The sequence below is a fragment of the uncultured Polaribacter sp. genome, assembly GCF_947500975.1.
Taxonomy (GTDB): domain Bacteria; phylum Bacteroidota; class Bacteroidia; order Flavobacteriales; family Flavobacteriaceae; genus Polaribacter.
Genome location: NZ_CANMUE010000006.1, coordinates 1 through 57,671, shown reverse-complemented (window position 1 = coordinate 57,671; position 57,671 = coordinate 1). Strand labels below are relative to the sequence as shown.

Here is a 57,671-nt window from a genome sequence, read left to right as displayed (position 1 = left end):
TTTTTGAGTTTCTTAAAGTTTAGTTTACTAACTCGTAAAAAAGTCGAAAACATTACTAATGGCACTAGTTTTAGTTTTGTAAAATTCGGTGTAAGTACAACGTTCGCAAGTTACGCTTGTGTATTTCTGATTTTGAATGTCAAAAATTTTTGATAAAGTACCTCCTGTTGCTCTTAATTGCCCAACTTTATATAATTTATGATTACATTTTGGACAGGTATAATTTCTAATTTGTTCGCTCATATTAAAGTGTGTTTATCTATTAGATGCTAAAATTCTAATTTTGTTACAAACACCTAATGTCTGTAAACTATTTTCCGTAATTTTGCATCTTAATTTTTTCGTATAAACTTATGTCTGAAGAGAAGAAATCGCTCAATTTTTTAGAGCAAATTATTGAAGAAGATTTAACAAACGGAACGCCAAAAGAAAGCTTGCGTTTTCGTTTTCCGCCAGAACCAAATGGTTATTTACATATTGGTCATACAAAAGCAATTGGAATTAGTTTTGGCTTAGGATTAAAATATAATGCGCCTGTAAACCTACGCTTTGATGACACAAACCCTGCTAAAGAAGAGCAAGAATATGTTGATGCTATTAAGAATGATGTTTCTTGGTTGGGTTATAAATGGGCAAATGAATGTTATTCATCAGACTATTTTCAACAATTATTTGACTGGGCAGTTTTATTAATAAAAGATGGAAAGGCATATGTAGATAGCCAATCATCTGAAGAAATGCGCGAGCAAAAAGGAACACCAACTCAAGTTGGAACTAATAGCCCTTTTAGAAATAGATCTGTAGAAGAAAACCTAGAATTATTTCTAGGAATGAAAGACGGAAAATTTAAAGAAGGTGAACATACTTTGCGTGCAAAGATTGATATGGCCGATGATAATATGTTAATGCGTGATCCTTTAATGTACAGAATTATGTACAAAGATCATCATAGAACGGGTTCTGATTGGTGCATTTACCCAATGTATGATTGGACGCATGGAGAGAGCGATTATATTGAACAAATTTCACATTCTTTGTGTTCTTTAGAATTTAAACCTCACAGAAAATTATACAATTGGTTTAGAGATAATGTATACCAATACAGCAAAACGGCATTACCAAATCCACCAAAACAACGTGAGTTTTCTCGTTTAAATTTGAGTTATACAATTATGAGTAAGCGTAAATTGCTAACTTTAGTAGAACAAAATATAGTTTCTGGTTGGAACGATCCAAGAATGCCAACTATTTCTGGTTTAAGAAGACGTGGTTATACACCAGCCTCTATTAGAAGTTTTGTAGAAACGGTTGGAGTTTCTAAACGTGAAAACATAATTGATGTTGCACTTTTAGAATTTAAAATTCGTGAAGACTTAAATAAAACGGCAAAGAGAGTTATGGGAGTTTTAGATCCTGTAAAAGTGGTAATTACTAATTACCCTGAAGGCGAAGAAGAAATGTTAGACGCCAACTATAATGATTATGAAGATGGTTTTGGCAGCAGGCAAGTCCCCTTTTCTAGAGAAATTTATATAGAAAAAGAAGATTTTAGAGAAGAAGCAAATAAAAAGTTTTTTCGTTTAAAATTAGGAAAAGAAGTTCGTTTAAAAAACGCTTATTTTATTACTGCTAATAGTTGTACAAAAGATGCAGATGGAAATGTTATTGAAATTCAATGTACTTATGATCCATTAACAAAATCTGGAATGGATACAGAAGAAAGCAAACGTAAAGTAAAAGGTACTTTGCATTGGGTTTCTATAAAACACGCTGTTAAAGCTGAAGTTAGAGCTTATGACAGATTGTTTTTAGATGAAGCACCTGATAGCCATAAAGACAAAGATTATATGGAATTTATCAATCCTAATTCTTTAAAAATTATTGAAGCGTTTTTAGAACCAAGTTTACAAACTGCAAAAATTGGAGAACGTTTTCAATTTCAACGTTTAGGGTATTTTAATGTAGATGATGATTCAACAGAAGAGCATTTAGTATTTAATAAAACTGTTGGGTTACGTGATTCTTGGGGTGGAAAATAGTATTCAGTTGGCAGTTTTCAATTTTACTATTGGAAATTAAAATCAACGAATGAAAGATGATAGTTTTAAAGGTAAATCATCTAAAGAATTAGAAAATAATTTAAAGGCAATGAAGATTATTTCCACTGCATTAGTAGTTGTTATAACATAACTCCTTTTTATTACAATTTATGGACTAATTTTTAAAAACAATCAATCTATATTTCTTCCTTTATTAGTAGTTGGTATTTCTTACGGGAGCATTTTACCAATGCAATTTGTTACCATGAAGAAAATTAAAACTGAATTAAAATCAAGAGAAAACAAGTAGATATAATGAAAAAAATATTTTTAGTATTCGCAATTATTACTTTGGTATCGTGCACAAACAATAAAGAAATAAAACAAGTTGCTGAAATTTCTTGCGGACAATGTCAGTTTGAATTAGACAATCAAAATGGGTGCGATTTAGCAATTAGAATTAACAACAAAGCTTATTTTGTTGAAGGTTTTAATATTGATGATTTTGGTGATGCACATGATAAAACTACTGGATTTTGTGAAGTAATTAGAAAAGGTAAAATTGTTGGCAAAGTTGAAGACAACAAATTTATTGCCTCTTCAATAAAATTACTTGATTAAAAACTAGATAATACTAATTTTTAAAAACTTAGTGGAGTAGTAATCAATTTAAAAAATTACTTTATAAATCGATAGGTAGCTTTTATTAAAAAAGTATCTTCTAAATTACTACCTGTAATTTGATTATTTAAACCTTGTGTTAGAGAGTTTTCTGTTTCATCAAAAGCAGTTACACCTCTAGACCAAACAAAAAACAACTCAGAACCCGGAATATATTCCCATCTAGCAACAAGGTTAGACCTAAACTGTACGTAAGAAAAATCTGGTTTATTAAATGTATAATCAGTAGCGCCATCTGAGTTTTCATCAACATAATATACATTATTACTTTCGCTAATAGCATCATTATACCAAGTAACTCTTTCATTTAAATCTTTTGAAGTAGCATTACTTACATAATTATAATTATTATACCTTACTCTGGCTATATAAGGTTGCCCGTAAAATTGAAGCGATAAATTTGGATTGATACTATAATTTAATCTTAATGTTGTACTTAAGTTTTGATTATCTATTCCAGCTAAAATGTACCTTGTAATACCTTCATAATCTACTGCTGTAACATATTGAGTTTTATTAGGATTGTTTTCAAACGCTGTACTTAAAGAAATACTTAATGCATTTAATGGTTGATAATTAAATCTTAAAACTGATCTCCAAAAAGAAAAATTATCTTGTTTTGCTGAACTATAGACTTGACCAAATGTAAAATTGAATTTTTTACTGTTATCTGAACCTAAAAATAATGTTATAAAATTTTCTTCAGAAAACCTCCAACGTGGACCTCCTTGTAAAAAAGTGTTTGAAAATATTCTAGGTTTATGACCCAAACTGAATTCTGTCCACCAATTATTTTTCCATGTTGCATATCCTTGTAATTCATATTGAATTCTATTATAATTCCCTTCAAAATCATAAGATGAATTTTGATTTAACCTTAAATTAGCATCTCTAATTAAATTTGTTGGTTTTAACCAATTATAACTAATTCTTGCAAATTGATTAATTAAATCTGCTTGTCTTAAAAAACCTATATCATTTAATTCAAGTTCTGGTGATCGCCAATTAAAACCAGCAAAATATTGCCAATTACCTGCTCTTTTACCACCAAAAACTCTTCCTCCTGTTCCTGTTAAAGATGTTTTGGTTGGATCTACAGAAACATGACTAGCATCTGTTCTTTGAAATAAATGAGTTAATGATTCTTGAGTGGCTTGTATTACCTCTTCACTACCATTTACCCTACTCAAAACAAAATGTGTTTTTAAATAATAATCTCTATTATGCCAATTATGTTCAAAATCTATACCAGCAGTATAAGCCGATTTGTGTAATTCATCTGCCAAATTATTATTTAAATTTCTATTTGTAGCGGTAAAAACCCCTCCAAAAAAAGTATTTCTATCATTAAAATCTTTTTGTGCTCTAGCAACAAAATAATTGGTAAGCGGTTCTACTAATACTTCTCTTCTTTCTCCATTATCATCTATTTCTGCATACTCATTAGCTGTTATGCTTTCTAAAACACCTAATGACCAACCATTTTGGGTTTTGCCAGAAAATTTTGCTGCGCCTAAAATAGTAGTATTTATAGGTATATTGTTATATTCATGATCTTCTAAATCTAGAGATCCTTGTGGACTTCTTCCAATTCTTCTACTATAAAAAATATTGTCTTGCCCAGAAAACCTAAAATCAAAAATATTTTTATTTTCTACAAAAAAAGGACGTTGTTCTTCAAAAAACACTTGAAAACCATCTAGAGCAATTGCAGCAGGATCTGCTTCTACTTGTCCAAAATCAGGATTTATGGTAAGATCTAAAGTTAAATCATTTGTAATTCCAATTTTAGCATCTAAACCTGCGTTTATTTTAAAATCACTTCCATCTCTATATGGATTGCCAGTTTCTACAGGATAATTATCATACTGTAAAACTGTAAAAGGTTGAATTTCTAATTGTTTTTGAGGTACTAAATCTATCAATCCATGTAACTCACCAGCTTCACTAATAAAACCAGATTGGTCATTTGGTATTCTTTGCCAAAGTGAGCGTTCTTGTAATCTAAAAATAGTTCTATTGATATTAAATCCCCAAATTTGCTCTTTTGCATCTCCAAAACGCAGCTGACTAAAAGGTATTTTCATTTCAGTTGTCCAACCTTTATCATCCACTTTTGCATCTGTATACCAAATTGGGTTCCAACTTTCATCCCAGTTATTGCCATTTTGGGTTACAATTTCTTCTCCTTTAACACCAGCAGCAGTTGTAGTAAAAACAAAAGCAGTTCTTTTATCATGATAACTATCTATAATTACGTTTACTCTATCACCTGCAAAACCATCTCTTCTACTTAATCGCTTTTGAATTAAATTTGGTTCCTCATCAAAAGCTCTAATAGCAATGTATAAATACTTTGCATCATATATTATTTTAAACTTTGTTTGATATGCTGGTGGTGTTCCTTCATCAGGGTTTTTTTCTGTAAAATCTGACGACCAGCTTACTACACTCCAAGCATCGTCAGAAATATCACCATCAATAACTGGTACTTTTTGTAATCTTTTTGTAGTGTAAATTCTTTTAGCTATTTTTTCTTTTAAAGGTTCTTGCGCATTTATTAAAAGTGAAAAAAAAGTAAAATAAAAAAAGATTAAGGTTAGAAATTTCATTTTATAAAGATGTAACTTATGTCTTTAAACAACTAAAAAAGTGCTTTTTACATACAACAAAAATAACTTTCTAAATTTAAAAAAACATATTAATTATTAAAAAAATAAACTAATCAACAAAAAACAGTTAAATAAAGTAAACTCCTATTTGTCAATCAAATAAATCTCCCTACATTTGCACTCCTTTTTTAAGGGAAAAATAATTATTAACAAACAAAAACTAATAGTGTAATTATGAACACATTAAGTTACAAAACAGTATCAGCAAACAGCTCTACAGTAAACAAAGAGTGGGTTTTAGTTGATGCAGACGGGCAAACGTTGGGTCGTCTAGCTTCTAAAGTAGCAAAGCTAATTAGAGGTAAATACAAGCCAAACTTTACTCCTCACGTAGATTGTGGAGATAACGTGGTTATTATCAACGCAGAAAAAATTGTTTTAACTGGCAACAAATGGAAAGACAAATCTTACATTCGTCACACAGGTTATCCAGGAGGACAAAGATCGTTAACTGCAACAGAAATGTTTGAGAAAGATCCTACAAGATTGATTGAGAAAGCAGTTAAAGGAATGTTACCTAAAAATATTTTAGGTTCAGCTTTATACAGGAACTTGTATGTATATGCAGGTACAGAGCACAAACAAGCGGGTCAAGAACCTAAAGCTATTAACCTTAACGATTTAAAATAATGGATATAGTACATAAAATAGGTAGAAGAAAAACTGCTGTTGCACGTATTTATCTTTCTGAAGGAACAGGTAATATTACAGTAAATAAAAAAGACTATAAAAGTTACTTTTCAACAGGAACTTTACAATACAAAGTACAACAGCCTTTAATGTTAACAGAAAACTTAGAATCTTACGATATCAAAGTTAATGTTTACGGTGGTGGTGTAACTGGGCAAGCAGAAGCAATTCGTTTGGCTATTACAAGAGCTTTAGTTGCTATTAATGAAGATCATAGAGCAATATTAAAACCAGAAGGTTTATTAACTCGTGATCCAAGAATGGTAGAACGTAAGAAATTCGGTCAGAAAAAAGCACGTAAAAAATTCCAATTCTCGAAACGTTAATATTTTACAGAATTTATTCTGCAATTTATTATACCGAGAACTGTTATTATTACAAATATTTAATATTAAACAGTTTAGTATCTAAATATATAAGACTCAAAAGACTACTTATATATTGATTTCAAAACAGAAAGTAAACACATTTAACAAAATGGCAAATATCAATATTCAAGAATTACTAGACAACGGTGTGCACTTTGGACACTTAACTAGAAAATGGAACCCAAACATGGCTCCATACATTTATACAGAACGTAATGGTGTACACATCATCGACTTGTATAAAACTGCAGCAAAAATAGAAGAATCTTCAGAAGCTTTAAAAAAGATTGCTAACTCTGGACGTAAAATTTTATTTGTTGCTACAAAGAAACAAGCTAAAGATATTGTTTCAGAAAAAGCAAAAGCAGTAAACATGCCTTACATTACAGAAAGATGGCCAGGTGGTATGTTAACTAACTTTGTTACTATTAGAAAAGCTGTTAAAAAAATGGCTCATATTGATAGAATGAAACAAGATGGTTCTTTTGATGCTTTATCAAAAAGAGAAAAATTACAAATTAATCGTCAGAGAGAAAAATTAGAAAAGAATTTAGGTTCTATTTCTGATATGACTCGTTTACCTGGTGCATTATTTGTAATCGATATTAAGAAAGAACACATTGCTATTGCAGAAGCACAAAAATTAAACATTCCAATTTTTGCAATGGTTGATACAAACTCTGATCCTAGATTAGTAGATTTTGTAATACCAGCAAATGATGATGCGTCTAAATCTATAGACAAAGTTTTAGGTTTTGTTACTGATGCAATTGCAGAAGGTTTATCTGATAGAAAAGCAGACAAAGCTGATAAAGAAAAAGCAAAGGAAGTAAAAAAAGAAGCACAAACAGCTCCAAAAGCTGAAACTGCTGAAGCTCCTGCTAAAGAAACAAAATAAGTACAACATTAAAAAATAAAAATAACATGGAAACAGTAAAGATAAGTGCTGCTGATGTTAAAAAATTAAGAGAAGCTACTGGAGCTGGAATGATGGACTGTAAAAAGGCATTAGTTGAAGCAGGTGGTGATTTTGATAAAGCAATTGACATTTTAAGAAAAAAAGGTCAAAAAATTGCTGCAAAAAGAGCTGATAGAGAATCTACAGAAGGTGTTGCAGTAACAAGAATTAACGACGCTAAAACTGCTGCTGTAGCAATTGTTTTAGCTTGTGAAACTGACTTTGTTGGTAAAAACGAATCTTTTGTTGCCTTAGGTGGTCAGTTTGCTGACATCGCTTTAAATTATGACAATAAAGAAGCTTTCTTAGCTGCTGATTTTGGAGGAATGACTGTTGCTGAGAAATTAGTTGAACAAACTGGTGTAATTGGTGAGAAATTAGAAATTACTGCATTTGAAAAAATAGAAGCTGCTTATATTGGTGCTTATACTCATATTGGTAAAATTGCTGCTTTAGTAGGTTTATCTGCTGTTGTAGACAATGCTGAAACTTTAGCAAAAGACGTTGCAATGCAAGTTGCATCAATGGGTGCAACTACATTATCGTACAAAGATTTTGACCCTGCATTTGTTGCTGCCGAAACTGAAGCTAGAATTGCTGTAATTGAAAAAGATAATATTGAGTTAGGTAGATTAGGTAAAACTTTAAAAAATGTACCTCAATTTATCTCAATGTCTCAATTATCTGATGAAGTTTTAGCAAAAGCTGAAGAAGCTGCAAAAGCTGAATTAGCTGCTGAAGGAAAACCAGAAAAAATCTGGGATAGAATTTTACCAGGAAAAATGGAAAGATTCATTTCTGATAACACAACTTTAGATATGGAACAGTGTCTTTTAGATCAATCTTTTATTAAGGATGAAAAGAAAAACGTTGCACAATATGTAAAAACTTATGGTGATGTTGAAGTTTCTTCTTTTAAAAGAGTTACTTTAGGATAACATTATTCTATAAATCATATTTAAAAACCTCGCAATTTGCGAGGTTTTTTTGTTCAAGAAAATAAATTATAAAATTAAATAAGATTATATTTATATCTTAAATTAAGATAACCATCATATAATAAAAGGTTTATAAAACTGAAAGAAGAACTTTACCATATAAAAACAAAAGATAAACAAAACATTGCTCTATGGAAATTAAGTTCTGAAAAACAACTTAATAGGCATATTTTTTTTACTCATGGAACATTTTCTAATAGAAAAGTTTGTGATGGAATAGCATTGTTTTTAACAGAAAAAGGATTTACATGCTGGATAATGGAATGGAGAAATCACGGAAAAAGTTCAAAAGCAAAACAGAAATTCAATTTTGAAACTATTGCTAAGTATGATATTTCATCAACATTTAATTTTTTATTTAACACAATAAAATTAAAATCTTTAGATTGTATAACTCATAGTGCTGGTGGTATTGTTTTAACCATGTTTTTAATTAACAATCCAAATTATAATTCAAAAATTAATAGCATTACTCTATTTGGAGTACAAGCTTTTGGCGCAAGTAAAAATTTAAGAAATAAAATAAAAATATTAATTAGTAAATATTTAACTGCAACTTTAGGTAAAGTTCCTTCTAAAAGTGCTGGCTCAACAGAACATGGCGAAAGTTATTATACTATGAAGCAATGGTTTGATTGGAATTTAAAAAAGAATTTTATTGGAGAAAATGGTTTCGATTATCTAAAAATGATGAATACAATTAAAACTCCAATATTATCTATTTGTGCAAAAGGAGATAACTTTATTGCTCCAAAAGAAGGTTGCCAAAAATTTATAGATGCATTTGAAAATGAACAAAACAAACTGATATTTTTCTCAAAAGAAAATGGAAATTTAGAAGACTACAACCATAGCAGAATTATAAAATCGAAAAATTCAAAAAAAGAAATTTGGCCTATAGTAGAAAAATGGATTTATGAAAAAAGCTAACTTAAAAAAGATTGAATTAAATCTTTAGAATGAGTTGTATTTATAACTGGAAAATCAAACCAATTTTGTAAATTTTCTTGATACCCAGCATTGTTTAAATAGTTATGTAATGCAATATTTAAACCTTTAGTATATTTAGAGTGGTCTGCTCCTTGTGGGTCTTCATGATATAAATCATTTTGAGCAAAACCTTCAAAAACTGGCCCTATTATTTTGATACCAAATTCATCAGGGTTTTGACCAACAGGGCTATGTGCAGTTGTTGTAAATTGATGCCAAAAAGCAGATTGAATACAGTTATTCTCAAACAATTGTCTTACAACCTCCAATGAATCTATAGTTTCTTGTTCAGTTTCTGTAGGAAAGCCATACATTAAATACGCATGAACTAAAATATTGTTTTGAGAAAAATTATTGGTTACTCTAGTAACTTGTGCTATATCAACTCCTTTTTTCATTTTGGCCAACAACCTATCAGAAGCCACTTCTAAACCACCTGTTACAGCAATACAACCCGATTTAGACATTAATTGACATAGTTCAAAATTGAAGGTTTTTTCGAATCTAATATTTGTCCACCAAGTAATTTTTACATTTCTTTCAATTAATTTATTAGATAACGCTCTCAACATTTTTGGTGGTGCAGCTTCATCAACAAAATGAAAACCTGTTATGCCCGTATCTTTTATAATCTTCTCTATTTTGTTTACTAAATCTTCTGCGGTTGTATTTTGATAATTACCAATATAATCTAAAGTAACATCACAAAAAGAACATTGTTTCCAATAACAACCATGAGATATAGTTAGTTTATTCCATCTTGCATCTGTCCACATTCTATGCATAGGATTTACAACATCTAAAAAAGAAACATACTTATCATATGGCAAACCTGAATAATTTGGTGCTGGTAAGTTTTTATGATGATAAATAGTGTTAGGTATTTTATTTTTGTAAACTACTTGATTATTTTCTAGTACAAAAGTTCTTTCCAGTTCATTGATATCGACTTTATTTTCTAAATAATTTATTATTTTTAATAACGGGCCTTCACCATCATCTAAAGAAATAAAATCGACAAAATCAAAAATTCGCGGATCATTTAAAGAGCGTAATTCTGTGTTACAATACCCACCTCCAAAAGCAATTGAAATACTAGGATAAAACTGTTTTATAAATTGAGAACAACGTAAAGCTGCAAATAAATTTCCAGGAAAAGGAATCGTAAAACAAACTATATTTGGTGAATGTGTTTTTATTTGTTCTTCTAAAATATCAAACATTTTGTCTTCAATTAAAGAATGTTGACTGTTTAAAAACTCTTCTATTTGATCAAAACTACTTGCCGCTGTTGCAATTTGTTCAGCATACTTTGTAAACGCAAAAAACTCATCAACATTTGCTTGAATAAAATCGCCAATTTCTTCAATAAAAAGTGTTGCATAATGCTTTGCTTTGTCAATAATACCTATTTCACCAATTTCCCATTTAATATTTTTATTTACTTTAAGCAATCTATGTCCTAAAGGTAAAAAATTAGGTTTCAAAATTTTATTGGCAGTATCAATATCTTGCTTTTGCAAAAATGAAATTACAATATCAACATTAGAAATATAAGCTTCTTTCATTTTCCTAACTTTTGGAAAATAAAAATTTTTTAAATCTTCAGCTTCTTTAAAAATATCTGATAGAAATTCTTTTGAGAAAATTGATATGAAAAGCTCGATACTTAGGTCACAGTGCGTAAACGATATTTGGTGTTTTTCTATAAATCCTTTTAAATAAGCGCTAGCAGGATAAGCTGTATTTAACTGTGTAAAAGGTGGGGTTATAAAAAGAAGTTTTGATTGCATAATGCATCTTACAAAGATAAAAATCTATAAAAACTGAATTATTTTTAAGAATCAATTTTACCAACAGCACAACTAACAAAAGATTTTGCTTTGTGTACAATTGTGTTTTTATCACCTACTTCTGGGTAACCTAATTTTGATAATTTTACTCTAACTGCATCTAAATTATCATTTTCTGATGTAATAGACACCAAAGAATTATTAACATCAATTGTTACTTCTTTAACTCCAATAATTGTTGAAATTCCTTTTTTTATAGTTGCAGCACAACCACCACACTTTAAGTTTTCTATTTGAATTTCTGCTGTCATAATTTCTAATTTTCAGTTTTCCACATCTTATATCCGCCTATTACATTATAAACTTCAAAACCCTGTTCTTGTAGTATTTTTGCAGATTTTTCGCTTCTATTTCCACTTCTGCAATACAAATATACAGGTTTATTTTTATCTAAAATTTTAATTATCTTTTGAGTAAAATTTGCATCATAATAATTTGCAAACATGGCTGTTTTTATAAAACCATTTGCTATTTCATCTGGTGTTCTTACATCAACTAATTGAATTTTTTCTTTCTCAATAAGTGCTTTGAGTTCAACCGTTTTAATTGTATTTATTTCTTGTGCTACTTCACAATTCGTAAATAAAATACTAATTAAAAAAATGGATAGTAAATGTTTCATGTCATTATAATTTTGAAGAACAAATTGCTTTATATATTTTATAATTTTTAATTACTTGTATGCTTGGTGTATATATTTAGCATGCTTATCTTGTATAGATTTGTCTCCTGTTTTATAAAATTCTACTGCATCATTTGCTCTAATAAAAAAATGATTGATATTAATAATCTGCAAAATTCCACTTTTTAAAAAATCATCTCTAACAGGCCCTTTTACTCCAGAAAAATAAAAATCAACACCTCTTTTCTTATAATAATTAATGCGCTCTTTTAACATTTCTACCCCAGTGCTATCAACCCTATTTATACTTTCTGCATCAACTACAATCAATTTTAATGCCGTGCCTTTCTTATCTGCCAAAGTATCTAAATTGTCTCTAAAATAATTTGAATTTGCATAAAATAGCTGTGCGTCAAATCTAAAAATTAATATATCTTCTGATGTTATAACTTCTTCAAATCTATTTATATTTCTATAAAAATCTGAGTCAGGAACTTTTCCTAATTCAGTAAAATGAGGTTTAGAAGTTCTATAAATTAAAACAATTAATGACAAACCAACACCTATAACAATTCCAAATTCAATTCCTGCAAAAAGTGTGGCAATAAAAGTAGATAACATTAACCAAAAATCTAAATTATTAGCTTTCCATAAAAAAAATGCTTCTTTAAAATTGATTAAACCAAAAACAGCAACTACAATAATTGCTGCTAAAACTGTTTTAGGTAAATAATAAAACAAAGGTGTAAAATATAATAAAGTGATTACTACTATTAACACAGAAATTAATGCAGACATACCTGTTTTTGCTCCACTTTCTATGTTAATTGCTGATCTTGAAAAACTTGAAGTTGTTGGATAAGCTTTAAATAATGAACCAAAAATATTACTTAACCCTAGAGCAATTAGCTCTTGATTAGGTCTTATTCTATAAACATCTTGTTTTGCTTCTAATGATTTTCCTATAGAAATAGTTTCTAAATAACCTACCATTACCAATGTTAAGGCAGTTGGCAGTAATTCTCTCATTAATGATATATTAAAGTTAGGAATTCCAAATTCTGGTAATCCAGAAGGAATCTCTTCTACAATAGCAACATCGTTAAAATATTTGCCAAAATATTTCATTACAAAAATTCCTAAAATAACAACAATTAATGCATTTGGTATCTTTTTATTTATTCTTCTAAAAACAATAATTATCATTATTGATACAATACCTATACTGGTTGTAGATAAGTTATAGGTTGATATTTGCAACCAAATATTTTTTAATACAAATTGAATCCTATCACTTTGAATAAAATTTGCACCCAATAAATTTTTAAACTGATTAACACCAATAATTATTGCAACTGCAGATGTAAAACCCGTAATTACTGGTTTTGATAAAAAATTAACAATAAAACCTAAATTGAAAACCCCCATTAAAAATTGGATAATACCAACCATTAACGCTAATAAAATAGCAATAGCAATATAGTTTTCTGATCCAGCAACGGCTAATGTAGAAACACCAGTTGCAACAATTAAAGAATCCATAGCAACGGGTCCAATTGCAACTTGTCTTGATGATCCAAAAATTGCATACATAACCTGTGGTACTAATGCACAATACAAACCATAAATAGGTGGTAAACCTGCAATTAATGCGTAAGCAATACCTTGTGGAATTAAAATAATACCTATTGTAATTCCTGCAAATAGATCACTTTTAAAAAGCGATGTATTGTAGTTTGGTAACCATTCTAAAATTGGTATGATTTTTTTTAGGTTCATTTTATACTCTTCACTTTTGGCTTTTTACCAATTGTTCATTACAAATATTTTTTTAAAAAAGTTCTCCTTGAGTTCTTCCTTTTTCTCTTCCTTTTTCTCTTCCTAAATGTTTATAAGCCAAATCGGTAACTTCTCTTCCTCTAGGGGTTCGCATAATAAAACCTTGTTGAATTAAAAACGGTTCGTACACTTCTTCAATAGTTTCGGTATTTTCTGATACAGCAGTAGCAATGGTACTAATTCCTACTGGACCTCCTTTAAATTTATCAATAATAGTTGCTAAAATTTTGTTATCCATTTCATCTAAACCATGCGCATCAACATTTAATGCATTTAATGCATATTTTGCAATTTGAATAGTAATAGAACCATTTCCTTTTATCTGAGCAAAATCTCTAACTCTTCTTAACAAAGCATTCGCAATTCTTGGAGTTCCTCTACTTCTCCCTGCAATTTCAATTGCAGCTTCCATAGAAATTGGAACATTTAAAATGTAAGAACTTCTTTGAACAATGCTGGTTAAGAGTTCTGTTGAGTAATAATGTAAACGACTACTAATTCCAAAACGCGCTCTCATTGGCGCTGTTAGCAATCCTGAACGTGTTGTTGCACCTATTAATGTAAAGGGTTCTAAATTGATTTGTACAGTTCTGGCATTTGGGCCAGATTCTATCATTATATCAATCTTATAATCTTCCATTGCAGAGTATAAATATTCTTCTACAATTGGGCTTAGTCTATGAATCTCATCAATAAATAGCACATCTCTTTCATCTAAATTTGTAAGTAAACCAGCTAAATCGCCCGGTTTGTCTAAAACTGGACCAGATGTAACCTTTATACCTACTTGCAATTCATTTGCTAAAATATGTGCTAATGTTGTTTTTCCTAATCCTGGAGGGCCATGAAATAATGTGTGATCTAACGCCTCATCTCTTTGATTGGCTGCTTCAACAAAAATTTTTAAATTTTCAATTGCTTGATCTTGTCCTGTAAAATCATCAAAAGAAAGTGGACGTAATTTTTTTTCTACATCTAATTCTTCATTTGAAAAATTTGTATTTTCAGGATTTAAGTTTTCATTCATAAAACAAAGATAAAGGATTTGGTGGCAATCTTATTTATAAATACCAGCTTCTATCAAGGCTTTTTTTGCTGCTTCTGTTACATCACCTTCAAAAAGTTTTTCATAACGTGCGTCTAAAACATAGCCTTTAATAACAACTTTTGTTGCTGCATGATCATCAAAATGATCAAAAAACAAAATAGTTACTGGTTTATCAATATTTAAATATCTAGATGTTATTGCTGCTTCTTCTGCAATTTTTCTAATTTGAGTAACATCAACATTTATTGGTAACCAAAGATTTATAACTACCATACAATCTAATGCGCCTGAATTTGCATTGGAAATACTGTCTGAAATTATTGCTGAATTTGGAATGGTTACTGTGTTGTCATCTGAAGTACTTACAATTGTATTTCGCAAACCAATATTTACAACTTCTCCATAATTACCTTTAATATTTATTCTGTCTCCAATTTGAAATGGCCTGTCTAAAATGATTAATAAACCTCCAAAAATGTTTTTAACAATATCTTGCAAAGCAAAACCTAATGCTAGTGCTGACGAACCCATTAATGCATAAACAGCTTCCGCTGAAGGATTAAATAGCGTTATTATAAGTGTATAAATTGCTAAAACCCAAACCAAAATTTTAACTACAGGTTGTAGTCTTAATATTTTTAATCGATGCCTGTTAAAGTTTTTTACCAAGTTTTTAAAAAACCAATCTAATAGTTTTATAATTCCCCAAGTTAAAATTATTACTATTAAAATAGTAAAAATTTTAGTAAATGAAATTACTTCAGTTGCTGTATTTAAAGTATTTTCAACATTACTTTTTACATCTTTTACAGTTTGTTCTTGTCCAAAGCTTATTAAACAAAAAAAGTAGAAAAATAGTTGTAGTGTTTTTTTCATATTATCTAAAATTTCTATTTAAACGTTCTCTTAATTGTTGCTTTAATACATCTACATAGATTAAGTTTATTCTATAATCAGATTTGTTTTCTGAATTTTTTGTAGGTCTTATTAAGTTTTTTTCTAATAGCTTTTCTATAGTTAATCTACTTTGTCTACTCGAGTTTCTTAGCACAATATTTAATTCATCTATTGTTAAAGATCTATGTTGAAAAATTGCTTCTAAAATAAATAAATCAGCTAAAGACAAGCCTTCAATTTCCTTTTCTTCAAATGGCTTTATATAAACTGTTTTTTCTTTTACTTTAAATGCAGATTCTCTAGCATATAAAATTGCTTTAGACATGTTACCTTTTGAAAAGTCAAATAATTTTTTAAAAAATAAACTCTCTAAAATTGTTTGTCTTTCTGACGGAGTAACTTTTTTAAATTGTTTTTCGATTTTTTTTGGAAGATTTAAAGGTTTTAAAAATACCATTGAATAACCTCTATTTCTCAAAATAATTTCTTCTTTTAACATTTCATTACTTATAGGGTTCAAGTGTACAATTGATGGGAAATGTGAAGAAAAATATTTGACACTATTTAAGTAATAAAATGAATATTTATTAATAGAAACAATCCAATAAATTTTATCTTTTGTGGCATGTAAAAACAATAAAAAATCTTCAAGTAAATTAAACCCATTAATTTTTCTTATAAATAACCTTTCTATGTTTTCTAAAATTACAACTTTACTTTCTTCAAAAGTTTCAATGTGTTTTCCTAAATTATTTAAAGTAGTTATTTTTTCTTCTATCTTAAAAAAGTGAGTTAATAGTTGAATTAATTTACTGTAAGAATCAATAGATTTATCGGTTTCTAAAATTTTTGCCGAAGGATAAATATAAGTACTAGCATGTAGCAATGAAGTACCTCCTTCTCCTGGATTATTAACTACTAATAAAGGTGAATTTACAATTTTCCAATTTTCATAAGCTAGTTCTAAACTTTTAAATTCGTTTTCTCTATCTTTTAAAAAACCCTTATCTTGAATTGCGTATAAAGTAAATCTTTCTAAATATTCTTCAGGCAAAAGAACTTTTTCTTCTGCTTCTTCAATAATTGAAATTTCATCTGAAATAGCAATATCAAAAAGTTTATATAAAAAATTCTTTACTTTTAATATTTTCTCTGAGGATAACATTTTATTAAAATTAGTTATAGCTAATATAATAAACAAAAACGAGAAACTATAAAAGCAAAAAACCTTTCCAATTGGAAAGGTTTTTATTAAAATATATCTTGTCTAAGATGGTTCTTCACCGTCTAATAAAGGCGTTGTTTGCATTACGAAGTCTTGACCATGTAAATAATCGCTATCATCATCTTCTGGATCTACTCTTTTACTATAGTCATATGCCCATCTATGAACTTCAGGTATCTTTCCTGGCCAATTACCATGAATGTGCTCAACAGGTGTTGTCCATTCAATAGTATTAGAGTTCCAAGGATTCTGTGGAGCCTTTTTACCTCTATAAATTGAAATAAAGAAGTTAGCAATAAATATAATTTGAGATAAACCTCCAATTAAAGCAAAAATTGTAATTACCACATTAACATCAGCTAAATCATCAAACATTGGAAATGCAGTATTTGAATAATATCTTCTTGGTAAACCTGCTAATCCAATAAAATGCATTGGCCAGAATACTCCATAAGCACAAATTATTGTAATCCAAAAGTGCCAATAACCTAATGTTTTATTCATCATTTTACCATACATTTTTGGAAACCAATGGTAAATACCTGCATACATACCAAATATAGCAGAAACACCCATTACTAAGTGGAAATGCGCTACTACAAAGTAAGTATCATGAATTGCAATATCTAATGCAGAATCTCCTAAAACCAAACCTGTTAAACCACCAGTAACAAAAGTTGAAACTAAACCAATAGAAAATAACATTGCTGGGTTTAATTGTAAATTACCTTTCCACAAAGTAGTAATATAATTAAATGCTTTTACTGCTGAAGGAATTGCAATTAATAATGTTGTAAATGTAAATACAGATCCTAAGAAAGGGTTCATTCCTGAAATAAACATATGATGACCCCAAACAATAGTAGATAAAAATGCAATTGCTATGATAGATAAAATCATTGCTCTATATCCAAAAATTGGTTTTCTAGAATTCGTTGAAATAATTTCTGATGTAATACCTAATGCTGGTAATAAAACAATATATACTTCTGGGTGACCTAAAAACCAAAATAAATGTTCAAACAATACAGGTGATCCTCCTTGATAATGTAGTACTTCTCCAGAAATAAAAATATCTGATAAATAAAATGAAGTACCAAAACTTCTATCAAAAATTAATAATAAAGCTGCAGATAATAATACTGGGAAAGAAACTACACCAATAATTGCTGTAATAAAAAATGCCCACATTGTTAATGGCAACCTTGTCATTTTCATACCTTTTGTTCTAAGGTTAAAAATGGTAACAATATAATTTAAAGATCCAATTAAAGAAGATGCAATAAAAATAGCCATTGAAACCAACCATAAAGTCATACCTGCTCCAGAACCTGGAATTGCTTGTGGTAATGCACTTAAAGGTGGATATATTGTCCAACCTGCAGATGCTGGTCCGGCCTCAACAAATAAAGATATTACCATAAGTGCACTTGATATAAAGAACAACCAATATGATAACATATTTAAAAAACCAGAAGCCATATCTCTAGCACCAATTTGTAAAGGAATTAAAAGGTTAGAAAATGTACCACTTAAACCAGCAGTTAATACAAAAAACACCATAATAGTACCGTGTATTGTTACCAGTGCTAAGTACATATCAGGGTTCATTACTCCATCAGTTTGATGTGGCCCCAAAAAAGCTTCAATGATTGAAAATGATTCTTCTGGCCATGCAATTTGCATACGGAATAACATAGACATAAATACACCAATGATTCCCATAATCATACCAGTTACTAAGAACTGCTTTGAAATCATTTTATGATCTTGGCTAAATATATATTTTGTTACAAATGTTTCTTTATGATGATGATCTGACATAATCTTTTTATTTGTAGTGTCTTAATTTAATTATTTAATGATTGTTGCTAATGTTGGTTGCTCTGCAATCCATTTGTCGTATTCTGCTTGTTCTACAACAGTAATTTTCATTTGCATATTGTAGTGAGAAGCTCCACAAATTTTATTACATAATAATAGATAGTCAAACTCATAAGGATCTTCTCCTTTAGCTTTTCTGACTTTATTAATTACTGCTGTTTTTGCTACTACTTCAGATTGTTGTCTCATTTCTGCAGTAGTATATTTTGGTGTAAAACCAAACTCAGTAACCATACCCGGAACACAATTCATTTGTGCTCTAAAGTGTGGCATATATGCTGAGTGTAAAACGTCTTGAGAACGGAATTTAAAATGTACTTTTTTTCCTTTTGGCAAATATAATTCTCTAACTGGTTTGTCATCTTGAGAATTTTCATCGTTCATGTCTACACCAATAGAATTAATTCCTTTAATGAAATTTACGTTTCCTAATCCTAATGTATTGTCTTCACCAGCATAACGTGCTTGCCAGTCAAATTGTCTTGCATATACTTCAATAACAATGGAATCATCATCGTCTGATAAATCCATAACAGTATTCCATTGCCATAAACCATAACCGATTAACAAAACTAAAACAACAGCTGGTATTATTGTCCAAATAATTTCTAATTTATGACTATCAGCAAAAAACTTTGCTTTATTTTCTTTCTTTCCTCTATACTTAAAAGTAAAATAGAAAATTAAGAATTGCATAATAAACTGAACAATTCCAATTAACCAAAAAGTGATGTTAAATAAATTATCATCGTGCTCACCTTCAATAGAAGCAGATTCTGGTAACATTAAGACATTCATGAATATTAAACAATAAATCATAATCGCATAGAAAAAAGCCATAAAAGCTAGTGCTATTTTTCCTTGAGTAGCATTGTCCTTATCAGTAGCAATTGTACCACGTAAGTTCATTATTCTGGTTAATTGCCAGAAACTTACACCAATTGCAACACCTATAAAAATATAAAATAGAGCTAACATATTTATCTCGTCTTAATTATTTTAATTCAATTATTTATTAATGATGATCCGATGATCCTTCTCCTCTGTGTTCGATATTGTAATAGTGATAATGCTCACTTTCCTTTAAGAAAGGATTACCTGTTGGTATTGGGTTTGCTTTAGCAAATGCACTAAATGTTGCATAAATAAAAATTCCAATAAAAAATAATACTGCACTAATTTCCGGAATTCCAATACCCCATTGAGCACCAACTGTTGCTGGCATAACCATTACAAAAATATCTACATAATGACCTGTTAATATAACAATACCTCCAATTACAACAAACCAAGGTATACTCTTAAAATCACTATTAATTAATAGTAATATTGGAAATGCAAAGTTCATTGCTACCATTCCTAAAAATGGTAATTTGTATTCGTTAAATCTTGCTACAAAGTAAGTAGTTTCTTCAGGGATATCTGCATACCAAATTAACATAAACTGTGCAAACCATAAGTATGTCCAGAATACTGAGAAGCCAAACATATATTTAGTTAAATCATGTATATGACTATCATTAACACCTGGTAAAGCATTTTTTGAACGTAAATAAATTGTTGTAAATGCAATTACAGTTAATGCACTTACTAATAAACTTGCCAAAACGTACCAAGCAAATAATGTAGAGAACCAGTGAGGGTCTAATCCCATAATCCAATCCCAAGACATCATAGATTCTGATAACATAAATAAGAATAAGAATCCTACAGAAACATTATAACTCTTTTTATAAGTTTTATGACCATCATTTGCAGTATCTTCTTTGATAGAATTTCTACGGATAAACCATCTGTAAGTATTCCAAATAACTAAATATACAATACTTCTTATTGTCCATCCTGGTATATTCATCCACCAAGATTTACCATCAATAATTGGATCATAATTTGGGCTTGTTGGATCAAAAATACCTTCACCCATCCAAGGGAATAAATGATTCATATGCATTGCAGAAGTGATAATAATCACTAACATTAAAATAGAGGTAGGAACAATATTAGCCGTTATTGCTTCCATCACTCTAAATAAAACGATAGACCAACCTGCCTGAGCAACTCTTTGGATTGCATAAAAAGCTAAAACTAATAATGTTATCCCTAAAAAGAAAAACAATGCTACATATACAGCAGCCCAAGGTCTGTTTTGTAATTGATGTAAAACATGTTCTGCGTGAGCATCATCATGATTTTCCCCATGTTCTTCAGCAGTTACATGTGATTCTTTAGAACTATGATTTACTGCTTCATCATGCGTGTGCGATACACCTTCAACTTGATGATGTTCATCTTTTACAGTTTCACCATGTTCAGCTCCGTGAGCATCTCCATGTGAAGATGATTGATGTGCTAAAATTTCTTTTGCATCTTCAATAGTTTTAGGTGCATTATAAAAGCTTAATGCAATACCTAAAGCACCTAAAATAATTAGAGCAATTGAGAATGTTTTTAATTTACCTGAGAATTGATACATATCTTTCGTATTCTATCTTTTTGTAATTATTTTGCTAAATCTGTACGTAATTTTTCTACGTAATGTACTATTTGCCAACGTTCATTATACGTTAGTTGAGATGCGTGAGAACCCATTAAGTTTTTACCATACATAATAACATGATAAATACTTCCTTCTGTTATATTTCTTGCTGCATCATCATATCTAGGAATACCTTCAAATTTTTCTCTTTGAGATAAAACTCCTTGACCATCACCTTTATTACCATGACAAGTTGCACAATAAATAGTGTACATTGCTTTACCGTTTTCTAAGTTAGCTTCTGTAGCCTCTAAAGGGTTTTTTAATTCTGCTTTTGCTTTGTTATAACCTTCTAAAGTATTAGGAATATCATAAGCAGGATGACCACCTCTTGCAATTGTACCTGCAACAGGTTTAGAGTTTACAGCTTTGCCTTTTATACCTTCTACACCATTGGCATCATAAGGCACAGATTCATACATATCTGGCATATATTGTACTTGTGGTGTACGTTTATCATTACAAGAAACAATACTTGCAAAAATTACTAAAGCGATAATTAATTTAAAATGTTTCATTATCTGTTTTCTTAGTGCTTGTCTACTACATTAATTTCTACAGCTCCTGTTTTTGATAATAATGCAGTTAATTCATCAACATTATTATGTACTGGAATTTCCATTAAAAAATGGTCATCTGTAGTTCTTGGATCTGGATTTTCAGCTTCTTTAAATGGCCAAATTCTACTTCTCATATAAAAAGTAATAACCATTAAGTGAGCTGCAAAAAACACTGTTAATTCAAACATAATTGGCACAAAAGCAGGCATGTTTTCAAACCAAGAAAAACTTGGTTTACCTCCAATATCTTGTGGCCAATCTTGTATCATCATATAATTTGTCATCCAAATAGCAACACACAAACCAGTAATACCATAAAAAAATGCAGTAATAGCTAATCTTGTTGGTGCTAATCCCATAGCTTTATCTAAACCATGAACAGGAAAAGGACAAAATACTTCTTCTATATGATGATGTTCTGCTTTTACAGCTTTTACTGCATCCATCAGTACTTCATCATCATTATAAAACGCATGAATAACTTTTGATGATTCCATAATTATCCGTTTATTAAATTTTTAGCTTGTTTAGCCCAATCATCACGCTCAGCTCTTCCTGGGAAAGAACCAGTGATACTGTCTAACAAGTCATATTCTTTTTTAGTCATTTTGCTTACTTGCTCAAAAGTAAATAAGCCAATATCATTTAATACACTTTCTAATTTAGGTCCCACTCCACTAATTTTCTTTAAGTCGTCGGCCTTTTGTGTTTTAGAATCAAACACTCCAATTGTACTAAATAAACTTTTTAATTTATCTGCTGAATCTTTAACAGTATTAGAAACTTCATCAACAATAGAAGTTCCATTATTTACATCTTTTAAAGGTTTTGCAATTGCTTTATGAGCATCTGGCCCCATAACTACATTATTACCATCTCTTCTCTTTTTGTAAAATTCACCTGAAGATTTTAATATTGTTTTTACTTCTGCTTGAGCAATTACAGGGAAAGTTCTTGCATATAATAAGAATAATACAAAGAAGAATCCTATTGTTCCAATAAAGATACCAACGTCTACAAACGTAGGCTCAAAACGCCACCAAGTTGATGGTAAATGACCTTTACTTAATACAATTGCAATAATATCAAAACGCTCAAACCACATACCAATATTAATAAATATTGAAATGATAAAAGACCAAATAAAACTTCTTCTAATTTTCTTAAACCATAATAACTGAGGTGTTAAAATGTTAAAGAATAATAGTGAATAAAATGCCCAAGCATAAGGTCCTGTTGCTGCACCTACAGATAAGTAAGTATAGTTTTCGTAAGGTGAACCTGTATACCAAGCAATAAAAAATTCAGTTGCATATGCTACAGCTACAATTCCACCAGTTAAGATAATTACAATGTTCATATATTCTACGTGTAAACGTGTAATATAATCTTCCATATTAGTAACTTTTCTCATAATACCTAATAACGTTTGTACCATTGCAAATCCTGAAAAGATTGCTCCTGCAACGAAATAAGGTGGGAAAATTGTTGAGTGCCAACCTGGATTGATTGATGTAGCAAAGTCCATAGATACAATTGTATGTACAGAAAGTACTAATGGAGTTGCTAAACCTGCCAATACTAAAGATACTTCTTCAAAACGTTGCCAATCTTTTGCTCTACCAGACCAACCGAATGATAACAAAGCATATATTTTCTTTTGAAAAGGTTTTACTGCTCTATCTCTAATCATTGCAAAATCAGGCAACAAACCTGTCCACCAGAAAACTAATGATACAGATAAATACGTTGATATCGCAAATACATCCCATAATAATGGTGAGTTAAAGTTAACCCAAAGTGATCCAAATTGATTTGGAATTGGCAATACCCAATATCCGTTCCAAGGACGTCCCATGTGAATAATTGGAAACAATCCTGCTTGAAAAACGGCAAAGATAGTCATTGCTTCTGCAGAACGGTTTATGGCCATTCTCCATTTTTGACGGAATAATAATAGTACTGCAGAAATTAAGGTTCCTGCATGACCAATACCTACCCACCATACAAAGTTTGTGATATCCCAAGCCCATCCAATGTTCTTGCTTAATCCCCAAACTCCAATACCTGTTCCAACTGTGTAAAAGATACATCCAAATCCCCAAAGCATTGCTGCTAAAGAAATATAGAATGCCATGTACCAATTCTTGTTTGCTTTACCTTCTATAGGTTTGGCAATGTCTTCGGTAATGTCGTGATAACTTTTATCACCTAATACTAAAGGTTCCCTTATGGGTGCTTCGTAATGAGACATATTTAATTACTTAGTTTTTATTTATAGTTTTAAAGTTAATAAGTTAAATGAGTATTCTTTTAACTTATTAACTTTTATACACCTTTTATGCTTCGTTCGTGTTTTTAATTTTAACCTGATAAATTACATTTGGTTTTGTCTGTAAGTAATCTAACACGTTATACGCTCTTTTATCTTGTGCTAATGCAGCAACTTTATCTTCTTTGTTATTTACATCACCAAAAACCATAGCGCCTGTTGTACAAGCAGATGAACAAGCTGTTTCAAACTCATCTGTATTTACTGCTCTACCTTCTTTCTTAGCTTTTAAAATTGTTGCTTGTGTCATTTGAATACACATAGAACATTTTTCCATAACCCCTCTAGAACGAACTACAACATCAGGATTTAACACCATTTTTCCATACTCATTGTTCATGTTAAAATCAAACTCGTTATTATTAGAATAATTAAACCAGTTAAATCTACGAACTCTATATGGACAGTTGTTTGCACAATATCTTGTACCTACACATCTATTGTATGCCATTTGGTTTTGTCCTTGACGACCATGTGAAGTTGCAGCAACTGGGCAAACAGTCTCACAAGGAGCATGATTACAGTGCTGGCACATCATTGGTTGAAAAGTAACTTCAGGATTTTCAGCTTCCGTTTCTAACGCTCTATACGTATCTCCTCTGCTTAATCCTAATTCTTTTGCTTCTTCTCTAGTTTCTACTTCAGAAGAATAATATCTATCAATACGCAACCAGTGCATATCTCTACCAACTCTAACTTCATTTTTACCTACAACAGCAACATTGTTCTCTGCATGACATGCAACAACACAAGCTCCACACCCTGTACAAGATGTTAAATCTATAGATAAATTAAAGTGATGACCAACTTCTCTGTTGTGTTCATCCCATAAATCAATAGTATTTGCTTCTACTTCTTGATGATCATAAGAAACATAAGATGGTTTATTCCAACCATTTTTGTGATCTTTAGGAGCAACAGTTTTATATTCTTTTAAAGAAGCAACTTTTAAAATATCATGACGACCAGCAATTGTTTTTTGTACTTGTGTACAAGCAAATTTATGGGTTCCTGATACTTTTTCTATAGCTACATTATATTGTATGTTATTACCTCCATTATATAAAGGGTAAGCATTAACACCTACTTGCATTTCTTCTTTTAATCCGAAAGTTTTACCATAACCAAGTGCCAACCCAAAAGAACCTTTTGCTTGACCAGGTTGCACCATTACTGGAACTGTAACAGAAACTCCATTAACAGTTACTTTTGCATAATCGCCATCAATAGCTCCATTATCTTTTACAGGGTTTGAAAAACCTAATTCTCCAGCATCAGCAATAGACATCATTAAGTAGTTATCCCAAGATGCCCTTGTAATTGGATCAGGAAACTCTTGTAACCAAGGATTGTTTGCTTGCTTACCATCACCTAAACCAGTTTTGGTGTAAAAATTTAATTCGAAACCTGAAGCACTTTTTGCTGAACTTGCTAACGCAGAAGCAATACTTGTAACATCAACTGCAGATTCAAATAAATCTTCAGATTGAATACTTTTTACATTATAAAATCCATTATGCAAAGCTTTATTCCAAGAACTACTTCCTAAAATATTAGTAATAGCAAAATCTTTTAAGTACTCGTAATAAGAGGTTGAATTTCCAGACCATTTTAACAACGTATCTTGAATTTGACGTGTATTAAATAAAGGCTGAATTGTTGGCTGCGTTAAACCATAAGTAACTGAATCAAACTGTGTATCTCCCCAAGATTCTAAGAAATGTGGGGTTGGTAATGCAAAATTAGATGCATTTACTGTTTCGTTATTTTCAGTTGATAATGCTACTGATAATTCTATTTTTTTTAATCCATCAGAAAAACCAGATGAATTAGCTAATGAATATAAAGGATCTACATTGTAAGAAATTAATCCTGCAACTTTACCCGCTTTCATATCTGAAATTAATTGTGCAACTTCTACATCATTTCCTTGACGAATATTTAATGTATTTACTGTATCAATAATTTCACTATTTAACGCTTTGTTAATTGCTAAAGCAACTAGTTGCGCATTTTTATCATTTAACCCTGTTAAAACAACAGCTTTTGAACCTGCTTTTTTTAATGCTTTTACAGCATCATTTACTTGTGAATCAACTGGTGTTACTTTTGAAGGAACACCTGCACCAGTAATAGCATTATAAACATTTAGCAATGCAAAAACTTGATCTGAAGGCTTTAAAACCACACGTTTATCAGAATTTGCACCAGTTAAAGACATATTACTTTCAAACTGAACATGATAAGACATATGGCCAGTTTCTGGCTTTCTACCAGCAATAAATTGTTTTTCGAATCCACCATGAAAATCACCTAAAAAATCTGCTCCAAACGAAACAATTGTTTTTGCTTTATCTAAGTGATAATTTGGCAATGCACGTTCACCATGCATTGCTAACATTGCTTCTGCCGCTCCAGACTCTGAAACTGCATCATAAACAACGTGTTTTATATTAGGATTATTTACAACAAACTCTCCAATAATTTTATCTGTAGAAGGACTAGCCATAGATCCTGTTAATAATACAACAGGTTTATTTGCTAATTTTAATTCATTTAATTTAGCTCCAATTTCTTTATCTGCATCTGCCCAAGTAATTGTTTTACCAGCTTTTGTTGGCTCCTTTAACCTAAGCTTTTCATCATATAAAGACAAAACAGAAGCTTGTATTCTAGCACTTGTTGTACCATTTGCTTCTTTATTTGGCATTATTTGGATTGGACGACCCTCACGTGTTTTAACTAACACATTTGCAAAATCGTAACCATCAGCAATAGAAGTAGCATACCAATCTGCAACTCCAGGAGTAACATCATTTGGTTTTACAACATAAGGTATAGATTTTCTTACTGGACCTTCACAAGCAGCTAAAGATGCAGCAGCAGTAGTAAAGCCAACATATTTTAAGAAATCTCTTCTTGAAGTAGATGAATTTTCTAATGTTTCTTTATCACCTAAAAAATCATCTGTAGCAATTTCTTCTACAAACTCATTTTTACTTAACGTTTCAACAATAGAACTCCCTTTAAGTTCCTCAACACTTTGCCAGTATTTTTTGTTTGAAGCCATTTATACTTTTTATTTAATGATTGAAAGATTTAAAAACCAAATAATTTTATAATCTTTTAATTTTTTATTTTTGAATTAGTAATGACATTTTCCACATTCCTTACCGCCTAATTGAGCAATAGTAACTTGGTCTACATTATACTTTTTAGCTAACTCTTTATGGATTTTTGCGTAATACTCATTATCCTTTAAATCCACTTTTGTGTCTTTATGACAATCGATACACCAACCCATTGTAAGTGGAGAAAATTGACGCATTTCATCCATTTCTTCTACAGGTCCATGACATTTTTGACATTTTAAACCTGCAACAGTTACGTGTTGAGAGTGATTAAAATAAACAAAATCCGGCAAGTTATGAACTCTAATCCATTTGATAGGTTTCTCTACCCCAGTATACTCCAACTCTTCCGCATCCCAACCAGCAGCTGCATATACTTTTTCAATTTCTTTATCCAACTCAGCTTTACCATAAGTAACACCATCCCATTCTACTTTTGTATCTTCTGATACTTCTGAAATATTTTTATGACAATTCATACAAACATTTACAGATGGAATACCCGAAGTTTTACTATGTTTTGCTGATGAGTGACAATATTGACAATCAATCTTATTATCTCCAGCATGAATTTTATGTGAAAAAGCAATTTCTTGTAAAGGCATATAACCTTCATCTACACCAACCTTAAACAAAGTTCCAAAAAGAACATAAGCTCCAATTAATAATCCAAAAATAGTACATAGAACTTTTAAGAATGTATTTTGCTTAAACCCTTCCCAAACTTCACCTAAAGAAGCAATTGCACCCGGTGTTTTTGGAGCTCCTTTTAACTCGCTAATTGTTTTTAATAAACTAGCAATAATTAAAAAGGCAACAATAATAGCGGCAGCTAAAATATAGATTAACCATTTTGGACTACCATCACTTCCAGTAGAAGCTCCCGCTCCTATCTCATTTACTACACCTGGTTTTGGCGGATCACCTACAGTTGTGTAGTATAAAATATCGTCTATTTGTTTATCTGACAACTGAGGAAAAGCAGTCATCGCACTTGTATCAAACTCAGCAGCTTCTGCAGCATCTGCATTCACTTTTTGAAACTCAGCATTGTTTTTAATCCAAGATTTTAGCCAATCATTTTCTCTTCTCTCCTCAACTTTACCTAAAGCAGGCCCTACTAACTTCTTATCTAACTTATGACAAGATGTACACAAAGATTTAAATAATTTTCTACCTTCTGTTTGACGTGCAGCATCTACATCTTGCGAATAAGAAGATATGCTAAATGCAAAAAACAGAATGATTGTAAAACTCTTAAGAAGTAGTGTAGTTAATCTACTGTGTAATGGTACACTTTTCATATTTACAAACTATTTATAGTATCGTATTAAAAATAGTTCAAAAAACGGTTTTTGAACAGTTGTACAAAAGTACTACTTATTGCTAAATTTTAAAAAGCTAAAGGAACGTTAAATATTAATTTATAACTATTCTAAATAATCTTTTTTTCAATTTTTTAACAATCAACTCGTTACTTTTGTGTAAATTATTTTTAATATGAAAAGAAAAAACATTTTTAACTTTATACTTCTGTTTCTTTTAGCTGGAACTACAAGTTTTTATGCTCAAAATGAAACAAATAGCAGCGAACAGATAAAAAACTTAATTGCTAAAAAAAGAGAGTTTAATAAACAATATAGTTACGGATATAGGATTCAAATTTTCTATGGAAAAGAAACAAGGGCAAAAAGTATTCATAATAGGTTTAAAGTAAATTATCCTAATATTTATTCAAAATTAAATTATGATCAGCCTTACTGGAAAGTTCAAGTTGGGAACTACAAAACTAAATTAGAAGCTGATAGAGCAATTGCCAGATTTTCTGATAAATTTTCTGGATTAATTATTATTCCATTAGGTAAATAATCAAAAACTACTCATAAAAAAAGCCGAAATTCAAATGGATTTCGGCTTTTTATTTTTTATAAAATAATAAGTTTATTTCAACTTCTTTTTAACTGCTACTTCTTTGTAAGCTTCAATAACATCTCCTACTGCAATATCATTATAGTTTTTAATTTGAATACCACAATCATATCCTTTTGCTACTTCTTTTACATCGTCTTTGAAACGTTTTAAAGAAGTTAACACTCCGTCATGAACTACAATTCCATCTCTAATAATTCTAATTTGAGAGTCTCTAAATATTTTACCAGACATTACCATACAACCAGCAATATTACCAACTTTAGATATTTTATAAACTTCTCTAATTTCTACATTACCAGAAACTTCTTCTTTCATTTCAGGAGATAACATTCCTTCCATTGCATCTTTTAAGTCGTTGATAGCGTCATAAATAATAGAATATGTTCTAATATCTACCTCTTCTCTATCTGCAACCATTCTTGCATTTCCTTGAGGGCGTACATTAAATCCAACAATAATTGCGTCTGATGCAGTTGCCAATAACACATCACTTTCTGTAATAGCACCAACACCTTTATGTAAAATGTTTACTTGTATTTCTTCAGTTGATAATTTCTGGAAAGAATCTGTTAAAGCTTCTACAGAACCATCTACATCTCCTTTTAAGATGATGTTTAATTCTTTGAAATCTCCAAGCGCAATACGTCTTCCAATTTCATCAAGAGTTAATGTTTTTTGAGTTCTTACAGATTGCTCACGTTGTAATTGAGAACGTTTAGATGCAATTTGTTTTGCTTCTCTTTCATCATCAAAAACTACAAATTTATCTCCTGCTTGTGGCGCTCCATCTAAACCTAAAATTGACACTGGCGTTGACGGACCTGCTTCTTTTAAGTTATTACCTTTATCATCAAACATTGCTCTTACTTTACCACTGTGTTTACCAGCTAACAAGTAATCTCCAATTTTTAAGGTTCCGGCTTGTACTAAAATAGTAGAAACATAACCTCTTCCTTTATCTAATAAAGCTTCTACAACAGCACCTACTGCGTTTTTATTAGGGTTTGCTTTTAACTCTAAAATTTCAGCTTCTAATAATACTTTTTCTAACAATTCTTGAACACCTGTTCCATGTTTTGCAGAAATATCTTGCGATTGGATGTTTCCACCCCATTCTTCAATTAGCAAATTCATTTGAGATAATTGTGTTTTTACATTATCTGGATTTGCATTTGGTTTATCAATTTTATTAATAGCAAATATGATAGGAACTCCTGCAGCTTGTGCATGAGATATTGCTTCCTTTGTTTGTGGCATTACATCATCATCAGCTGCTGCAACAATAATTACTAAATCTGTTACTTGAGCTCCACGTGCACGCATTGCCGTAAAGGCTTCGTGACCAGGAGTATCTAAGAATGCAATTTTTTGATCTCCAACATTTACTGAATATGCTCCAATATGCTGTGTAATTCCACCACTTTCTCCTTCAATAACATTTGCTTTTCTAATATAATCTAATAAAGAAGTTTTACCATGATCTACATGCCCCATTACCGTAATAATTGGTGCACGTGTAATTAAATCTTCTGGTTTATCTATTACTTCTTCAATAGATTCTTCTACTTCAGCACCTACAAATTCTACCTTATGATTAAACTCTTCAGCAACAATTACCAATGTTTCAGCATCTAAACGCTGATTCATTGTAACCATCATTCCTAAAGACATACATGCAGAAATAATGTTAGTTACAGGAACTTCCATCATTGTAGCAACCTCACTTACCGTAACAAACTCTGTTACTTTTAAAATTTTATTGTCTAATGCTTGAGCTTCTAGTTCTGCTTCTGTATGCTCTCTGTGAGCTTCTCTTTTATTTCTTCTGTATTTAGCTCCTTTACCTTTAGAAGATTTTCCTTGAAGTTTTTCTAGTGTTTCTCTAACTTGCTTCTGGATTTCTGCTTCTGTTGGCTCTTCTTTTTTAACTGGAGTACTTCTACCATTACCTCTTCCACCTCTAAAATTAGACCTATTTCCTTGTCCACCTCTGTTCCCGATTGGTCTTCCTACACCACCTCCGCCTGTTGAACCTGGCTTGCTAATTCTTTTACGCTTTTTTCTATCTGTACTAGAATTTGCAGCTTTTTTAACTTCAGGTTTTTTCTTTTTAGGTTTTTCAAACTGCTTTAAATCGATAGTTTTTCCAGTAATTTTTGGCCCATCTAATTTTTTATACTGAGTTTTTATTGCTTCGGCATTTTCTGCAGTTATTTCTACAGGAGCTTCAGTTTTTTTATCTTTTTGAACAGTTTTAACCTCCTCTTTTTGAACTTTAGGAGCTTCTTCTTTTACTGTTTTTTCTTTTATCTTATCTACTTTTGGAGTATCAATTTTTAAGGTATCAACAATAACAGGAGCTTTAATAATTGGTCTTTCAATTTTAACCTCTTCTTTTTTAGGAGCTTCTTTTTTTGCTTGAACAACCTCTTCTTTTTTAGCTTCTACCGGTTTTGATTCTTCTTTTTTAACTTCGGTTTTTTTAGTACCAATATTATCAAGATCAACTTTACCAACAGTTTTAAATGCTAATTTTTCTGCTTTGGCTTTAAGAACTTCTTCTTTCTTCTCCTCCTTTTTATCTTCTAAAGCTCTTTTCTTTTCTAACTTAGCTTCAAGTTCTAAACGAATAGCTTCTTTCTCTTTACGTTTTTCTTCTCCAACTTCTTTAGATGCTGCTTTTTTATTAGCATCTGTTTCAAAGCCATCAAGTAACACTTGATAAACATCACCAGAAATTTTAGTAGTTGGCCTTGCTTCTATTTCATGACCTTTACTTGCTAAATATTCTACTGCTCTATCAAGAGAAATATTAAACTCTCTTAAAACTTTATTAAGCCTTGTTGTTTTGCCTTCAGACATATATTATTTTTTAACCCTTTAATTGTGTAAAAATATGATTTTTTACTTTATTTTTTGCACTAAATTATTCTTCAAATTCTTCTTTCAAAATTCTTTGAACATCTAAAATAGTTTCTTCTTCTAAATCGGTTCTTTTTACTAATTCAGCAACACTAGCTTCTAAAACACTTCTTGCAGTATCTAAACCAATTTTCTTGAATTCTGTAATTATCCAATCTTCGATTTCATCCATAAATTCTGTTAACTCTACATCTTCTTCCTCTAAACCTTCTCTTTGAACGTCTATTTCATAACCTGTTAACTCACTTGCCAAACGTATATTTACACCACCTCTACCAATTGCTTTTGATACTTCTTCTGGCTTTAATAAAACTTTTACACGTCCTTTTTTACCATTCTTTTCTTCTTCGTAAGGTAAAATCTCCATTGAGGTTACTTTTGCAGGACTTAATGCTCTTGAGATAAATAATTGTTCGTTTTTAGTATAATTGATAACATCAATGTTTTCATTACCTAATTCGCGTACAATACCATGTATTCTTGAACCTTTAACACCTACACAAGCTCCAACCGGATCTATTCTATCATCATAAGAATCTACAGCTACTTTTGCTTTTTCACCTGGAATTCTTGCAACTCCTTCAACAGTAATTAAACCATCAAAAACCTCTGGAATTTCTTGTTCAAATAACTTATTTAAAAATGCTGGTGATGTTCTTGATAAAATAATTGTAGGTTTATTACCTCTTAATTCTACCGTTTTAATTACACCTCTAACATTATCTCCTTTTCTAAAAAAATCTGAACGTATTTGCTCACTTTTTGGCAATACAATTTCATTTCCTTCATCATCCAATAAAATAATTGCGTTATGACGAATATGGTGTACTTCTGCCGTATATAAATCTCCTTCTAAATCTTTAAATTGCTTAAAAATATTAGTACTATCGTGCTCATAAATTTTAGAAATTAAGTTTTGACGTAATGCTAAAATAGCTCTTCTTCCTAAATCTACTAATTTAACTTCTTCAGATACGTCTTCTCCTATTTCAAAATCTGGCTCAATTAATCTTGCTTCAGCTAATTCAATCTCTTCATTATCATCTTCAGAAAAACCATCTGCAACTACAACTCTATTTCTCCAAATTTCTAAATCTCCTTTATCTGGATTAATAATAATATCAAAATTTTCATCTGATCCAAACTTACGTTTTAAGGTAGCTCTAAATACTTCTTCTAATATAGACATTAATGTTACCCTATCTATACTTTTATTATCTTTAAATTCTGAAAACGAATCAATTAACGCTATATTTTCCATTACATCTTTTGCTTAAAATACAATCTTCACTTTTGCTTCTTTAATATCTTTATGATCTATAGTTGCTGTTTTTTCTACAGTAACTTTTCCTTTACCTATTGGTTTTGGTTCTCTTGCTTTCCAAGTTAACACTATATTTTCATCATTTGCAGCTACTAAAGTACCTTCTAAATCTTCTTCTGCCAACTTTACTTTTAGTATTCTACCAATATTTTTGATGAATTGTCTCTTTAATTTTAATGGGTGAGAAATATCTGGTGTTGATACTTCTAAAGAAAAGTCTTCTTCTTCTCTATCAAAACTATTATCAACAGTTCTGCTAATTCTAATGCATTCGCTTAGTGGAACTCCATTATCTCCATCTATAGTAACCTGAATTTTATTATTTTCAGAAATTACTACATCTATTAAATATAATGATTCATTGAGTTCTAAAGCCTCATCAATTAAATCTCTAACCTTGGTTTCATTCATCTTAAAATATAAAAAGAGGGGACTTTTAAGTCCCCTTCATTTTTTCATTTGATATGATTTTCGCTGCAAATATACTAAATGTTTGGAAATTACCAAACTGAGCGCTAAGTATATCTTTATGTAATTACAAAATATAATCTGTACTTATAAAATTAGATGTTTTCTTATCTAACAAATCTTGTAAAATTGCATTATTATATTCAGTGTCTTTAGAAGCTAAAAAAGTTCTAATTGAAAAAGAACGTAAAGCATCATGTACACTTAAAGTAGCTACGGCAGAATCTTTTCTTCCTGTAAAAGGATACACATCTGGTCCTCGTTGACAAGAACTATTTAAGTTTACTCTACAAACTAAATTTACAAGCGTATCAATTAACGGTGATAACGTTTTTGCATTACTACCAAAAACACTTACTTGTTGCCCATAATTAGATTCTGCCATATCATGTATAGGCTCATCAATACTTTTGAAAGATAAAATTGGGGTTACTGGCCCAAATTGCTCTTCTTCATACACTCTCATATCCTTTGAAACTGGGTACAATACTGATGGAAAAATATAATTACCTGTTCTTTCTCCTCCTTTTTTATTGATGATTTTTGCACCTTTTTCAATAGCATCATCTATTAATTCTTGAATATAATCTGGCTTACTTGGTTCTGGTAAAGGTGTTAATTTTACACGTTCTTCCCAAGGATTTCCGAATTTTAAAGCATCTACTTTTGCAGAAAAACGTTTGTTAAATTCCTCCACAATATTTTCATGAACATACAACACTTTTAAAGCAGTACATCTTTGACCATTAAATGAAGTTGCACCTGCTAAACATTCACTTATTGCTAAATCTAAATCTGCATCTTCTAAAACAATTGCTGGGTTTTTAGCTTCTAAACCTAAAACCAAACGCAATCTGTTTTTTTGAGGATGATTTGCCTGAATTGCATTAGCAGATTTACTATTACCAATTAATGCTAAAACATCTACTTTACCAGATTTCATTATAGGTGTTGCCAAAGTTCTACCTCTACCATAAATAATATTTACAACTCCCTCAGGAAAACTATTTTGAAAAGCTTCTAACAAAGGCGACAATAATAATACCCCATGTTTTGCTGGTTTAAAAACAGTTGTATTTCCCATAATTAAAGCAGGAATCAGCAATGCAAAAGTTTCGTTTAAAGGATAATTATAAGGGCCTAAACACAAAACTACTCCTAATGGACCACGTCTAATATGTGCATGAACTCCGCTGTTTTTTTCAAACTTAGCAGAATCTCTATCCATTTGTTTATAATCTTCAATAGTGTCGTAAATGTATTCTATAGTTCTATCAAATTCTTTTTCAGAATCTGGTTTTGCTTTCCCAATCTCCCACATTAAGAGTTTTACAATTTCAGCTCTTTTTGTTTTCATTTGAGCAACAAACTTTTCCATAGCTGCAATTCTTCCTTCTACTTTCATAGTTGGCCATAAACCTTGCCCTTTACCATATGCATTAACAGCAGCATCTAAAGCTTCTAAAGCTTCATTTGCTCCCAAATTTGGAACGGTACCTAATAATGTTGGCTGGTATTTTTCTGTAGATGAAATAGTTGATAAAACATCAGCTGTATCTCCGTTCCATTCTTTTAACTCACCATTAATCAAATATGTTTTCTGATGTAAAAGTGACGTTATTTTATATTCGTTTGGAATTTCTTTAAAAGTATTCATTGTAATTTTATTTTAATCAATTGTCTAAATATTTATATACAATTGACTATTATCTTATCATCAAAATTAGTTAAATTAAGCTCAAAACAAGTAATTTCTATTTAAAAAACACGAAATTGTTTTCGACGTTAATTTAAAAATTAAACTAAAAATTCAAACAAATCTGGCTTATTGTTTAAATAGTCGCCAAAAAACTTTTTTTCTTTCATTCTTTGAATCAAAGGCTCTAAGTCTTCAGACGAACTCAGCTCTAACCCAACAACAGCTGAACCATTTACTCTATTATTCTTTTTAGTATATTCAAAATGAGTAATATCATCATTTGGGCCTAAAATTTCAGCTACAAATTCTTTTAACGCTCCTGCTCTTTGAGGAAACCTTAAAATAAAATAATGCTTTAAATTTGCATACAACAAGGCTCTTTCTTTAATTTCTGCCGTTCTTGTAATATCATTATTACTACCACTTACAACACAAACTACATTTTTATCTTTTATCTTATCTGCAAAAAAATCTAACGCAGCAATACTTAAAGCACCAGCAGGCTCTACAACAATTGCATCTTTATTATATAAATCTAAAATTGTTTGACAAATTTTACCTTCAGGTACAGTAATAACTTCATCTAAATTTTTCTGACAAATTGCAAAGTTTAGATCTCCTACTTTTTTTACAGCTGCTCCGTCTACAAAGGGGTCAATCTTCTCTAAAATTGTGTTTTTTTTGTTTTTAATAGATGTTAGCATTGATGGAGCCCCAAATGGCTCTACACCAATAATTTTAGTTTCGGGAGACAATAATTTAAAAACAGTAGACAATCCGGATGATAAACCTCCACCTCCAATAGGCACAAAAATATAATCTATTTTCTCTAGTGATTGTTCTAAAATTTCTAATCCAACTGTTGCTTGTCCTTCAATTACTTTTTCATCATTAAAAGGATGAATAAAAGTTTTGTTCTTAGCATCACATTCTAATTTAGCTGCATTAAAAGCATCATCAAAAGTATCTCCTCCAATAACCACATCAATAAAATCTTCGCCAAACATTTTTACTTGGTTAATTTTTTGATTAGGTGTTGGTGATGGCATAAAAATAGTTCCTTTTATCTGTAATAATTTACAAGATAAAGCAACGCCTTGGGCGTGATTTCCAGCACTTGCACAAACAATTTCGTGTTGTTTTTCATCATTATTTAAAGAAGACATTTTATTAAAAGCCCCTCTAATTTTATATGAACGTACAACTTGTAAATCTTCTCTTTTAAAAAAAATATTTGCATTAAACTGCTTAGAAAGATTGTTGTTTTTACTTAACGGTGTTTTATAAGCAACTCCTTGTAAATTATCTGCTGCAGTTTTTACACCCTCTAAACTTGGAAAAAAAATTGGTTCTGTTTGCATATTCAAATGTAAAAAGAAAACCTGTCAGAATTTAATTTCTGACAGGTTTTATAAAATTTAAAAATCTTTGTAAATTATGCTGATTTTATCACTTTCATTGCTGTCATAGAAGCTCTTAATTTAGCACCTACAATTTCTACAGGGTGATTTCTAATAATCGCATTAATTTTAATTAACTCTTGATTATCAACATCGTTTTTAGAACTGAATGGTTTACCAATTACGTTTGTAGAAACCGTTTTCATAAAATCAGTTAATAAAGGTTTACAAGCATGATCGAATAAATAACAACCGTATTCTGCCGTATCAGAAATTACACGGTTCATTTCTGCTAACTTCATTCTTGCAATTGTATTTGCAATTAATGGCGTTTCGTGTAAAGATTCATAATATGCAGAAGCATCTATAATACCTGATTCTGTCATTGCTTCAAAAGCTAATTCAACACCAGATCTTACAAAAGCAACCAATAAGGTACCGTGATCAAAATATTCTTGTTCAGAAATTTCATCCGAAGTTATTTCTTGCTTTTCAAATGCAGTTTCGCCTGTTGCAGCTCTCCAAGTTAATAAGTTTACATCATCATTAGCCCAATCTTCCATCATTGTTTTAGAAAAATGACCTGTCATAATATCATCCATATGTTTTTGAAACAATGGACGCATAATATCTTTTAATTCTTCTGATAATCTAAAAGCTTCTACTTTTGCAGGGTTGGACAACCTGTCCATCATGTTTGTAATTCCACCATGCTTTAAAGCTTCTGTTACAGTTTCCCATCCATATTGAATTAATTTAGCTGCATAACCAGCATCAATTCCTTCTGCTACCATTTTATCAAAAGATAAAATTGCTCCTGTTTGTAACAAACCACATAAAATAGTTTGTTCTCCCATTAAATCAGATTTTACTTCAGCAACAAAAGAAGATTCTAAAACTCCTGCTCTATGACCGCCAGTTGCAACTGCATAGGCTTTTGCTTGTGCCCAACCTTTTCCTTGTGGATCATTTTCTGGGTGAACCGCAGTTAATGTTGGTACACCAAACCCTCTTTTATATTCTTCTCTTACTTCAGATCCTGGACATTTTGGCGCAACCATAATTACCGTTAAATCTTCACGAATTTGCATTCCTTCTTCAACAATATTAAAACCATGAGAATACGCTAATGTTGCTCCTTTTTTCATTAAAGGCATTATTGTTTTCACAACATTAGTATGTTGCTTATCTGGTGTTAAGTTGATTACTAAATCGGCATTTGGTAATAACTCTTCATAAGTTCCAACAGTAAATCCGTTAGATGAAGCATTAACAAAAGATTGTCTTTTTTGTTGGATAGCAGCTTCTCTTAAAGTATAAGAAATATCTAAACCAGAATCTCTCATATTTAAACCTTGATTTAAACCTTGGGCACCACAACCCACAATAACAATTTTCTTTCCTTCTAATGCGCTTACTCCGTCTTCAAATTCTGAAGCATCCATAAAACGACATTTTCCTAATTGTTCTAATTTTTCTCTTAATGTTAATGTGTTAAAATAATTTGACATTTTAATTTATTTAGTTGTTGTATGTTTCTAATAATGTAGAAATTTTCATTTCTTCTTTGGTTATCCCAATTAAACCAGAACGAGTATATTGCATAATACCAAAAACACTTAACTGATTATATAACTCTACTATTTCATCTTTTTTTCCAGATTTCTCTAGCACAAAAAAGTCTTTATTTACAGTAACAATTCTTGCGTTACTCTCTTTAATTATATTTTGAATTTGACGTTCTTCAAACAATAATTCAGATTTAATTTTAAATAAACCCGAAATTTGATAAATAATATTATCTAAATCATGATAATACGCCTTTATTACCTCTACTTGCTTTTCTAACTGACCGATAATTTTCTTAACATTATCCTCTGCCATATTTACAACAATTGTAAATTTAGCAACACCTTCTATTTCTGATGGAGAAATATTTAAACTCTCTATATTGATTCCTCTTCTTTGAAAAATTGCAGAAACCCTGTTTAGCAATCCTATATTATTCTCAGTATAAACTGATATGGTAAATAATTGATTTTCTATATTCATATTATGATAATCTTACATCTGAAACACTTGCTCCTGTAGGAATCATTGGAAACACATTTCCTTCTTTTTCTACACAAACCTCTAAAAAATAAGCCTCTTTACTTTCCATCATTTCTTTAACAGCATCTGCTAAATCTTCTCGTTTTGTAACTTTTCTTGCTTTTATATAATAGCCTTCTGCTATGGCAACAAAATTTGGGTTTACCATTTCTGTTGATGCATAACGCTTATCAAAAAATAACTGTTGCCATTGACGCACCATTCCTAAGAAATCGTTATTTAAAACCACCACTTTTACAGCTGCTTTTTGCTGAAAAATAGTTCCTAATTCTTGAATCGTCATTTGGTAACCTCCATCTCCAGATATAGAAACTACTTCTCTATCCGGGGCAGCCATTTTTGCTCCTATCGCTGCTGGTAAACCAAAACCCATTGTACCCAAACCACCAGAAGTAATATTACTTTTGGTTTTATTGAACTCTGCATATCTACAAGCAATCATTTGGTGCTGACCAACATCAGAAACTATTGCGGCATTACCTTTACTATAAATATTAATTTGATTTAAAACCTCACCCATTGTTAAACCTTCTTTGGTTGGATGTATATCGTTTTTTATTACTTTTTCATATTCTACTTCATACAAATCTTTAAATTTTTGATGCCAATCTGTATGAGAGTTTTCATTTATTAAAGGTAAAATTGCTTCTAAGCTAGCTTTTGCATCACCTAAAACTGCAACATCTGTTTTAACATTTTTATCTATTTCTGCAGGATCTATTTCAAAATGAATCACTTTTGCTTGTTTAGCATACTCATCTAACTTACCAGTAACTCTATCGTCAAAACGCATTCCAACTGCAATTAAAACGTCGCATTCATTAGTTAAAATATTTGGTGCATAATTACCATGCATACCAACCATACCAACATTTAATGGGTGTCTAGTAGGTATTGCAGAAGCACCCAAAATCGTCCACGCAGAAGGGATTCCTGCTTTTTCAATAACCGCCTTAAAAGCTTCTTCTGCTTCACTTAAAATTACTCCTTGCCCCCAAACAACTAAAGGTTTCTTAGCTGAATTTATTAATTCTGCTGCAGCTTTAAGAGATGAAATATTTGTTTTAGGAACTGGAGAATAACTTCTTACTTTTGTACACTTTTCATAAGAAAAATCAAATTCTTCTATTTGCGCATCTTTAGTAATATCTACCAAAACAGGTCCAGGTCTACCGCTTCTTGCAATGTAAAAAGCTTTAGCTATTACTTCAGGAATTTCAGACGCTTTTGTTACTTGACAGTTCCATTTTGTAACTGGTGTAGAAATACCAACAATGTCCGTTTCTTGAAATGCATCACTTCCTAATAAATGAGAAAAAACCTGACCCGTAATACACACCATTGGTGTAGAGTCTATTTGTGCATCTGCAATACCGGTAATTAAATTGGTTGCACCAGGGCCTGACGTTGCAATAGCAACACCAACTTCGCCAGAAATACGAGCATACCCTTGCGCAGAGTGAGTTGCACCTTGCTCATGACGTGTTAATACATGATGGATTTTATCTTGATATTTATACAACTCATCATAAACAGGCATAATTGCCCCTCCAGGATAACCGTACAAAATCTTAACCCCTTCTTCTATAAGGCTTCTAACAATTGCCTCGCTACCAGAAATACGTTCAGTAGTTTTAGTAGATTTTTCTTTGTTTTTTATGGTTTGTGTTTCCATATTATAAATTATTAAGCGTCAGTTACACATCCTTTAGATGCAGATGCTACTGATTTCGCATATTTATATAAAATTCCTTTTTTGTGTTTTAGTTCAGGTGCAACCCATTTAGATTTTCTTTTCGCTAACTCTTCATCAGATAATAAAACATTAATTGAATTGTCTTCTGCGCTAATTCTAATTTTATCTCCTGTTTCTAATAAGCCAATTGCACCTCCAGATTGTGCTTCTGGTGTAATATGTCCGACCACAAAACCATGAGTTCCACCAGAAAAACGACCATCTGTTATTAAAGCAACAGATTTTCCTAAACCTGCTCCCATAATTAAAGAAGTTGGTTTTAACATTTCTGGCATTCCTGGCCCTCCTTTAGGTCCAACATACCTAATGACGACTACATCTCCTCTTTCTACTTCTCCGTTTGAAATTCCTGTATTTGCTGCTTGCTCACCATCATACACAACCGCTTTTCCTTCAAACAATAAACCTTCATTACCAGAAATTTTTGCAACCGCTCCTTCTTCAGCAAGGTTTCCGTATAATATCTGTAAATTTCCTGATGATTTTAACGCTTTATCTTTTGGAAAAACTACATCTTGATCTTCAAATTCCATCGCTTTAACATCAGCTAAATTTTCTGCCAACGTTTTACCAGTTACGGTTAAACACTCTCCATGTAAATAACCGTTTTCTAATAAGTATTTCATGATTGCTGGTGTACCACCAACTCCATGCACATCTTCCATTAAGTATTTTCCTGATGGTTTTAAATCTGCAATTAACGGAGTTCTATCAGAAACTCTTTGAAAATCTGCTAATGTAAACTCAATATCTGCTGCATGCGCAATTGCTAAAAAGTGTAATACTGCATTTGTAGAACCCCCTAAAGCATTTACAATTGCAATAGCATTTTCTAAAGATTTTTTAGAAATAATATCTAAAGGTTTTAAATCTAATTCTAGTAAATTTTTAATAGCTAAAGCTGTTCTTTCTGCTTCAGATAATTTATTAGGATTCTCAGCAGGAATTGATGAATTGTAAGGCAATGCAAACCCCATACATTCAATAGCAGAAGCCATTGTATTTGCAGTATACATTCCTCCACAAGCACCTGCTCCCGGAATTGCTCTTTTTATAATCTCTCTATATTCTTCTTCTTCAATTTCGCCAGCAACTTTTTGCCCTAACGCTTCAAAAGCAGAAACAATATTTAATTTTCTTCCTTTATATTTTCCTGATGCAATTGTACCTCCATACATCATAATTGATGGTCGATTTAAACGCAACATAGCAATTACGGCTCCAGGCATATTTTTATCACAACCAACTACAGAAACTAACGCATCATAACTCTGTGCATTCATTACTGTTTCTATAGAATCTGCAATAATATCTCTAGAAGCTAATGAATAATTCATACCAGAAGTTCCCATAGAAATACCATCAGAAACACCAATTGTATTAAATCCTAAACCAACTAAACCTGCAATTTTACTTTCAACTTTTACTTCTGCAGCCAAATTGTTTAAGTGCATGTTACATGGATTACCATCATAACCTGTACTTGCAATACCAACTTGAGCTTTGTTCATATCTTCATCAGATAAACCAACTGCATACAACATTGCTTGCGATGCTGGTTGAGATTCATCTTGTGTTAATCTTTTGCTGTATTTATTTAATTCCATTTAATGTTTTCTTCAATTTGATGACTAAATTACTATTTTTTACTATTTTTATTGAAAATAACTCAATACTATTTTTTAAATTCACGTGTTCATAAAAATACATAAAAATCTGAAAATCAATTTTTTAACACTATTTTATTATGACATTCAATCATTGAAATATATCCATAAAAAAACCTTCCGTTTTTGGGGAAGGTGCTATTTTAAAAATTTAAAAATATTACTTCCACATCAACATGTAATAATTACATTGACAATGACAATTGAAATAATATTTAAAATTTGTTTTTCCATTTCTGTTCAAATATTGCAAAAATAAATTTAAATTTCCTAAAATATTTTTCGTTTTTTAAATAATTGTACTTTGACCCATGTGAATATTTTGGAAATTAATATTACTATCTTCCTGATTCATAATATAATCTGAAATAAAATCTCCTACTTTTGAGGTAGCAGCTGCATATTGATTTTTACCTTTTATATCTTCAGTAGTAATACCTAAATCTAAAGATTTTTCTACCCCTCTTCTTACTGCATCTGCTTCCTCTTGCAAACCTAAATGTTCTAACATCATAGCTGCTGATAAAATAGAGGCTAATGGATTTGCTATATTTTTACCAGTTGCTTGCGGAAAAGAACCATGAATAGGTTCAAATAAGGCATTTTTTTTACCCACAGAAGAAGATGCTAAAAGCCCTATAGAACCTCCAATTGCACTGGATTGATCTGAAAGAATGTCTCCAAATAAGTTTTCAGAAAGAATAACATCAAACTGTTTTGGGTTTAAAATTAACTGAATTACAGCATTGTCAATAAATAAAAATTCTAATTCTATATCTTTATATTCTTTAGCAACTTCTGTAACTGTTTTTCTCCATAAACGAGAAGTTTCTAAAACGTTTGCTTTGTCAACCAAGGTTACTTTTTTCTTTCTATCTTGAGCTGCTTTAAAAGCTAAATGTGTTACTCTTGTAATTTCTTCTACAGAGTAAGTACAAACATCAAAAGCTGATTTTTGATTTTCACTTAACTCCTTATTACCAAAATATATACCACCAGTTAATTCTCTAAAAACAACGATATCAACTCCAGTAATCACTTCTCTTTTTAAAGGAGAATTTTTAATCAATTTACTATATGCTTTTACAGGTCTTACGTTACAGTACAAACCAAGTTCTTTACGTAAACGTAATAAACCTTGCTCTGGGCGAACTTTTGCTGAAGGGTTATTATCATATTTAGGGTCGCCTACTGCACCAAACAAAATCGCATCTGCCTTTCTACAGATTTCTATTGTCTTATCTGGCAAAGGACTTCCTGTTTTTTCAATAGCACAAGCGCCCATTTTTGCTTCTTTGAATATAAAAACATGATCATACACATCTGCAACAGCTTCTAACGCTTTTATTGCTTGATTTGTAACTTCAGGCCCAATTCCATCACCAGGTAATACTGCTATTGTAAACTTCATCCTTTGATATTCTTACTTAATTTTTACTTATACTGTTGCTATTTTAGAAATTTCATTTACTTCTTTCATGATTGCATGAATATCTTCATCTTTTACTTCTTTTTGTTTGTCAGCAGTCTCTAAAAAAGATTTATATGCAACGTCTAACTGAACTTTTGTTAGTTCATAACCAATTTTTTTAGCTCTGTAAGCTAAAGCTGCTCTACCGCTTCTTGCCGTTAAAACAATGGCACTTTCTGTAACACCAACGTCTTCAGGGTCCATAATTTCATATGTTTCTCTATTTTTGATTACTCCATCTTGATGAATTCCTGAACTATGAGCAAATGCGTTTGCACCTACTATTGCTTTGTTTGGCTGCACTGGCATACCCATACTTTCACGAACTAAAATACTAGTATCGTACAATAACTTTGAATTAACAGAAGTCTCTAAATTTAAATAAGGGTGCTGTTTTAACACCATAACAACCTCTTCTAAAGCTGTGTTTCCAGCACGTTCTCCAATACCATTTATAGTACACTCTATTTGACGAGCTCCGTTTATAACACCAGCAATAGAGTTTGCAGTAGCCATACCTAAATCATTATGACAATGACATGATAAGGTTACATTTTCAATTCCTCTTACGTTTTCTCGCAAGTATTTCATTTTTGCGCCATATTCTTCTGGCAAACAATAACCTGTAGTATCCGGAATATTTAAAACAGTTGCTCCTGCTTTTATGACCGCTTCACAAACTCTTGCTAAATACTCATTGTCTGTTCTACCTGCATCTTCTGCATAAAACTCAACATCTTCTACAAAAGACTTAGCATAAGAAACCGCTTTTACAGCTCTTTCTATTACTTTTTCTCTAGTTGAATTAAATTTGAACTTAATATGAGAATCACTGGTACCAATACCTGTGTGAATTCTTGGATGTTTTGCAAATTTTAAAGCTTCTGCTGCAACTTTAATATCGTTTTCTACAGCTCTTGTTAAACCACAAACTGTCGCATTTTTTACAATTTTTGCAATTTCAGAAACAGAAGTAAAATCTCCTGGACTTGATACCGGAAAACCAGCTTCAATTACATTTACGCCAAGTAAATCTAATCTTTCTGCAATAACCAATTTTTGTTTTGTGTCTAATTTACAACCTGGTACTTGCTCACCATCTCTTAAGGTTGTATCGAAAATTTGAACTTTATTGTCTTGCATAATTTTGTAAAGATTATCTTTATATTAAATCAAAAATATATCTTGCATTTTCAAATTATGTTATTTTTTACCGTTTTTCACGATTCCTAATATGTATATTAAAATCATAAAAAACTAATTACCAATAAGTTATGAGTAAAAACATTACATCAGCCAGTCAACAAAATGATGCACTTTTTGTGCTAATTAAGTCTTTAACAAAGTCTGAAAAAAGACAATTTAACCTTTATGTTGGTAGATTAGGAGGCAATATTGATGCTAAATTTTTTTCTCTTTTTAAATTTTTAGAAAAATTAAAAGTTTATGACGAAAAGGTAATTATTAAAAGTGATATTGTTTCTAAACAACAATTATCAAACTTAAAAGCACATTTATATAAACAAATATTAATTAGTTTAAGATTAAACCCAGCACATAAAAATATAAGAATTCAAATTAGAGAACAATTAGATTTTGCTACTGTTTTATATCAAAAAGGTTTATATAAACAAAGTTTAAAATTATTAGATAAAGCTAAAAACTTAGCATTAGATAATGAAGAAAAAAATATTGCTTACGAAATTGTAGAATTAGAAAAAGTAATAGAAACACAATACATTACAAGAAGTTTGAGTAATAGAGCTGACCAACTTTCTATACAAGCAAAAGATTTGAGTCAGCAAAACGTAGTAGCAAGTAAATTATCTAATTTATCTTTACAATTGTATAGCCATTTATTACAAAACGGATATGTAAAAAACAATGATGAGTTAGAGTTTATAAATGAATATTTTTACAGTAAATTACCTAAATATAAGTTTGATAATTTTGGCTTTAGGGAAAAATTATGGCTTTACAAATCTCACTTGTGGTTTAGTTTTTTAACTCAAGACTTTTTAAAAAGTTATAAGTACGCTAACAAATGGATTGGGTTATTTAAAGAAAATAAAAAATATATAATTCAACACCCTGTATTTTATTTAAAAGGAATTAACTACCTTTTAGAAGCTTTATTTTTTGTGCAAAAAACATCAACTTTTCAAGAAGAACTAATTGCTTTTGAAAACGAGATTAAACAGAATGTAATTCCTTTAAATACAAATACAGAAATTCTAATATTTCAATACTTGTATGCTAACAAGTTACACTTACACTTTTTAGAAGCTTCATTCTCTGAAGGCGAATATTTGGTAGATATTATTAATGAAAAAATAAATTATTATAGAAACAGGTTAGACACTCATTATATAGTAATGTTGTATTACAAAATTGCCTGTTTGTATTTTGGTATGGGTAAAAATGAGTTGTGTATAGAATATCTACAAAAAATAATAAACTCTAAAAACCTAAGTTCCGCAGAAGATTTACAATGTTTTGCAAGAGTACTAAACTTAATTGCACATTATGAGTGTGGTTTAGATTATGACTTGGAAAGACAATTTTTAGACACTTATAAGTTTTTATTAAAGATGGAAAACTTACAAGAAGTTCAAAAAGTATTTTTAACATCAATTAGAGATTTAAGCGATGTTTTTCCTCATGAAATTAAAAATGAATTTAAAAAAATTCATACCAAACTAAAAATGTACGAAGATCACCCTTATGAAAAAAGAGCCTTTTTATATTTAGATATTTTATCTTGGTTAGAAAGTAAAATAAAAAACAAACCAATTGCAGAAATTATTAAAGAAAAAATAAATACCTCAAACAAAAAATAAACATTTTTTATTTATAGCATTTATTTTTTGCGAACTTCACATTTATGAATACAATTATCAAAATAAATCATATTGAAGGCTTTCAAAATAAATAAAACGCCTATTTTTGCCTTGTGAATTATTCAAAATTAAATACAAACTCTTCTAATCCTACTTCTGTAGGTTGTATTTTTATGAATAAAATTATTCGCACAATTACTACAATTACAACCCTTTAGGGGTTCATTTATATTCATATCATTTCAGGTTATTATATTGTTTCTAACAAAAGGAAACAACATCAACAAAAATTTAATTATTCAAATATTTATCATTAAAAATGAAAGTATTAAAATTCGGAGGTTCATCAGTAGCCAACTCAGAAAACATAAAAAAAGTTTTAGACATTGTTGCTAAAACATCACAAGAAAATAAAGTAGCAATTATAGTTTCGGCTTTTGGAAAAACCACTGATAATTTATTGCATGGGGCAAATACTGCCTTAAAAGATATTACCAAAGCTAAAGAAATTATACAATCAATTAAAGAATTACATTTTTCTGTAATTGATGAATTAATTTGGAAAAACAAAAAAGAAGTTATTGAAGAAGTAACCTATTTGTTTAACAAATTACAATCGATTTTTGAAGGTGTTTTTTTATTGCAAGAACTCTCAAATAAAACACTTGCCAAGGTTTGTAGCTTTGGAGAAAGATTATCTTCTTTCATAATTGCAAACGCAGCAAAAGAAAATTTAAACGCTACACATAAAGAAAGTAGAGATTTAATATCTACTAACAACGAGTACTTAAATGCACAAGTAAATTTTAAAATTACCAATAAAAATATTGTTTCTTTTTTTGATAACAACAAACATCAAGTTACTCTTTTAGGAGGTTTTATTTCTTCTAATATTGATGGAAAAACTACAACTTTAGGAAGAGGAGGTTCTGATTATTCAGCAGCCATTTATGCCGCGGCATTAAATGCTGATGAATTACAAATATGGACTGATGTTAGTGGAATGTATACTGCAAACCCTAGAGTTGTAAAACAAGCATATCCTATTTCAGAAATTTCTTATGAAGAAGCAATGGAATTGTCTCATTTTGGTGCAAAAGTATTGTATCCACCAACAATTCAGCCAGCTTTAAGAAAAGAAATTTCCATCAGAATTAAAAATACTTTTGAACCAGAAAGTATTGGAACTTTAATCTGCAAGAATCCTAAAAACGGAAATGAAGTAAAAGGGATTTCTCATATAGAAGATATTAGCCTTATTACTTTAGAAGGCGGTGGAATGATTGGAATTCCTGGTTTTTCTAAACGATTATTTGAAACACTTTCTGTAGCAAAAATAAATGTTATTTTTATTACACAAGCTTCTTCTGAACACTCTATTTGTGTAGGTGTTTATGAAAATGATGCAGCAAAAGCAAAAGAACTTTTAGATGAAACTTTTAATAGAGAGATTGAGAAGAATAAAATAAAGCCAATTATTGTAGAAAAAGATTTGGCAATTATTGCGGTGGTTGGTGAGAGTATGAAAAACTATCAAGGTTTAAGCGGACAAATGTTTAGCGCCTTAGGAAGAAATAATGTAAATGTAAGAGCAATCGCACAAGGTTCATCAGAAAAAAATATTTCTGCTGTAATCAATAATTATGATGCAAAAAAAGCATTAAATATTTTACATGAGCAATTTTTTGAAGAAAAAACAAAACAATTAAACCTCTTTGTTACTGGTGTTGGTAATGTAGGAGAGCGCTTTTTAGCACAATTACATCAGCAAAAAGAATTCTTAAAAGAAAACTTAAAATTAAATATTAGAGTTATCGGAATTGCAAACTCTAAAAAAATGGCTTTTGACAATGCAGGTATTAATCTAGATAACTGGAAAGAAGCATTAGAAAATGGAGAACCAACAACTATAGATAGTTTTCATAAAAAAGTAAAAGAAGCCAACCATAGAAATAGTGTTTTTATAGATAATACAGCAAATCAACAAGTTTCTGAAATCTATGAAAAGTATTTACGTGATAGTATTTCTGTAGTAACTTGTAATAAAATTGCTTGTGCTTCTAGCTTTGAAAATTACAAAACTTTAAAACAAGTTTCTAGAAAATATAACGCATCTTTTTTATTTGAAACAAATGTTGGTGCAGGTTTACCAATTATAGATACGCTTAAAAATTTGATTAATTCTGGAGACAGAGTTCTGAAAATACAAGCAGTTTTATCTGGTAGTTTAAACTTTGTTTTCAATAATTTTAATGCAAATTCAACATTTCATGATATTGTTGAGGCTGCTCAAAAAGAAGGATATACTGAGCCAGATCCAAAAATTGATTTAAGTGGTGTTGATGTTGCTCGTAAAATTTTAATTTTAGCTAGAGAAAGTGGTTATAAATTAGAATTAACAGATATTAAAAACAATGCTTTTTTACCTGAAGACAGTTTAAAAACAACTAACAATGAAGGTTTTTATGCCTCATTAATTAAAAACGAAGGTCATTTTCAAAATATATTTAAAGAGGCAAACGATAAAAATTGTCGCTTAAAATATGTTGCAGAATTTGTTGATGGAACTGCTAATGTTGGTTTACAGCATATTGCTGCAGATCATCCTTTTTATAATTTAGAAGGAAGTGATAATATTGTCTTGTTTTTTACAGACAGATACCCAAAAAACCCGCTAATTATAAAAGGAGCTGGAGCTGGAGCAGATGTTACTGCTTCTGGTATTTTTGCTGATGTAATTAGAATTGCAAATCAATAAATTATGAATTATTTAAAAATATTTGCTCCTGCAACTGTTGCTAATGTTTCTTGCGGATTTGATTCTATGGGGTTTGCCGTTGATCAAGTTGGAGATGAAATGTCTTTTACAAAAACAACTAAAAAAGGTGTAAAAATTACAGCAATTACTGGTGCAAATTTAACTTTTGATGTTGATAAAAATGCTGCAGGTGCAGTTGTTAAAAAAATGCTTTTAGAAGCAAAAGCAGATTTTGGAATAGAATTAACAATACATAAAGGATATTCTCCAGGAAGCGGATTAGGTAGCTCAGCAGCTAGTTCTGCTGGTGCAGCTTTTGGCGCAAATCAATTATTAGGAAATATTTATTCTGATTTAGAATTGACAAAATTTGCCATGTTTGGTGAACAAGTTGCTTGCGGAACCCCAATTGCAGACAACGTTTCTGCTGCAATTTATGGCGGTTTTGTTTTAGTTAGAAGTTACAGTCCTTTAGAAATCATAAAACTACCCGTTCCGAGTGAATTAAGAGTTGTGGCTATTCATCCGCAGGTAGAAGTAAAAACAAAAGATGCTAGAGAAGTTTTACCCACAGAAATTGCCTTAAAAGACGCAGTAACACAATGGGCAAACGTTGGTGGTTTAATTAGCGGTTTATATTCAGATAATTACAGCTTAATCAGTAATTCTTTAGTAGACATTATTGTAGAACCTTATAGAAAAAAATTAATTCCATTTTTTGACGATGTTAAAAACGCAGCAACAAAAGCCGGTGCTTTAGGTGCTGGAATTAGCGGTTCTGGTCCAACAATTTTTGCTTTATGTAAAGGTGATGACATTGCTAAAAGTGTCTACAAAAACATAGAAAATAGTTATAAAAATACCGGTATTGACTTTGAAATGTTTATTTCAAAAGTGAATCATGAAGGAATAAAAATATTAGAATAACCGTCATAACGAAGGAAAAATGACTGAAGTAATCTCATTAATTAACAAATAGCTTGCTTCGTACCTCTCAAAATGACAAAAACAAAAAAACATGAACTATTATAGTTTACATCATAAATCGCCAATATCAACTTTTAAAAATGCAGTTGTACAAGGTTTAGCAAAGGACAGAGGAATTTATTTCCCTGAAACAATTACACCTCTATCAGAAGATTTTATAAAAAATATAGGTAATTACTCAAATCAAGAAATTGCTTTTGAAGTAATTAAACAATTTGTTGGTGATGAAATTCCGTCAAATATTTTAAAAGAAATTATTAAAGAAACTGTTTCTTTCGATTTTCCTTTGGTAAAAGTGGATGACAATATTGCTTCTTTAGAATTGTTTCATGGACCCACAATGGCTTTTAAAGATGTTGGAGCTAAATTTATGGCAAAGTGTTTAGAGTATTTTAATAAAGGTAATGATAGTGAAGTTACCGTTTTAGTGGCTACTTCTGGTGATACTGGTGGTGCTGTTGCAAATGGTTTTTTAGGTGCAAAAGGCGTTAATGTAGTTATTTTATATCCTTCAGGAAAAGTAAGTGATATTCAAGAAAAACAATTAACAACATTAGGTCAAAATATTACTGCCTTAGAGGTTGATGGTGTTTTTGATGACTGCCAAGAGATGGTGAAAACTGCTTTTTTAGATGAAGAAATTCAAAAAACACTAACATCCGCAAATTCAATAAACGTGGCCCGTTGGTTGCCACAGATGTTTTATTTTTTCTTTGCGTATAAAGAACTTCAAAAAGAAAATAAAGATTTAATTTTTTCTGTACCCAGCGGAAATTTTGGAAACATCTGTGCAGGAATAATGGCTCAAAAATTAGGCTTGCCAATTAAACATTTTGTAGCTTCTACCAATGTAAATAATACAGTACCTAATTATTTAATTGATGGTGTATATAAACCTAAACCATCTATAGCAACCATTTCTAACGCCATGGATGTAGGAAATCCAAGTAACTTTATCAGAATTCAAGAATTATTTAATAATGATTTAGAAACCTTAAAAAAGGCTTTTTCTTCTTATAGTTTTTCTGATGATGAAACTCGTGCAACAATGAAAGCTATTTATAATAACTCTGGTTATATTTCTGACCCTCATGGGGCTGTTGGCTACTTAGGTTTACAAAAACATAATTTGCAGGAAAATGAGTTTGGTGTATTTTTAGAAACTGCACATCCTGTAAAATTTTTAGATGTTGTTGAAGAAACATTACCTGTAAAAGTAGAAATACCCGAACAGATTAAAAAAGTTATCAATAATAAAAAAGTGGCTATAAAAGCCTCTTCTTATCAAGATTTGAAGAACTTTTTGATGAATTAAAATTTATTAAAAGAATTTTTAAAAAAAGTCCTAACATTTTAAAATGCTAGGACTTTTTTTATCTTAAATAACTAGATAAAATTTTTATTTATTTTCTGCTTTTACATACTTCCCTTTTACAATAAAGAAATAAGACCTTCTATTTTTTTGATGCTCTTCATCTGTACAACTTTTATTATAAAAATCATCACATTCATTTAATAGTCTATCTTCTCCATAACCTATTGCACTTTCTATTCTATGATTGGCAATACCTCTAGAAAGAATATAATCTCTTGTAGATTTTGCTCTTCTATCAGATAACTTTCTATTATACTCTCTAGAGCCTCTTGCATCTGTATGAGATTCTATTTTTATTATAACTTCTGGATTTTCTTTTAATACAGTAACTACTTTTTCTAACTCATATTCTGCATCTTCCCTTATATTTGATTTATTATAATCAAATCTAATAGGGTTAATTACAATTTCTGTTTCAAAAACTATAGGTGTTAAATTTAAATCTACTTTTAACTTCAATTCATGAATATCTTTAGTATTAATTTTAACAATATCTGATTGAAACTCAGTTTTTCCTCCTAAAACTGTAAAGTTTAATCCACAATCTTTTTTACCAAAAGAAAAATTACCTGATGCATCAGAAACTCTTCTTTCAATAATTTTACCAGTTATATCAATTAAATTAACATTAACTCCTGCTATTGTTTCTTTTGTGTCTTTATTAAAAACAACTCCTTCTATAAATTCTTCACAAACAATAACTTTATTATTGTTAATAACAAAACTATAAATATCATCATCTCCTTTACCTCCTTCTCTGTTAGAAGAAAAATAACCTCTTGTTTTCTCTTTATCTATTGAAAAAGAAAAATCATCTTTATTGCTATTTATTGGAACTCCTAAATTTACAGGGCTTTCATATCCAGTTTCAGTTATTTGACTTTCAAAAACATCTAGAGCTCCTAAACCAATATGTCCATTGGATGAAAAGTATAATTTATTATCGCTATCAACAAAAGGAAACATCTCATGCCCTTCTGTATTAATATCTTCTCCTAAATTTACAACTTCTCCAAACTTATTATTACCTAAAATAGAAACCTTATAAAGGTCTGTGGCACCATATCCATTTGGCATATCTGATACAAAATACAATACTTTTTCGTCTAAACTTAATGCTGGGTGACCTACTGAATAATTAAGGTTATTAAATGGTAATTCAACCATATTAGTCCATGATCCATTAACTAATTCTGCGCTAAAAATTTTTAAATGAGATACTCTCTTTTTGTCACTTCTTAATTTTTTTCCATCAAAATTATCTCTTGTAAAATACATTTTCGTACCATCTTGCGTTATTACGGCTGATGCTTCGTGGTACTGAGAATTAATATCTTTATTTTTTTGTACATTAATAAAATCTATATGATTTATCATGTTTTCACTTTCCGAAATATATTCATCTGCTTCATAAATATTTAAAAATGGTTGTTTATTCCACTGATAAATTTTATTCTTACTTAGATCTCCTTCTGGTCTTGTAGATGAAAAAAAAACTTTATCGTTTGATATAAAACCACCATAATCTGAATATTTTGTATTGGTTGATAGATTATGAATATTTACGTATGTGTTTCCTTCTTTAGTAAAATCTTCAAAATAATTTCTTTTTCCTGTTAAAGCATAAAGCCGACTATCTGTATCATTAAATTCTTTAAACTTTAACAACCATTTATCAGACTCTTCATAATCTCCATTTATTTTTAAACTCTGAGAGTATTTAAAATAATATTCTGAATCTAAATTGTCTTTTTCATAAAGAGAAAATAATTTTTCATACCAAAAAGCTGCTTCTTTGGTTTTAGAGTTTAAATAATAAGAATCTGCTAATCTAGATAATACAAGTTTAGAATCATCACCACGATTATAAATTGCTTCATAAAGTTCAGCTGATTTTACATATGAAAACTCCTTAAAATATCTATCTGCTGCGTATTTTCTTTGCCCATATGAAATGGATATAAAGAATAATAATATTATAACAATATATTTTTTCATAAACATTTATTTTTAAAAAAACCTTGGAGACTTAAGTGTTGCTTGTCTTAATATATCAAAAGTTAACATTACTTCATGAGTACCAAAATTATAATTTTTATAGTTAGAGGTTGTTAAATCATAAGCATATCCAATATTTAAACTATCTGATATTTGAAAACCAACTATTGCACTAACTGAATCATCCCATCTATAAGCTACCCCTAAATTAAATTTTTCGTTAAATAAAAAGTTAGCAGAAACATCTATTGATAAAGGAGCTCCATCAACTATTTTAGCAATAGTTGCTGGTTTAAACTTAACTGAATCTGATAAATCAAAAACGTAACCTGCAATTAAAAAGTAATGTAATCTTTCTACTTCTAAAGCTACTACTAAATCATTATAATGTTCTGTTCTTAAAAAATTAGGAATTGAAAAACCAATATAACCTTTAGGTGTGTGAAAATAAATACCAGCACCAACTGTGGGTAAAAATTTATCTACATTCTCATTAAATAATACATCTGTGTTTTGAAAACTTCCTTTAGACCAATCCAAATTTAAAGTTCTTCCACCAAATCTTAATCCAAAAGCAAATTGACTTTTATCACTTGTTCTTAAGGTATATGAAATATTCCCATCAAAATAAGTTTCTTTTGCAGGACCTAGTTCATCATTTACAAAATTAAACCCTAAACCTACACCACTATATCCGAGCGGAGTATGAAAACTAAAATTTTGTGTGTCTGGAGCCCCATCTATACCAACCCACTGTGTTCTTCCAAGTGCTGAAGCAGTAAAATGGCCTTTTGATCCTGTATACGCAGGATTTATACTCATAGTATTAAACATATACTGAGTATAATGGGGGTCTTGTTGAGCTTTAAGAGAATACATTGTAAACAACGTAATCATTAGTAAAACTATAATTTTAGACACTTTCATTTCTTGTTTTTTTATCTTGATATTTTTGATGCTTTCCATTAATTATTTATCTATTTAGATAAATCCATCCTGTTTTTGGTTCAGATCCATCTCCTAGATCTAAAACATAATAATATGTACCTACAGGTAATTTACTTTTCTGATCTATAGTAACTCTACCGTCTGATAAACCATTCCAAGTATTATCATATTTCTTTTTAGTATAAACTGAGTTACCCCATCTGTTAAATACTTCTAACGTATTGTTTGGATAATTATCTATACAATCTATTTTAAAGAATTCATTAACACCATCTCCATTAGGAGAAAATTCATTATAGATAGTTAAACAAATTGGTGTAGTTTCTGCACTAGAACTATTATTAGTATCATTAGAATCTATCTCGTTTAAAAAAGTAATACTAGCAGTATTTAAATATTCTCCTGATTCTTCTACTTTAACAACTATTGTTAATGTTTCTGTTGCTCCATTTGATAAACTAGGAATACTCCATGTAGAGAAACCATCATAGACTCCTGTATTTGTACTATGAGAAACATAGCTGTAACCTGAAGGCAATGTTTCATCTATTTCAATAAGAGTAGCTAAACCTGGCCCACTGTTTGTAACAGATATTGTAAAGGTAACTTCTTCTCCAACAACTGGATTTTGAGTATTAACTGTTTTATTGATTGATAAATCAACTAATAATAATGGGTTTACTGTTATTGTTACTGTTGCTATATCACAAACTACTGGAGTTCCATTATCACAAACTGTATAAACAAAAAAGTCATTACCTGTAAATCCTGCGTTTGGTACATAGGTAAACGTTCCATCAGAATTTAATGTTAAAGTTCCATTACTTACATTTACTACTGGTACTTCATTTACAGTTTGATCATTTGCTTCTGGATCTGTGTCATTATCTAACACATTACCACTCACTGCTTCTCCATTATCTGTATTATAACCATCATCATTAGCATAAGTGTCATTTGTTCCATTATCTGGTAAGACAGTAATAACAACAACAGCTGTATCACATTCTTGTGGTGTACCATCATCACAAATCTCATAAGTAAATACATCTTTTCCAACAAAACCTGGGTTAGGTACGTATGTATATGTACCATCAGCATTAATTACTACAGTTCCATTTTCTGGATTAGAAATTGGAGTTGTATTTATTGTAATAACATCTCCATTTACATCAAAATCATTTGGTAATAAACTTCCACTAACTGGTGTATTCATTTCAGTAGTTCCTGTATCATTATTTGCAACAGGTGGATTGTTAATACCGTCTGTTATTGGCCCAATTACTGTAATGTATATAGTAGCTGAATCACACTCTTGTGGTATACCATTATCACAAATAGTATAAGTAAAACTATCTGATCCAATAAAACCTCTTAAAGGAGTGTATGTATATTCTCCTGTTACAGGATCTATATCAACCCAAACTCCTTCTACAGTTAGAACTCTTGTTGTTGTAACCGTAAGAGTATTACCATCTTCATCTATATCATTAGTTAAAACAAAACCGCTTGTTGGTGTATCAACATAAGTATTATTAAAATCATCAATTGCAACAACTGTATTTTCTATATTTATATCTGTACATCCTGCACATGTTGGATCCGGATCTGGAGTATCGCTTGTTACAGATACAATATTTATTAAATCTCCAGTAAAACTTCCTGGAACTGTTAATGTAACAGTATAAGTAATTGTTTCTCCATTTAATAAAACAGGTATCGTATCATTTAATTCTCCATTTACTGTTGCTCCAGAATCTTTTGACCAAGTACCAACAGAAATTCCAGCTGGAAATGGATCTATTACCGATACGTTACTCGCATTTCCTGGTCCTTCATTAGTAACTGTTATTGTATAAACAACAATATCTCCAGGTTTATAAGTCTCATTTTTATCTGTCTTAACTGTTACAATATCAGCTAAATTAGGAACTACTAATGTTACTGTTGCCGTATCTGAATTCCCTTCTGCATCTTCTACTTCATAAGTAATAGCTGTTGGTGTTCCTTCAAATCCTGATTCTGGGGTAAATGTCAAAGCACCTGTGGTTGGATCTACTGTCCAAACTCCTTCTCCTGGTACTGTCATCTCTATACAATCGCCTGCTGCATCTGTTTCTGTACAGCTTGATCCAGTTGGTAAACCTGTATCTAATAAGGTTACTGTAGTTGGATCTACTACATCTCCTGTTGTATCATTACCCGTTACATCTATTGGATCACTTGCAGAACCTGGTGTATACGTTGCTGTATCATCAGTAGCAATTGGTAATGGATCTGCGGTTAAAGTTAACGTTCCTGTATCTGAATTCCCTTCTGCATCTTCTACTTCATAAGTAATAGCTGTTGGCGTTCCTTCAAATCCTGATTCTGGGGTAAATGTCAAAGCACCTGTGGTTGGATCTACTGTCCAAACTCCTTCTCCTGGTACCGTCATCTCTATACAATCGCCTGCTGCATCTGTTTCTGTACAGCTTGATCCAGTTGGTAAACCTGTATCTAATAAGGTTACTGTAGTTGGATCTACTACATCTCCTGTTGTATCATTACCCGTTACATCTATTGGATCACTTGCAGAACCTGGTGTATACGTTGCTGTATCATCAGTAGCAATTGGTAATGGATCTGCGGTTAAAGTTAACGTTCCTGTATCTGAATTCCCTTCTGCATCTTCTACTTCATAAGTAATAG

At 30.5% G+C, this 57,671-nt stretch carries 43 protein-coding genes; 12 read left to right on the top strand and 31 right to left on the bottom strand.

Features of this window, described 5'->3' with window-relative positions:
• Positions 1–27 precede the first annotated feature (27 nt).
• Positions 28–243: a zinc ribbon domain-containing protein gene (locus Q0733_RS08110; RefSeq protein WP_298781122.1), complete on the bottom strand. Its 216-nt coding sequence runs from the start codon at positions 241–243 to the stop codon at positions 28–30.
• Between the two features lie 110 nt (positions 244–353).
• On the opposite strand from Q0733_RS08110, the gene Q0733_RS08105 reads away from it, so the two are divergent.
• Both Q0733_RS08105 and Q0733_RS08100 read left to right on the top strand, forming a co-directional pair.
• The gene (locus tag Q0733_RS08105; protein WP_298781120.1) at positions 354–2,039 is read left to right on the top strand and encodes a glutamine--tRNA ligase/YqeY domain fusion protein; all 1,686 of its coding nucleotides are present in this window, start codon (positions 354–356) and stop codon (positions 2,037–2,039) included.
• Positions 2,040–2,354: 315 nt separating this feature from the next.
• Complete coding sequence (locus Q0733_RS08100) at positions 2,355–2,660, top strand: DUF6370 family protein (protein WP_298781117.1); 306 nt, start codon at positions 2,355–2,357, stop codon at positions 2,658–2,660.
• 56 nt (positions 2,661–2,716) lie between these two features.
• Here Q0733_RS08100 and Q0733_RS08095 read toward each other — a convergent pair whose 3' ends face one another.
• A complete protein-coding gene (locus Q0733_RS08095; protein WP_298781115.1) occupies positions 2,717–5,332 on the bottom strand; it encodes a DUF5916 domain-containing protein in 2,616 nt (871 codons plus the stop codon).
• Positions 5,333–5,566: 234 nt separating this feature from the next.
• On the opposite strand from Q0733_RS08095, the gene rplM reads away from it, so the two are divergent.
• The 5 genes from rplM to Q0733_RS08070 all read left to right on the top strand — a co-directional run bounded on the left by rplM (position 5,567) and on the right by Q0733_RS08070 (position 9,336).
• Positions 5,567–6,022 (top strand): 50S ribosomal protein L13, encoded by a 456-nt coding sequence (gene rplM, locus Q0733_RS08090; protein ID WP_298781113.1) that lies wholly within the window; start codon positions 5,567–5,569, stop codon positions 6,020–6,022.
• Positions 6,022–6,408, top strand: a complete 387-nt coding sequence (gene rpsI, locus Q0733_RS08085; RefSeq protein ID WP_298781110.1) for a 30S ribosomal protein S9 — start codon at positions 6,022–6,024, stop codon at positions 6,406–6,408. Before rplM ends, rpsI begins: the two co-directional genes overlap by 1 nt.
• A 151-nt stretch (positions 6,409–6,559) precedes the next feature.
• Positions 6,560–7,348 carry a 30S ribosomal protein S2 gene (gene rpsB / locus Q0733_RS08080; RefSeq protein ID WP_298781108.1) on the top strand — a complete coding sequence of 263 codons (789 nt, stop codon included), beginning with the start codon at positions 6,560–6,562 and terminating at the stop codon, positions 7,346–7,348.
• 26 nt (positions 7,349–7,374) lie between these two features.
• Positions 7,375–8,346 carry a translation elongation factor Ts gene (gene tsf / locus Q0733_RS08075; RefSeq protein WP_298781107.1) on the top strand — a complete coding sequence of 324 codons (972 nt, stop codon included), beginning with the start codon at positions 7,375–7,377 and terminating at the stop codon, positions 8,344–8,346.
• Between the two features lie 132 nt (positions 8,347–8,478).
• A complete protein-coding gene (locus tag Q0733_RS08070; protein ID WP_367276303.1) occupies positions 8,479–9,336 on the top strand; it encodes an alpha/beta fold hydrolase in 858 nt (285 codons plus the stop codon).
• On the opposite strand, the gene Q0733_RS08065 is transcribed toward Q0733_RS08070, so the two are convergent.
• From Q0733_RS08065 to Q0733_RS07995, 15 genes are all read right to left on the bottom strand, one after another.
• Positions 9,333–11,189 carry a radical SAM protein gene (locus Q0733_RS08065; RefSeq protein WP_298781104.1) on the bottom strand — a complete coding sequence of 619 codons (1,857 nt, stop codon included), beginning with the start codon at positions 11,187–11,189 and terminating at the stop codon, positions 9,333–9,335. The two genes, Q0733_RS08070 and Q0733_RS08065, sit on opposite strands and share 4 nt — an antisense overlap.
• Positions 11,190–11,233: 44 nt before the next feature.
• Positions 11,234–11,500 (bottom strand): heavy-metal-associated domain-containing protein, encoded by a 267-nt coding sequence (locus Q0733_RS08060; protein ID WP_298781103.1) that lies wholly within the window; start codon positions 11,498–11,500, stop codon positions 11,234–11,236.
• A 5-nt stretch (positions 11,501–11,505) separates the two neighbouring features.
• Complete coding sequence (locus Q0733_RS08055; RefSeq protein ID WP_298781100.1) at positions 11,506–11,871, bottom strand: rhodanese-like domain-containing protein; 366 nt, start codon at positions 11,869–11,871, stop codon at positions 11,506–11,508.
• Positions 11,872–11,922: 51 nt separating this feature from the next.
• The gene (locus Q0733_RS08050) at positions 11,923–13,650 is read right to left on the bottom strand and encodes a SulP family inorganic anion transporter (RefSeq protein WP_298781098.1); all 1,728 of its coding nucleotides are present in this window, start codon (positions 13,648–13,650) and stop codon (positions 11,923–11,925) included.
• Positions 13,651–13,702: 52 nt separating this feature from the next.
• Positions 13,703–14,737 (bottom strand): Holliday junction branch migration DNA helicase RuvB, encoded by a 1,035-nt coding sequence (gene ruvB, locus Q0733_RS08045; RefSeq protein WP_298781094.1) that lies wholly within the window; start codon positions 14,735–14,737, stop codon positions 13,703–13,705.
• 30 nt (positions 14,738–14,767) lie between these two features.
• Entirely contained in the window at positions 14,768–15,634 is an 867-nt protein-coding gene (locus tag Q0733_RS08040) for a mechanosensitive ion channel domain-containing protein (RefSeq protein WP_298781091.1), read from the bottom strand.
• 1 nt (position 15,635) lies between these two features.
• Complete coding sequence (locus Q0733_RS08035) at positions 15,636–16,820, bottom strand: hypothetical protein (RefSeq protein ID WP_298781088.1); 1,185 nt, start codon at positions 16,818–16,820, stop codon at positions 15,636–15,638.
• Between the two features lie 102 nt (positions 16,821–16,922).
• Positions 16,923–18,704, bottom strand: coding sequence for a cbb3-type cytochrome c oxidase subunit I (locus Q0733_RS08030; protein WP_298781086.1), 1,782 nt, complete (start codon positions 18,702–18,704; stop codon positions 16,923–16,925).
• Between the two features lie 30 nt (positions 18,705–18,734).
• The gene (locus Q0733_RS08025; protein ID WP_298781083.1) at positions 18,735–19,742 is read right to left on the bottom strand and encodes a cytochrome c oxidase subunit II; all 1,008 of its coding nucleotides are present in this window, start codon (positions 19,740–19,742) and stop codon (positions 18,735–18,737) included.
• 37 nt (positions 19,743–19,779) lie between these two features.
• Positions 19,780–21,237, bottom strand: coding sequence for a quinol:cytochrome C oxidoreductase (locus Q0733_RS08020; RefSeq protein WP_298781081.1), 1,458 nt, complete (start codon positions 21,235–21,237; stop codon positions 19,780–19,782).
• A gap of 26 nt (positions 21,238–21,263) precedes the next feature.
• Positions 21,264–21,818, bottom strand: coding sequence for a cytochrome c (locus Q0733_RS08015; RefSeq protein ID WP_298781078.1), 555 nt, complete (start codon positions 21,816–21,818; stop codon positions 21,264–21,266).
• Positions 21,819–21,829: 11 nt separating this feature from the next.
• Positions 21,830–22,357 carry a DUF3341 domain-containing protein gene (locus tag Q0733_RS08010; RefSeq protein WP_298781076.1) on the bottom strand — a complete coding sequence of 176 codons (528 nt, stop codon included), beginning with the start codon at positions 22,355–22,357 and terminating at the stop codon, positions 21,830–21,832.
• Positions 22,358–22,359: 2 nt separating this feature from the next.
• Complete coding sequence (gene nrfD, locus Q0733_RS08005) at positions 22,360–24,114, bottom strand: NrfD/PsrC family molybdoenzyme membrane anchor subunit (protein ID WP_298781074.1); 1,755 nt, start codon at positions 24,112–24,114, stop codon at positions 22,360–22,362.
• Positions 24,115–24,199: 85 nt separating this feature from the next.
• Positions 24,200–27,262, bottom strand: a complete 3,063-nt coding sequence (locus tag Q0733_RS08000; protein ID WP_298781072.1) for a TAT-variant-translocated molybdopterin oxidoreductase — start codon at positions 27,260–27,262, stop codon at positions 24,200–24,202.
• Positions 27,263–27,337: 75 nt separating this feature from the next.
• Complete coding sequence (locus Q0733_RS07995) at positions 27,338–28,627, bottom strand: c-type cytochrome (RefSeq protein ID WP_298781069.1); 1,290 nt, start codon at positions 28,625–28,627, stop codon at positions 27,338–27,340.
• A 196-nt stretch (positions 28,628–28,823) separates the two neighbouring features.
• Here Q0733_RS07995 and Q0733_RS07990 point away from each other — a divergent pair, with 196 nt between their 5' ends.
• The gene (locus tag Q0733_RS07990) at positions 28,824–29,192 is read left to right on the top strand and encodes an SPOR domain-containing protein (protein ID WP_298781066.1); all 369 of its coding nucleotides are present in this window, start codon (positions 28,824–28,826) and stop codon (positions 29,190–29,192) included.
• A 72-nt stretch (positions 29,193–29,264) separates the two neighbouring features.
• On the opposite strand, the gene infB is transcribed toward Q0733_RS07990, so the two are convergent.
• The 11 genes from infB to Q0733_RS07935 form a co-directional block, all read right to left on the bottom strand.
• Positions 29,265–32,117, bottom strand: a complete 2,853-nt coding sequence (gene infB / locus Q0733_RS07985) for a translation initiation factor IF-2 (RefSeq protein WP_298781064.1) — start codon at positions 32,115–32,117, stop codon at positions 29,265–29,267.
• Positions 32,118–32,181: 64 nt separating this feature from the next.
• Positions 32,182–33,438 (bottom strand): transcription termination factor NusA, encoded by a 1,257-nt coding sequence (gene nusA / locus Q0733_RS07980; RefSeq protein ID WP_298781061.1) that lies wholly within the window; start codon positions 33,436–33,438, stop codon positions 32,182–32,184.
• Positions 33,439–33,450: 12 nt separating this feature from the next.
• Positions 33,451–33,912, bottom strand: coding sequence for a ribosome assembly cofactor RimP (rimP, locus tag Q0733_RS07975; protein ID WP_298781059.1), 462 nt, complete (start codon positions 33,910–33,912; stop codon positions 33,451–33,453).
• A gap of 124 nt (positions 33,913–34,036) precedes the next feature.
• Entirely contained in the window at positions 34,037–35,626 is a 1,590-nt protein-coding gene (locus Q0733_RS07970) for an NADP-dependent glyceraldehyde-3-phosphate dehydrogenase (RefSeq protein ID WP_298781056.1), read from the bottom strand.
• Between the two features lie 140 nt (positions 35,627–35,766).
• A complete protein-coding gene (ilvA, locus tag Q0733_RS07965) occupies positions 35,767–37,029 on the bottom strand; it encodes a threonine ammonia-lyase IlvA (RefSeq protein ID WP_298781053.1) in 1,263 nt (420 codons plus the stop codon).
• Positions 37,030–37,103: 74 nt separating this feature from the next.
• Complete coding sequence (ilvC, locus tag Q0733_RS07960) at positions 37,104–38,579, bottom strand: ketol-acid reductoisomerase (protein WP_298781051.1); 1,476 nt, start codon at positions 38,577–38,579, stop codon at positions 37,104–37,106.
• A 10-nt stretch (positions 38,580–38,589) separates the two neighbouring features.
• Positions 38,590–39,120, bottom strand: a complete 531-nt coding sequence (gene ilvN, locus Q0733_RS07955; protein ID WP_298781048.1) for an acetolactate synthase small subunit — start codon at positions 39,118–39,120, stop codon at positions 38,590–38,592.
• A 1-nt stretch (position 39,121) separates the two neighbouring features.
• Positions 39,122–40,855 (bottom strand): biosynthetic-type acetolactate synthase large subunit, encoded by a 1,734-nt coding sequence (gene ilvB, locus Q0733_RS07950; protein WP_298781046.1) that lies wholly within the window; start codon positions 40,853–40,855, stop codon positions 39,122–39,124.
• A gap of 11 nt (positions 40,856–40,866) precedes the next feature.
• Complete coding sequence (ilvD, locus tag Q0733_RS07945; protein ID WP_298781044.1) at positions 40,867–42,543, bottom strand: dihydroxy-acid dehydratase; 1,677 nt, start codon at positions 42,541–42,543, stop codon at positions 40,867–40,869.
• 349 nt (positions 42,544–42,892) lie between these two features.
• Positions 42,893–44,014, bottom strand: a complete 1,122-nt coding sequence (gene leuB / locus Q0733_RS07940) for a 3-isopropylmalate dehydrogenase (protein ID WP_298781041.1) — start codon at positions 44,012–44,014, stop codon at positions 42,893–42,895.
• A gap of 27 nt (positions 44,015–44,041) precedes the next feature.
• Positions 44,042–45,217: a 2-isopropylmalate synthase gene (locus tag Q0733_RS07935; RefSeq protein ID WP_298781039.1), complete on the bottom strand. Its 1,176-nt coding sequence runs from the start codon at positions 45,215–45,217 to the stop codon at positions 44,042–44,044.
• A 131-nt stretch (positions 45,218–45,348) separates the two neighbouring features.
• Here Q0733_RS07935 and Q0733_RS07930 point away from each other — a divergent pair, with 131 nt between their 5' ends.
• The 4 genes from Q0733_RS07930 (at position 45,349) to thrC (ending at position 51,974) form a co-directional block, all read left to right on the top strand.
• The gene (locus tag Q0733_RS07930) at positions 45,349–46,914 is read left to right on the top strand and encodes a hypothetical protein (RefSeq protein WP_298781036.1); all 1,566 of its coding nucleotides are present in this window, start codon (positions 45,349–45,351) and stop codon (positions 46,912–46,914) included.
• 319 nt (positions 46,915–47,233) lie between these two features.
• Positions 47,234–49,672, top strand: a complete 2,439-nt coding sequence (gene thrA / locus Q0733_RS07925; protein ID WP_298781033.1) for a bifunctional aspartate kinase/homoserine dehydrogenase I — start codon at positions 47,234–47,236, stop codon at positions 49,670–49,672.
• A 3-nt stretch (positions 49,673–49,675) separates the two neighbouring features.
• The gene (locus Q0733_RS07920; RefSeq protein ID WP_298781030.1) at positions 49,676–50,599 is read left to right on the top strand and encodes a homoserine kinase; all 924 of its coding nucleotides are present in this window, start codon (positions 49,676–49,678) and stop codon (positions 50,597–50,599) included.
• A gap of 91 nt (positions 50,600–50,690) precedes the next feature.
• A complete protein-coding gene (gene thrC, locus Q0733_RS07915; protein WP_298781029.1) occupies positions 50,691–51,974 on the top strand; it encodes a threonine synthase in 1,284 nt (427 codons plus the stop codon).
• 84 nt (positions 51,975–52,058) lie between these two features.
• Here the strand turns inward: thrC and Q0733_RS07910 are convergent, their stop codons facing one another.
• The 3 genes from Q0733_RS07910 to Q0733_RS07900 form a co-directional block, all read right to left on the bottom strand.
• Entirely contained in the window at positions 52,059–54,032 is a 1,974-nt protein-coding gene (locus Q0733_RS07910; protein WP_298781027.1) for an OmpA family protein, read from the bottom strand.
• A 12-nt stretch (positions 54,033–54,044) separates the two neighbouring features.
• Positions 54,045–54,959, bottom strand: a complete 915-nt coding sequence (locus Q0733_RS07905; RefSeq protein ID WP_298781024.1) for a type IX secretion system membrane protein PorP/SprF — start codon at positions 54,957–54,959, stop codon at positions 54,045–54,047.
• Between the two features lie 46 nt (positions 54,960–55,005).
• Positions 55,006–57,671, bottom strand: a 2,666-nt coding sequence (locus tag Q0733_RS07900) for a tandem-95 repeat protein (RefSeq protein WP_298781021.1), incomplete at its 5' end; no start/stop codon positions are given.

Coding starts and splice junctions, on each gene's coding strand:
- Q0733_RS08110 (WP_298781122.1), bottom strand. CDS start 243: ATGAGCGAACAAATTAGAAATTATACCTGTCCAAAATGTAATCATAAA.
- Q0733_RS08105 (WP_298781120.1), top strand. CDS start 354: ATGTCTGAAGAGAAGAAATCGCTCAATTTTTTAGAGCAAATTATTGAA.
- Q0733_RS08100 (WP_298781117.1), top strand. CDS start 2,355: ATGAAAAAAATATTTTTAGTATTCGCAATTATTACTTTGGTATCGTGC.
- Q0733_RS08095 (WP_298781115.1), bottom strand. CDS start 5,332: ATGAAATTTCTAACCTTAATCTTTTTTTATTTTACTTTTTTTTCACTT.
- rplM (WP_298781113.1), top strand. CDS start 5,567: ATGAACACATTAAGTTACAAAACAGTATCAGCAAACAGCTCTACAGTA.
- rpsI (WP_298781110.1), top strand. CDS start 6,022: ATGGATATAGTACATAAAATAGGTAGAAGAAAAACTGCTGTTGCACGT.
- rpsB (WP_298781108.1), top strand. CDS start 6,560: ATGGCAAATATCAATATTCAAGAATTACTAGACAACGGTGTGCACTTT.
- tsf (WP_298781107.1), top strand. CDS start 7,375: ATGGAAACAGTAAAGATAAGTGCTGCTGATGTTAAAAAATTAAGAGAA.
- Q0733_RS08065 (WP_298781104.1), bottom strand. CDS start 11,189: ATGCAATCAAAACTTCTTTTTATAACCCCACCTTTTACACAGTTAAAT.
- Q0733_RS08060 (WP_298781103.1), bottom strand. CDS start 11,500: ATGACAGCAGAAATTCAAATAGAAAACTTAAAGTGTGGTGGTTGTGCT.
- Q0733_RS08055 (WP_298781100.1), bottom strand. CDS start 11,871: ATGAAACATTTACTATCCATTTTTTTAATTAGTATTTTATTTACGAAT.
- Q0733_RS08050 (WP_298781098.1), bottom strand. CDS start 13,650: ATGAACCTAAAAAAAATCATACCAATTTTAGAATGGTTACCAAACTAC.
- ruvB (WP_298781094.1), bottom strand. CDS start 14,737: ATGAATGAAAACTTAAATCCTGAAAATACAAATTTTTCAAATGAAGAA.
- Q0733_RS08040 (WP_298781091.1), bottom strand. CDS start 15,634: ATGAAAAAAACACTACAACTATTTTTCTACTTTTTTTGTTTAATAAGC.
- Q0733_RS08035 (WP_298781088.1), bottom strand. CDS start 16,820: ATGTTATCCTCAGAGAAAATATTAAAAGTAAAGAATTTTTTATATAAA.
- Q0733_RS08030 (WP_298781086.1), bottom strand. CDS start 18,704: ATGTCAGATCATCATCATAAAGAAACATTTGTAACAAAATATATATTT.
- Q0733_RS08025 (WP_298781083.1), bottom strand. CDS start 19,742: ATGTTAGCTCTATTTTATATTTTTATAGGTGTTGCAATTGGTGTAAGT.
- Q0733_RS08020 (WP_298781081.1), bottom strand. CDS start 21,237: ATGTATCAATTCTCAGGTAAATTAAAAACATTCTCAATTGCTCTAATT.
- Q0733_RS08015 (WP_298781078.1), bottom strand. CDS start 21,818: ATGAAACATTTTAAATTAATTATCGCTTTAGTAATTTTTGCAAGTATT.
- Q0733_RS08010 (WP_298781076.1), bottom strand. CDS start 22,357: ATGGAATCATCAAAAGTTATTCATGCGTTTTATAATGATGATGAAGTA.
- nrfD (WP_298781074.1), bottom strand. CDS start 24,114: ATGTCTCATTACGAAGCACCCATAAGGGAACCTTTAGTATTAGGTGAT.
- Q0733_RS08000 (WP_298781072.1), bottom strand. CDS start 27,262: ATGGCTTCAAACAAAAAATACTGGCAAAGTGTTGAGGAACTTAAAGGG.
- Q0733_RS07995 (WP_298781069.1), bottom strand. CDS start 28,627: ATGAAAAGTGTACCATTACACAGTAGATTAACTACACTACTTCTTAAG.
- Q0733_RS07990 (WP_298781066.1), top strand. CDS start 28,824: ATGAAAAGAAAAAACATTTTTAACTTTATACTTCTGTTTCTTTTAGCT.
- infB (WP_298781064.1), bottom strand. CDS start 32,117: ATGTCTGAAGGCAAAACAACAAGGCTTAATAAAGTTTTAAGAGAGTTT.
- nusA (WP_298781061.1), bottom strand. CDS start 33,438: ATGGAAAATATAGCGTTAATTGATTCGTTTTCAGAATTTAAAGATAAT.
- rimP (WP_298781059.1), bottom strand. CDS start 33,912: ATGAATGAAACCAAGGTTAGAGATTTAATTGATGAGGCTTTAGAACTC.
- Q0733_RS07970 (WP_298781056.1), bottom strand. CDS start 35,626: ATGAATACTTTTAAAGAAATTCCAAACGAATATAAAATAACGTCACTT.
- ilvA (WP_298781053.1), bottom strand. CDS start 37,029: ATGCAAACAGAACCAATTTTTTTTCCAAGTTTAGAGGGTGTAAAAACT.
- ilvC (WP_298781051.1), bottom strand. CDS start 38,579: ATGTCAAATTATTTTAACACATTAACATTAAGAGAAAAATTAGAACAA.
- ilvN (WP_298781048.1), bottom strand. CDS start 39,120: ATGAATATAGAAAATCAATTATTTACCATATCAGTTTATACTGAGAAT.
- ilvB (WP_298781046.1), bottom strand. CDS start 40,855: ATGGAAACACAAACCATAAAAAACAAAGAAAAATCTACTAAAACTACT.
- ilvD (WP_298781044.1), bottom strand. CDS start 42,543: ATGGAATTAAATAAATACAGCAAAAGATTAACACAAGATGAATCTCAA.
- leuB (WP_298781041.1), bottom strand. CDS start 44,014: ATGAAGTTTACAATAGCAGTATTACCTGGTGATGGAATTGGGCCTGAA.
- Q0733_RS07935 (WP_298781039.1), bottom strand. CDS start 45,217: ATGCAAGACAATAAAGTTCAAATTTTCGATACAACCTTAAGAGATGGT.
- Q0733_RS07930 (WP_298781036.1), top strand. CDS start 45,349: ATGAGTAAAAACATTACATCAGCCAGTCAACAAAATGATGCACTTTTT.
- thrA (WP_298781033.1), top strand. CDS start 47,234: ATGAAAGTATTAAAATTCGGAGGTTCATCAGTAGCCAACTCAGAAAAC.
- Q0733_RS07920 (WP_298781030.1), top strand. CDS start 49,676: ATGAATTATTTAAAAATATTTGCTCCTGCAACTGTTGCTAATGTTTCT.
- thrC (WP_298781029.1), top strand. CDS start 50,691: ATGAACTATTATAGTTTACATCATAAATCGCCAATATCAACTTTTAAA.
- Q0733_RS07910 (WP_298781027.1), bottom strand. CDS start 54,032: ATGAAAAAATATATTGTTATAATATTATTATTCTTTATATCCATTTCA.
- Q0733_RS07905 (WP_298781024.1), bottom strand. CDS start 54,959: ATGAAAGTGTCTAAAATTATAGTTTTACTAATGATTACGTTGTTTACA.